We start from the raw sequence: 50913 nt of genomic DNA on the forward strand, positions 1-50913 counted from the left end.
TCGCATACCTCTGCGACAAGGGGCCGCCCGGCCTCGGCAAGCTGGTCGGAGACGCGCCCTACACCTTTCCACGGGAGCCACCCGGCAGGGCGGTTCCCGCCGGGATCCATGCCGCACGGCGTACGACGTGCCGACGGGCCGTTGTCCGGCCCTGGCGACCGACACCGTCGACCGCCTGAACGTCGGGCACAACCCGACCGGCGCACAGCTGACCTTCTCCTCACGCGGGTCCGACCGTCGTATCTGTCGGCCCCGCTGCGCGAGAAGTGATCACCGGCTGCTGCCGGGCGGGCTTGGTGCCCTACGTGCTACTGCGCTCCCGGCAGCAGCGTTCCTGGTTCGGCCGGACCCGGCCGTCTGCGGACGGTCGATTACGCAAACTATCCACCCCGCCAAGGGACTTCACACCCGACACGCGCTAAGTAGCCATAAACCGTATTTGTATTGAAAAGCGGTGAAGTGCACTAAAGCGCTGCAATTCGGGCACTCAGGCCTCTGCGGCTTCCGAGTAGACCTGCGAGAGTTCAGGTGCGCCCGCGACCGCCCAGTCGAGTCCGGCCTCGACCACATTGACCTCGCGCCCCGATGCGAGCCGGACCACCGGTGTGCCGCCCGGCAGGACGTCCCAGACCGCGCCCTCGACGGTCCTGACGATGAGGGTCCCGAGGTAGAGACCCGCGTCGTTGCCCAGCCAGGGCAGCTCTTCGGGATCGTCGCGCCAGTTCGGCGGAAGCTGGTCGAGCGCGGCCAACGAAGCCGGTGAGTCATCGAGTTGCAACCCCTCCTGGCCGGCTCTGGCGCGCAGCAGCTCACACTCGGAGAGCAGCTCGCCCACCCCCTGCGGGTCGTTGCGCACCGCCGTCGCGAGTGTCTCCGCGTACTCCGTGCCGTGCCGCCTGCGCCAGTTGTCAAGGAAAGGGATATTCACGCCGCTCAGCCTCGCATTCCGCCGGACAGTCGTACCAACAGGCGCGCGGACCCCCGGGGCCCTCAGACGTCGAGATCGACGACGACCGGGGCGTGGTCCGACGCGCCCTTCCCCTTACGCGCCTCACGGTCCACATAACTGTCCTTGACGGCGGCGGCGAAGGGTTCGTTGCCGTACACCAGGTCGATGCGCATGCCCCTGTTCTTCGGGAACGCGAGCTGGCGGTAGTCCCAGAAAGTGTACGCACGGTCATACTTGAGCGGGCGGGGCACCACATCGCTCAGCCCCTCCTCGCGGAGCGCGGCGAGCGCGGCGCGCTCGGCCGGGGTGACATGGGTGGCCCCCTCGAACAGCGACGGGTCCCAGACGTCCTCGTCCACCGGGGCGACATTGAAGTCCCCCAGGACGGCGAAGGGCCGCGCGCCCGCTGCGTCCGTGGCGACCGCCGCCTTCAGCGCGGCCAGCCACTGGAGCTTGTAGCCGTAGTGCGCGTGGTCGACCTCGCGGCCGTTCGGCACGTACACCGACCAGACGCGGGCCGGGCCGCAGGTCGCGGAGATGGCTCTCGGCTCCTGCGTGCCCTCGTACTCCGGGCCGCCGGGCAGGCCCATGACCACGTCCTCCAGGCCCAGCCGGGAGATCAGCGCCACGCCGTTCCACCGGCCGGTGGCGTGGACCGCCGACTCGTACCCCAGCTCACGCAGCTCGTCCGTGGGGAACTGCTCGGCGGTGCACTTGGTCTCCTGGACGCACAGCACATCCGTGCCGCTGCTCTCCAGCCAGTCCAGCACCCTCGGAAGACGGGCGGTGATCGAATTGACGTTCCAGGTGGCGATGCGCATGGGACCCAACCTAACCGGTGGCACCGACAGTCAGAGCTCCGTGGCGTCGCCCGGCATCAGCCGGGTGTGCTCGGCGCCCCCGAGGTTGCCGACATGTGTGTCGTACACACCGCGCGCCAGATCCTTGAGCAGCGCGTCGTGGACGTCGATGGCCTGCCGGGGCCGCACCTCGCGGACGTAGTCGATCACCTCGGAGATCTTGTTCCACGGCGCGTGCACCGGAAGCATCAGGGTCTCGACCGGCTGGTCGGGCACGGTGAAGGCGTCGCCCGGGTGGAAGACCGAACCGTCGACCAGGAAGCCGATGTTGGTGATCCGGGGCAGATCCGGGTGGATCACCGCGTGCAGCTCGCCGTGCACCTGGACGCCGAAGCCCGCGGCCTCGAAGGTGTCCCCGTGGCCGACGGTGTGCACCCGGCCGGGGAATCCGGCGGAGAGCTGCTCGGCGACGCTGCGCAGGGTCCAGATCTGGGCGGTCGGATTCGCCTCCATCCCGGCACGCAGCCGGTTCTCGTCGAAGTGGTCCGGGTGCTCGTGCGTCACGAGAATGGCGTCGGCGCCGAGCGCCGCGTCCTCCTCGCTGAACCCTCCCGGGTCGATGACGAGCGTCTGTCCGTCCTTCTCCAGCCGGATGCAGGCGTGGGTCTTCTTCGTCAGTTTGATCGTCATACCCACCATCCTGCTACGCCTCGGGAGTGGTCTCCTGCTGAATGACGGTGCGGGCCACTTCGAAGGCCGAGTTCGCGGCGGGAACACCGCAGTAGACGGCGGTCTGGAGCAGTACTTCCTTGATCTCCGCCGGGGTGAGCCCGTTGCGCAGGGCCGCGCGGACATGCGAGGCGAGCTCCTGCGGATGCCCGCCCGCGACCAGCGCCGTCAGGGTCACCACACTGCGGGTGCGGCGGTCGAGCCCGTCCCGGGTCCAGACCTCGCCCCAGGCGTAGCGGGTGATCAGCTCCTGGAAGTCCCCGGTGAACGCGTCGGCCGCGGCCTCCACCCGGTCCACATGGGCGTCGCCCAGCACCTCACGGCGTACCTTCATGCCCGCGTCGTACGGATCGGGGCGCCCGGCGGGCACGGCGTCCGGCTGCAACGCCGCGGGGGCGATCTCGGCGATCGGGGCCACCGGGACGGACAGGCCCGCCGTGTGCGGCGGCACCGGGATCGACGTCGAGGTGGTCGACGTGGTCGAGGTGGCGTTCTCCTGCCACGCGGTGGAGAAGTGCCGTACCAGCAGGTCGGTGACGGCCGCCGGCTGCTCGACCGGTGCCAGATGGGAGGCGGCCGGGACCATCGCGAGCCGGGCGTCCGGTATCCCCGCCACCAGGGTGCGGGCGTCCGCGGGTCCGGTCACCCGGTCCTCGGCGCCGACGACGACCAGCGTGGGCACACCGATCCGGCCGAGTTCGGCGCGGATGTCGAAGGCGGCGAGGGCCTCGCAGGCCGCGATGTAGCAGCCCGGGTCCGTGGTGCGGACCATCTGGACGGCCCACTCCACGATGGCCGGCTGCGCGGTGGCGAAGCCGTGCGTGAACCAGCGCTCGGGCGCGCTGCGCGCCATCGGGTCCAGCCCGTTGGTACGGACGATCACTCCCCGCTGACGGAACTCGTCGGCCGTGCCGAACCGGGGCGATGCCGCGACCAGCGCGAGCGAGGCGACCCGCTCCGGGTGGCGCAGCGCCAGCTCCATACCGATCGCGCCGCCGATGGAGCACCCCGCGTACCCGAACCGCTGCACACCGAGTTCGTCGAGCGTCGCGAGCAGCCGCTCGGCGATCCCGGCGACCGAGGGCACGGGGTGGGCGGGCGCGCCACCGTGTCCGGGCAGGTCGAAGCGGAGGACGCGCCAGGTCCTGGCCAGGTCCGGCGTCTGCCGGTCCCACATGTGCCACGTCGTCCCCAGTGAGGGGCCCAGGATCAGCACAGGGGCGTCCTGGGGGCCGTCAAAGCGGTACTGGAGGGTCTTCGGCGTCGTCTCACTCACCGTCTCACGCTCTCATACCCCACCGCCGCCTTCGTGCCTGCGTCCCCACCGGCGCCGGGGAGTGCCGCACAGACCGAGGGGGCAGGCCACCGGCGCGCGGTCGCGGTGCGCACCTGTCACGGGAATCCTCATTCGCCTCGGGCGTCGTATTCCGGACGTCTTCCCGCCCGGAGCCGGGACGGCGCCGGTCCGTCAACTCGCTTAATATTTCGAACCTTCGGCGATATCCTTTCGCTGATCGAATATCTGAACGCCCAGGACCAGCAATTGAGTGTGGCTGGACCCACTGCATACGGGGCGTAGCGGGATGGCAGACGCGAGCGGACAGACCGTAGGTTTCCCGTGTCGGCCGACGCTGCCCTACCTCAGGCCGACGATATGGACGAGCCGCACGAGCGCCGCCGATGCGGCATTCAATGAGGGCCGCGAAGGGGAAACTTCATGTCCGCAGTGATTGAGGTGCAGCATCTACGCAAGTCCTACGGCGACCTCGTAGCAGTCGATGACGTGTCCTTCACCGTCGAGGAAGGCGAGGTCTTCGGGATTCTCGGCCCGAGCGGCTCGGGGAAGAGCACGATCGTGGAATGCATCAAGGGGCTGCGGAACCGGGACGGCGGCGAGATCAACGTACTCGGACTCGACCCCCGCCGGGACCGGGCCGGGGTGACCCAGGAGCTGGATGCCCAGCTGAGGGCGGGGTGCGCGCCCGAGAGGATGCACCTCGCCGAGGCGCTGTCCCTTTACAGCTCCTTCTACCGTGACCCGGCGGACTGGCGGCGTCTCATGGCCTCGCTGGGCCTGGCCCCCGATGCCGAGCCGAACGACGCGTCCGGCGGGGAGATGGAGCTCTCCGCCGCGCTGTCCGCGATCGGCAATCCGCAGGTGGCCATCTTCGACGAGCTGACCACCGAGCTGGACCCGCAGTCCCGGCAGGACACCTGGGAGCTGATCGAGAGCGTCCGGGCCACCGGGCTCACCATCCTCCTGGTCACCCGGTTCCCCGAGGAGGCCGTGCGGCTGTGCGACCGGATCGCGCTGATAGAACGGGGCCGCATCAAGGTGGACGGCACTCCGGCGGGGCTTGCCGAGCGCATGAGGGCCGAGCAGCGCATCCGGTTCCGCCCGTCGGCTCCGTTCGACGAGACCCGGCTCGGGTACCTCGCCGAGGTCAGCGGGGTGGTGCGGAGGGGTGAGGAGATCGTGGTCACCGGCACCAGCGAGGCGCTCGGCCGGATCGTCTCGCTGCTGGCGGACGAGGGGATCGTGGCCGAGCAGCTGCGGGTGACACAGGCCACGCTGGAGGACGCGTTCGCCGCGCCGGACAACGGGCGGCCGGTCAGCCCGTAGCGTCGGAGTGCTCCCCGCGAAGGGCGGGGTGCTCCGTGCCGGTGGCGGGGTGCTCCCCGGGGAGGCGGGCGTCCGAGTGTGGCGTCTGTGTCGCCGACGTCAGTGCGACAGGCACCGCGCCCGTGCGGAACGCGGAGGGACGGGGCCGCCCGAGCCGTGACGGCGCGGCCGGTCCCGCCCTTTCGTCTTCGTCCGCGTGCTGATGACGGTCAAACCACAGCGATATCAGCCTGGTTAGGCGACTTCAGTCCGAACTCCCGGTTCTGGCACGTCTGTTCAGCTCCTGGGCGAATCCGGCCCAGATCTGCGAGTTGCGCCGGGACAGCTCTATGATCAGCTCGATGCAGTGCGAAGGCACCGAGGCGCAGATGTCGTTCATCTCGTTGGCTCCCAGTACGTTCTCCCGGAACATCCGCAGCAGCCGTCGGCCCAGCTCACTCTGGCGCAACGACGGGTCCCGCATGAGTTTTTCGAGTGTGGCCGCGGTCGGCGGACCAGCTGTCACCGGATCCGGTTCCGCCAGCACGGCCTTGACGGTTCCCGGCTCGGCTCTGCCCCGGCTCCGCTGGCTGGGGACGGGCTGGTCACCGCGCTCCAGGCGTCTGCGCACGTCCAGGGCCGTGGCCGGCGACACCCCTGCCGAACGGGCCACCTGGCGCAGCGAGGCGTCGGGGTTGTCCTTGATCAGCTCCGCCACCCGCAGCCGGCCCTGTGCCCCGTCCAGCGGCCTGACCTTGCCGTCCCGTCCGATGCGGAAGTCCGACTGCGGCACGGAGTCGGATGAACGCCGCAGCTCCGCAACTGTCCTGGCACCCAGCCCGGTCGACTTGGCGATGGCCCGATCGGCCATGTTGGGATGCGACTTGAGGATGCGCAGCGCCGCTGCCATGCGGTCGGCCTGCGACAGGGGAAGACCATGTTCGACGTTTGCCTCGACCCCTTTGAGGAAAGCCTCTTCCGGGCTCCCGTCGAAGAACCTGACATCGATGTCTTTCTGGCCCTTGAGGGAGGCGGCCATCAGACGGTGGATGCCGTCGATGACGCACATGGTCCTTCGGTCGAGCAGTATGGGAGGCAACGGGCCGTCTATCGAGGCCAGTTGGAGAACATGCCCCTTGTCCTCGCCCTGTAAGCGTGGCGAGTCACCGAGCAGGATCTGCATGATCGGAACCGAAACGACTTCCGGCTCGCCATCTCCCCGGTCGGCAACTCTGGCCGCTGTTCCGTCTGTCACTGCGAGACTCACCACTGCTCCCCTGACAACTCCAGCTCGGCATATGCCAGCACAAGCCAACAGACGCCGGTGCACGACTCCTGAGACACACCAAGGTCAGCGGTATGTCTGAAACGTCATCCCAGCCCTCCCCCGATTCCACGGTCACTCACGCCGCGTTCGCCAGGTACATCTGGCACGGGGATGCGTACCCCGGACGCCAATGAGGATGCAGAACCGTCAACTCGACAAACTCTTCGACATTTGCAATCAGGTGCTCGGCGTCAAACGCTCGGTAGGCGCGGATGACGCCGCCAGAAAAGGTCGTGACACTACGATGAACACCGCATGACGGTTTTCGCCGCGGTGCGGCAATAACGTCTGCACGCCCAACCGGACGCCGCGACTCTATCCCGTTCAACCCGCGTAGTGCAGACCTTGAACAAGCACCGGCAGAACCCGAAGCGATTCGGAGCATCCTCCATCCGCCTCACCCCGGCACGCGTCATCGGCCGTCCGCCCGGCTCCCTCTGCGTAACGGGAATCCCTCGCGCACCCACCACCGCCCCGACATGCGCAAACCCCGCCGGCGACCGACGCCGGGCCGTGGGCGCTGGGGCGTTTGCGTATGACTGGATCCAATCGTTCAACTGATTCCGGTGTTCAACCGGGCCCTTACCCGCCCGGGCTCCGCGCAAGTGCGCTCAACCGCGCGTCGCGCATCAGCTGAACAGACGGCCGGGGCGCCGAAGCGGAAGCACACGGCCGGGGCCGACGATCTCCGGGACACAAAAACGCAGCGAAGCCCGGATCGGGCCGATTTAGGAACTTCGACCTGAAAACCAGAGCTTCGCTGCATTCGGGGCTGTTGCTTCAGTGGCTGGTCTGCGCCCCACGGCCTGGACGGCAACTCGATGCCCACAGCCGCCTCTTGAGTCCGCGGCTTTTGCGATTCCGTTACTTGCCGACAGCCTCCTTGACCACCTCGCCGACCACCACGTCCCCGCCGTCGCCGGTGGGGGTCTGCGGAACGGCCGGCACGGTGAGTCCGGGCACGGTGAGGTCCGGGACCTTTTTCACCGTCTCCAGGGCGGATTCGATCGCCTCGGTCAGCGAGGGCGAAACCGTGTCGTCGAAGTCCACCTTTGTCACGGCGACATCGGCGTCAGTAGGAAGCGCGTCGGTCGCGAAAGTCGCGCCGGAGAAACCCGACTCCTTCAGGAATACCCCCTCCTCGTCCGTGATCTCACGACTCAGGACCAGGGAGAATTTGTGCCCCATATGGATAACCTTTCAATGAAGCCACGTAATTCGGAACGGTAACCGGGGTCATCGGGACGACACAACGGACGGCCACGTTCCCTCCTTTATACAAATACCATCAGGGAACGTTCGACCTCACCGTTCAACCATGCGGCCCGCCTCTTGTTCGGGTAACTTCGGCGACGGATGCATGAACGTGAGCGGATACCTTGCAGGGTTTCCGGCAACTGGATACGTTCTGCTCCTGCTTGACGATTCAGTGTGACTACCTTCAGGAGCGGCATGTCCCACCCTTCGCCCGGAGACGAACTGTGGTGCAGGCGTTTTCACCCTGCCCAGAAGCCGGCCGCCCGGCTGGTGTGCCTTCCGCACGCGGGTGGGTCGGCGCCTTTCTTTCTGCCGGTGGCGGCAGCGCTGAGTCCGGACGTCGATGTCGTCGCGATCCAGTACCCCGGTCGGCAGGACCGCCGGGCGGAGGCGCCCATCGACGACCTGCCGGTGCTCGTCGACCGCATCTACGAGGTGCTGCGACGCCAGCCCGAACTCCCGCTGACTCTCTTCGGCCACAGCATGGGCGCCGTCATCGGCTTCGAACTCGCCCGCCGCTTCGAGGCCGACGGACAGCGTCCGGTGCGGCTGCTGGCCTCCGGCAGGCGCGCGCCCGGCACGCACCGGGAGGAGACCACCTTCGACAGCGATGAAGCGATCATGGCGGAGGTCCGCAAGCTGAGCGGCACCGCTGCCTCCCTGCTGGACGACGAGGAGATGATGCGGGCCGCGCTGCCCGCGCTCCGCGCCGACTACCGGGCGATCGAGGCGTACCGGTGCGGGCCCGACGTCGCCGTGGACACGCCGATCACCGTGCTGACCGGGGACAGCGACCCCAAGACCACGCTGGACGAGGCGAAGGCCTGGGACCGGCACACCGGGGGCGGCTGCGATCTGCGGGTGTTCACCGGCGGGCACTTCTTCATCAGCGACCGCAGTGCAGAGGTCATGCGGGTCATCGAGGACCACTTCCGGCAGGAAGGCATACGCAGCGCCGGCTGACCGGCTACCCGCAGCGCGGCGCCGGCCGCCCGGTGACGCACTCCGCCGCACCGAAGGCCCCTCAACAACCGTCGCTCAGCGGGTTGTCGAGGGGCCTTCGTGGTGCGCGGTCCGTCGCCGCGACTACGGGCAAGGCCGGGTGCTACGGGGGATGCACCCGGCCTTGGTCTGGGTGCGGACGTACTGCCGTCCGCGTGCCCGTTCGGGCCTCGGCCTGTCCTCGGCCGGCCGCCCCGGCAGTACCACCGCCGGATCCTCGGCGGACGGCCCGTCAGGCGGTCTTCTGCTGCTTCTTCTTCTTGGCGGGCTTCGGGAAGAGGACGCTCACCGTGGACGCGCGGATGATGACCGCCGCCCCGACCAGCGCCAGGGCCGACAGGCCCTGGATCACGGCGTACCAGACCGGGCAGAGGCCGGGGATCAGGTCGACGACGACGATCGCGATCGGCAGGATCACGGTCACCGTGGCCAGGCGGTCGTAGTTCCGCGCGTCTCCCTGAGCGGAGCGGGTGGCCAGCCGGTAGAGCAGCGGGGCGACGATAAGCAGGATGGCGGCCCGGACCCACATGAACGAGCTGGTGTCGTGGCCGGTGATCGCCAGCCCGGCGACCGTCCCCAGGCAGACGAGGCTGATCACGCCGTAGAGGGCGATGTACTTCTTCGCGTTGTTGAAGGCTTCCTGGACCCGGGGGTCTTCGACGTTCGCCGGGGCTGCCGTGGTACCGCTGATGTCCGCCATGTCTTCTCCTCCGTCTGAGCGTGGCACCGACGTTACGGAGCGGACGACGGGAGCGGTATGGGTCTGGACATACGTGTGGGTGGGGCCAGACCCACGCCCGGGCCGGTGCCAGGCGACCGTCCGAGTTGTTCAACTGCCCTTGTCCGCGTGCGCCCGCATGTGCTCTGGTTGTCCTCTACCGGACGAGGAGTGGCGAGACGTGACATCGGCGACCGGCGGTGGCGGACAACTGCTGGCCATCAGCGACCTTCACATCGGCTACCAGGAGAACCGCGCTCTCCTGGAGAGTATGCAGCCCGGATCCGAGAACGACTGGCTGCTGGTCGCCGGGGACGTGGCCGAGCTCGTGGACGACATCCGCTGGGCCCTCAAGACGCTCGCGAGCCGGTTCCGCAAGGTCGTCTGGGCGCCGGGCAACCACGAGCTGTGGACCCATCCACAGGACACCCTCGACCTGCGCGGCACCGCGCGCTACGCGCATCTGGTCGAGATGTGCCGGGAGTTGGGCGTGGTCACCCCCGAGGACCCCTACCCCGTCTGGGAGGGCCCGGGCGGTCCGGTGGCGGTGGCTCCGCTGTTCCTGCTCTACGACTACAGCTTCCTGCCGCCGGGCCACACCACCAAGGAGCAGGGGCTGGCCTACGCGCACAGCACCGGCGTGGTGTGCACGGACGAGTACCTGCTGCACCCCGACCCCTATCCGAGCCGTGAGGCGTGGTGCCGGGCCAGGGTCGCCGAGACCGAGCGCCGGCTCGCCACGGAGATACCCGACGATCTGCCCACCGTCCTTCTCAACCACTACCCGCTCGACCGGCACCCGATGAACGTGCTGTGGTATCCGGAGCTGGCCATGTGGTGCGGGACCGGGCTGACCGCCGACTGGCACCGCCGGTTCCGGGTGGCCGCCATGGTCTACGGACACCTGCACATCCCGCGGACCACCCACCACGAGGGCGTCCGCTTCGAGGAGGTCTCGGTGGGCTACCCCCGCGAATGGCGCAAGCGTTCCGGCGGCCCCCGGGGACCGCACCGCATCCTGCCGGTGGAGGAGGGTTCCGGTGCTTGAGGAGGTGCTCCCCGATTCGGTGGTGGTCGTGGAAGCCCTCAGCGACGACGAGGCCGGCCAGTTCCCGCTCTACCCGGAGGAAGCGGCGCTCGTCGCGAAGGCGGTGGACAAGCGCCGCCACGAGTTCACCACCGTACGCACCTGCGCCCGACGCGCCATGGAGAAGCTGGGCGTGCCACCGCAGCCGGTGCTGACCGGCGAGCGGGGTGCCCCGCGCTGGCCGGAGGGCCTGCGGGGCAGCATGACGCACTGCGACGGCTACCGGGCCGCCGCCCTGGTCCGCTCCGCCGACCTGGCCTCCCTGGGGATCGACGCGGAACCGCACGCCCCGCTCCCCCACGGAGTGCTGGACACCGTCTCCCTGCCCGCCGAGCGGGAGCGACTGGCCGGGCTGGCGGCCCGGCGCCCCGGCGTCCACTGGGACCGGCTGCTGTTCAGCGCGAAGGAGTCGGTCTACAAGGCGTGGTTCCCGCTGACCGGCAAGTGGCTGGGCTTCGAGGAGGCGGACATCCACGTGTGGGACGCCACGGGCGGAGCGACGCAGGGCCGTTTCCGCGCCGATCTGCTCGTTCAGGGGCCGCTGGTGGGCAGCGGGCGGCCGCAGCACTTCGAGGGACGGTGGCTCGTGGGCCAGGGCCTGGTCGCCACCGCGGTGACGGTCCCGCATCCCTGATTCCCGCGCGCCCGGTCGTCCGCGCGCCCGGTCCCCGTACCCGGGCCGGTGCCTTGCGGCGGCGCGCCCGGAGTGGGGTTAGGCCCACGGGCGACGGGGGCGTAGCAGGATACCGGGCGCGGTCCGGTCTCTGTACCTTCGGCGGTATCGGTCAGGAGCTGGCTCCCGGCTGACACAATGATCGCCGTGGGGAAAGGAACGAGCGGATGAGGATACCTCCGGGAGGCGGTCCGCTGCGCTGGTGCGCCGAGTCCGGGCTCGGGCTGTACCGGTCCGCGGTGCTGGTGGTACTCACCTGTGTGATGCCGGTGATCGCCGTGCCCGTCGGGCTCGGCGGCTCCGAGCTGGCCTACTCCTGGACCGCCGGGCTGGAGAAACCCCTGGCCGTCAGCGTGCTGGCGACGTTCGGGGAGACCCTGGTGGTGATCCTCTGGGTTGTCGTCGCACTGTGGATCGTGCACCCGCTGACCAGCCGGGTGCTCGCCAGGGCCGCGCGCCGGTGCGCGGCGGACTGGCTGGAGCTGCGCCCCGAGGTGACCTACCGCACCGTGCCGCCGGTGACGCGCATGGCCACCGGGTTCTGGTGGGACGGCCACGAGTACCACAAGACCGAGCGGGAGGCCCGCCGCCGTGCCAAGGTGCACGCCCGGTTCCACGACCCTCAGCTGCACTGGGACGGCCTGTGGGCGGTGGTCGCGTCGGTCACCGTGCTGCCTGTCTCGGCGCTGCCACTGGTCGCCCTCGCCTTCGGCATCTCCATGGTGCTGACCCCGGCCCTCGTCGGGTACGGCATCGCCGTGATCGCGGCGAGTCTGATCGGCGCTCCCTTCGCATGGCGGATCCTCCGCCCGGTCGGGGCCCGGTTCCTCGGCCCGGTTCCCAGTACCCGTCAGGGCCGCCGTGTGGAGGAGCTGGAGGCCATCCGCGCAGACCTGACACAGACTCAGGCCGCGGAGCTGGAACGTATCGAGCGCGGTCTGCACGACGGGGCGCAGGCGCGGCTGGTCGCGATGGGCATGTCGATGGGCGCCGCCGAGCAGCTCGTCGACACCAAGCCCGAGACCGCGAAGGCGATCCTCGCCGAGGCCCGCGCGACCTCCGCCACCGCACTCGACGAACTGCGCACCCTGGTACGGGGGATCAACCCCCCGGTGCTCGCCGAACGCGGACTGGTCGACGCCGTCCAGGCCCTCGCACTCGACTCGTCGGTGGCCGTCGACGTGCGCGCCCAGGTGCCCTGCCGGCCGGAGCGGCCCCTGGAGTCGGCCGTCTACTTCGCCGTCGCCGAGCTGCTGGCGAACGTGGCCAAGCACGCAGGGGCGGAGCGTGTGACGGTGGAACTCAGCTATGCCACACGGACGCTCACCGCGACCGTGAAGGACGACGGGGTCGGCGGGGCCGATGCCTCGTGCGGCTCCGGACTCAGCGGCATCCAGCGCCGCATGAACTCGTTCGGCGGGCGTCTGGAGATCGACAGCCCGGCCGGAGGCCCTACTCGTATCACTGTGGCGGTGCCGTGCGAATTGTCGTAGCCGAAGACCTCTTCCTGCTCCGGAACGGGATGGTGCATCTCGTCGAGGCGTACGGGCACACCGTGGTCGCCGCCGTCGACTCCGGGCCCGCCACGCTGGAGGCGCTGCTCGAACACCGGCCGGATGTGGCGATCGTGGACGTCCGGCTGCCGCCCACCTTCTCCGACGAGGGGCTGCAGGCGGCGCTCGCCGCGCGCCGGGCCGTGCCAGGACTGCCGGTGCTGATCCTCTCGCAGCACGTCGAGCAGTTGTACGCACGGGAGCTGCTGGCCGACGGGCACGGCGGTATCGGCTACCAGCTCAAGGACCGGGTGCTGGACGCCGACCAGTTCCTGGACGCGCTCAGCCGGGTGGCGAGCGGCGGCACCGCCCTGGACCCCACGGTCGTCTCCAAGCTGCTGGCCCGGCCGACCCGGGCCGATCCGCTTGCGACGCTCACCGAGCGGGAGCGCTCGGCGCTGGCGCTGATGGCCGAGGGGCTGTCCAACGCGGCCATCGCGGGGCGGCTGTTCCTCAGCGAGGGCGCCATCAGCAAGTACACGACCACGATATTCGCCAAGCTCGGTCTCAGCACCGACGACGACACCAACCGCAGGGTTCGTGCCGTCCTCGCCTACCTCGACGCCGAGAACCGCAGCGAGCGGTGACCCCGGCGGTGCCGTCGCCCGCCGGGCGGAGGTGTGGGTGAACGGCCGGTGACCCGGCCGTTCGCACAGAGCGCGGGACCTCAGCCCGCAGCTGTTCCCGCTTCGGCTTCCTGTTCTGCTTCCCTGACCCGGGCGGACAGCTCCCGGGGGGTGGGCCGCTCGAAGACCTCGGAGAGGCTGAGCGAGTGGCCACTGATGTTCTGGAACTCCTGAAGTGCCACGGCGGCCAGCATGGAGTTCCCGCCGCCGGCGAAGAAGTCGGTGTCGGCGTCGGCGTCCTCGCGCCGCAGGATGTTCCGCCACACCGTCACCAGCTGGGCGGTCAGCGTGTCCGGTGGCCCGTCTCCCGGCAGGCCTGGTGCGTTCCGGCCGCCGGGACCTGACGGGTCCTCGGCCGCGCGGCTCGTGCGGCGGGCGGTGACGATCCGCTCCAGCTCCCGGTGGTCCACCTTGCCGCTGCCGTTGACCGGCAGGGAATCGACCGTGACGAGGTCACCGGGGAGCATCGACCGGGACAGCCGCGCGCGTGCGTACTCGCGGACGCTCGCGGTGTCGACCGTACCGTCGGCCGGCGCCAGACAGCCGATGAGCACACCGTCGCCGCTCGGGTCGCCGACCAGGATCACCGCGGCGGCGCCGACCTGGGGGTGCGTGAGGAGGGTCGCCTCGATCTCGCCCAACTCGATTCGGTTGCCGCGGAGTTTGACCTGCCGGTCGCTCCGGCCGAAGAGGTCGATCAGACCGTCCGTACGCCAGCAGGCGACATCGCCCGTGCGGTAGAAGCGGCCGTGCTCGGGGTGGATGCCGAAGCGCTCCGCGTCCAGCTCCGGCCGGCCGTGGTAGCCCAGCGCGACACCCGTACCGGAGATGCACAGCTCCCCGCGGACACCCACCGGCAGGTCACGGCCGTACGAATCGACCACGTGGGTACGGGTGTTGAGGATCGGCCGCCCCACGTCGAGCCGGGCGCCCGGGTCCTCCGCGATCACGCGGGAGGTGGACCAGATGGTCGTCTCGGTGGGGCCGTAGACGTGGTGCAGCTCGCAGCCGGCCGCCAGCAGCTGCCGGGCCAGCGCCAGCGGCACCGGCTCACCCCCGACCAGGACGCTGCGGCCGCGCAGACACTCCGCCGCCCGGTCGATGACCAGCCGCCAGGTCGTCGGCGTCGCCTGGACGAACCGCGCGTCGTACCGGTCCAGCAGCGCGCGCAGCACCCGGCCGTCGCTCCTGGCCGGGTCCGGGGCGGCCACCACCCGGCCGCCGGAGATCAGCGGCACGAACAGCTCAAGCCCGGAGATGTCGAAGGCGAACGTCGTCGTCCACAGCATGGTGTCGCCGGGTGACGCGGCCAGCTGCGCGACGAAGTGCACGGCCAGATTGACCAGGGCCGCGTGGCCGACCAGGGTTCCCTTCGGGCGCCCGGTCGATCCCGAGGTGTACATCAGGTAGGCGCAGGCGGCCGGGTCGACCGGTGCGGCGGGGGCGTCGGCGGCCGGTTGCGGCGGGGCCTCGCAGACCGGTGGCGCGAGCAGTACGGCGGGGCCGTCCTGGCCGCCGATGGCGGCCGTCTCCTCATTCGCCACCAGCACCTTCGCGCCCGAGTCGGAGAGCTGATAGCGGAGCCGGTCCTCGGGGTGGGCGGCGTCCAGCGGCATGTACGCCGCGCCCCCCAGCCAGGTCCCCAGCACCGCAGCCACCAGTTCGGCCCCGCGCGGCAGGGCGATCGCCACGACGTCCCCGGGCCCCAGGCCCGCCTCCCGGACGCAAGCGCCCATGGCGTGTGCGGCGTTCCACAACTGCCGGTAGCTGACGGCGTGTTCCCCGTCCACGACGGCGACCGCCGCGGGTGTCCGCCGCACCTGCTGCTCGACGGCCGCCAGGACCGTGGCGGGGTCGACGGGGCCGGCCGTGTCGTTGGCCGCGCCGATGATCTCGTGGTCCCGCCCGCTCCACCAGCGCACGTCCCCGACTGCCCGGTCCGGGTCTGCCAGGAACGAGGCCAGCACCGCTTCGTAGCGGGCCAGCAGCAGTTCGGCCTGGGCCGCGTCGAAGAGTTCGGTGCGGTAGCACAGGCGCAGCGCGACGGCGCCGTCCGTACCCCGGCCCTGAATGGCCGTCAGTTGGAGATCGAACCGTGCGGCGCCGCTCGTCGTGTCGAAGGGCGTGGCGTCGAGGCCGCCGAGGGAGAAGGTCGGCGGGCCGCCGGGTGTGCGGTACTCGAAGGCGTGCCGGAAGGGCAGCGAGCGACGCGCGGAGCCCCCTGCGGGCATCAGTGCGGGGTGCGCGTCCACGGCCACATCGGCGTGCGCCGTACCCGCGGTGAGCCGCTCGGCGCTGCGCAGCACCAGATCGCGAATGCTCTCCTTACGGTCCGTCCGCAGCCGCAGCGGCACATGGCTGGTGTGCCGGCCGATCGCCCCGGCGGCGTACTGCGGCCGGCGATCGACAGGGAAGCCGACCAGCAGGTCGGGACCGGCGCCGTGGGTCTCCAGCAGCACGTAGTAGGCGGCCAGCAGGACCGCGGACTCCGGTACGCCCATGTCCCGCGCGCACCGTTGGAGTGCCTCCGTGGTGCGCGGCGGAAGGGTGCGGTCGAGCCGGTCGGCGGCCAGGGTCGGCCGGTCGGGCTCGGGCGCGGTGCAGGACAGCTCCAGGTCACCGGTGCTCACGCCCGCCAGTTCCGCGCGCCAGAACGCGAGGCTCCCGGCGCTCGCCACCGGTCCGCTCCGGCCGGGCACCGGTTCGCGGTCCGCACCCGGTGCCGCAGCCGTCGCCCGCTCTCCCTCGTCCCGGCCCTCCTGCTCGTACGCGAGGGCCAGTTCGGCCAGGAGCAGCGGCCCCGAGACCTCGTCGAGTACGAGGTGATGCGCTGTCACGCAGACCAGGTCACTGCCCGCGGAACCGCCGGATGACCGGTCCGTAGTCGACGCGCCGCCGGACGACCGGTCCGTACCCGACGCGCCGACTGACGATCCGTGCGTATCAGAGGCAGCACCGGACGACCCGTGCGTACCCGAGGCTTCGCCCGATGATCCCTCCGTACCCGAGGCGCATTCCGTACCCGGGGAGCGGAACAGGCCCACCCGCACCATCGGGCCGCCGTCCAGGGCGAACGGGGCGGCGGCGACCGGTGCGAGGTCCGCCTGGGACGGCTCGCCGGACAGTTGCGCCTCCCTCACCGGGATCGTGAGATCACCGGCGTCGGCCACCCACTTGACCAGCCGGGCGCCCTCGCTGCGGTAGACGGTGCGCAGCGCCTCGTGCCGCCGCACCAGCACGGCCAGCGCCGCGCGGAGCCGCGTCGCGTCCACCCGGCCGTCGACGGCGAACGCCGCGGACAGGTTGTTCACCGGGGTGTCCGGCACCATCGACTCCAGCAGCCACAGCGCCTCTTCCCCGGGGGAGACGGCCGCCTCTCCCCGGGAGGTCCGGTCGCCGGCGGCTCCGGTCCGGCCGGCCCCCTCCGCAGGTATGTGCTCTTCCGCGGAGTTCCTCACGCCGCTCCTCCTCCGGTGCCCGGCTGGATCCCCAGCTCCTTGTCGATGAGGTCGAACATCTCGTCATCCGTGGCCTCGATGATGTCCTCGTCGGAGGACGCGCTGTCCGCCTCCGCTCCGCGGAACTCCTCCATGATGTTCTCGAAGCGGCTCATGATCTCCGCCTTCCTGCCGCCCCGCCGTGCGATCCCGGAGAGCAGCGACTTGAGGCGGTCGAGCTCGCCGAGCACCGGCGCGTAGTCGATCTCCTGCTCGGCGATCCGCACCAGGAGGTAGCCGGCCAGCTCCGCCGGGGTGGGGTAGTCGAACACCACCGCTGCGGGCAGCCGCAGCCCGAGCGCGCCGCTCATCCGGTTGCGGAACTCCACCGCGGTCAGTGAGTCGAAGCCGAGCTGGCGGAAGTAGCGGGCGGACTCGATGGATTCCGGGCCCGGCCGTCCGAGTACGAGGGCAGCCTGCGTCAGGACCAGATTCAGCACCGCGCCCCGGAGCTGCTCGGGCGGGAGCGCCGCCAGCTGGTTCAGCAGGTTCCGGCCGGCGCCCGGGCCGGGCCCGCCGGCGGTGCGCCGGCCGGGACGGACCAGGCCGGCCACCAGGGCCGGTACGGCACTGCCTGCGCTGCGCAGCGCGGGCAGGTCGAGGCGGGTGGTGACCAGCAGCGGCTCCGTCCTGCCGAGGGCGATGTCGAGCAGTGCGAGCCCGTCGGCATCGGACAGCGGACGCAGTCCCTGGCGCGTCATCCGCTGCCGGTCCGCTGCGGTGAGCTGGCCGGCCATGCCGGACTCCCAGGGCCCCCATGCCAGCGACACGGCGGGCAGACCGCGGTGGTGCCGGTGGGCGGCCAGCGCGTCCAGGAAGGTGTTGCCCGCCGCGTAGTTGGCCTGCCCCGGTGTGCCCAGAACACCGGCGACCGAGGAGAAGAGGACGAAGGTGTCCAGGTCGAGGTGGCGGGTCAGCTCGTGCAGATGCCAGGCGGCGTCCGCCTTCGGCCGCATGACCTGCTCGACGCGCTCCGGGGTGAGCGAACCGAGCACGCCGTCGTCCAGCACTCCCGCGGTGTGCACCACCCCGGTCAGCGGCGACGCCACCGGCACCCCGGCAATCACTGCGGCCAGCTGCTTCCGGTCGGCGGCGTCGCACGCCAGCACCTGGACGGAGCTTCCCGACCCGGCCAGTTCGGCGGCGAGTCGGGGCATCCCCGGGGCGTCCGGGCCCCGCCGCGAGGCGAGCAGCAGCCGCCCGGCCCGGCCGGTCCGCGCCAGGTGCCGTGCGACCAGGCCGCCGAGCGCACCCGAGGCACCTGTCACCAGCACCGTGCTGGTGCCGTGGGCGGCGGGCGGGCGGGCGGCGGACAGCGGCGTGGACACGGCCCGCCCGGCCGTTCCGGCCCGCCCGTGCGCCGACTTTTCCCGTACCGGGGTGTCGGGGGCGCCCGGTTCGGCGACCGCCGGTCGCCCGTCCTGGCCGTCCTGCGCCGCCTTCGTATCCCCGGCTGCCCGTGCCAGCCTCGGCACCCGCACCTCGCCGTCCCGCACCGCGAACTGCGGCTCGCCCAGCGCCGTTCCGGCCACCACCAGGGGCCCGGAGCCCGCGAGGTGCTCCACGTCCGCCAGTACGATCCGTTCCGGGTGCTCGGCAGCCGCCGTACGCACCAGACCGGTGACGCCCGCGTACTCCATCCGTACATCCGCGCCGGAGCCGACGTCCACGCTGCGCTCCGTCACCACCACCAGCTGCGCACCGTCCAGCTCATCCACGGACAGCCACTCGTGGACGGCCTCCAGTACCCGCACCGCGGCCTCGCGTGCCGCCTCGGGAACGGAACCGGCTGCGGAATCCGCGGCCGGACCGGTGCCGGGGACGCAGCAGAGCACCACCGCGCCGGGCACCGGTGCGCCCGCCCGCACCGCGCCGCTCATCTCCGCGACATCCACGTATGCCTGTGCACCGGGCACGTCAAGCCCGCCGTCGTCACCGAGCACCGCCCAGCGGCGGTCCGGCTCTCCTGAGGCGGCCATCGCGTGCCCCGTGCCCCACTCGACCCGGAAGAGCCCGTCCCGGCCCGCTCCGGTGGCCTGTTCCAGGGCCCCGGGAGCGAGCGGTGCGAGAACCACCGAACTGGCGGAGGCGATCGGCAGGCCCGCAGGGTCGGCCAGCTCCACCGACGTGCCCTCGCCGGATGCCGACGGCGCCACTCGCACCCGCGCCACCGTCGCGCCGGACGCGTACAGCCGCACACGGCTCCAGGCACAGGGCAACCACGGTCCCTCGGCGTCCGTCCGTCGCTGCTGCCCGGCCTGGTCCAGTCCGGCCAGGTGGAGCGCGGCGTCCAGCAGTGCGGGATGCACACCGAATCCGGACACCTCGGTGTCCTCGGCCAGCGCGGCCTCCGCAAACACCTCGTCACCGCGCCGCCAGGCAGCGCGCACGCTCTGGAACACGGGCCCGTACGTGAGTCCGGCAGCCGCCAACTCCTCGTACAGTCCGTCCACATCGACCGGGACGGCGCCCGCCGGTGGCCAGTGCGTACTCCAGGCCGCTGTGTCCGCAGCGGCGTCGTCGGTGCCGGCCGGGGCCACGGTGCCCGAGGCGTGCCGCACCCACTCCCCTTCCGGCAGCCGTGCGAACACCGCGATCTCCCGGTGCCCGGCGGCATCGGCCCTGCCGACGGTCACCTGTACCCGTACGGCGCCGCGCCCGGGGAGCACCAGCGGTGAATCGACGAGCAGTTCTTCGACGCGTTCGCAGCCGACCTCGTCGGCCGCCCGTACGGCCATGTCGACCAGCGCCGAGGCGGGAACCACTGCCCGCTCGGCCACCAGCGACTGGCCCAGCCAGGGCTGCGCGGACAGGGACAGCTGCCCGGTCAGCACCACCTCGCCGGATGCCGGCAGCTCGACGGTCGCGCCCAGCAGCGTATGCCCGGGGGGCTCAAGGCCAAGGTCCTCAGCACGGCTCGCGGACGTCATGTTCAGCCAGTAGCGCTGCCGTTGGAAGGCGTAGGTGGGTAGGCCGATACGGTGTGCACCCGTGCCCGTATAGAGCTTCTCCCAGTCCACTGGTACTCCGCGTACGAACGCCTTCGCCAGCGCGGTCAGCAGCGCCCTGGGCTCATCACGGCCCCGGCGCAACACCGGCAACCACACCTCGGCCGAGGTCTCGCCCTCGGTGCGGGTCTGCGGTCCCATGCCGGAGAGGACACCATCCGGCCCGATTTCAACGAAGGTGCGCACCCCGGTCTCACGCATCGCGTCGACGGCGTCGGCGAACCGGACCGCTTCACGCACATGCCGTACCCAGTAGGAGGGGTCAGTGACCTCGTCCGACACAGAACGACCCGTCAACGCCGACACCATCGCCAACCGCGGCTTCTGATAGGCGACTTCAGCGACCGTCTCGGCGAACTCCTCCAGCATCGGCTCCATCAACGGCGAATGGAACGCATGCGACACCCGCAGACGACGCGTCCGCGCACCAGCCAGCGCCAACACCTCCGCAGCCGCCAACACCTCACCCTCGACACCGGAAAGCACCACCGCACGCGGCCCGTTGACCGCAGCCACATCCACACCCGGACGGGCCACAATCACCTCACGGACCCGCTCCTCGGAAGCCTCCACCGCCACCATCGCCCCGCCAGTGGGCAGGCCCTGCATCAAACGACCACGAGCAGCGACTACTGCGCAGGCATCCTCCAACGACCACACCCCGGCTACGTGAGCAGCGGCCAGCTCACCAATGGAATGCCCCGCCACCACCTGCGGGGCAATACCCCACGACTCCAGCAACCGGAAAAGCGCCACCTCGATCGCGAACAGAGCAGGCTGCGCCCACACCGTCGCATCAACACTCCCCCCACCAGGCCAGGACACCTCACCCTCACCGCGCACCACCGCAGCGAGCGAACCCTCAACATGCCCCGACAGACCCGCACACACCTCATCAAACGCCGCCGCAAACACCGGGAAGGCTTCATACAGCTGCCGGCCCATACCGACACGCTGAGCGCCCTGCCCCGTAAAGACAAAGCCGAGCTTGCCCGCAGCCCCCGCGACTCCGCTCACCAGGCCGGGAAGTTCCCGGCCCTCCGCCAACCCATTCAGCCCGGCCATCAGTTCATCCCGATCCGAGCCGAGGACCACCGCCCGGTGCTCCAGCACCGCACGCGAAGACGCCAACGACCAGCCCACATCCACCGGCCGCACACCCGCATCCCGCTCCACAAACTCCGCGAGCCGGCCGGCCTGCCCCGCCAGACCCGCCACCGAACGACCCGAAACCACCCACGGCACCACCGGCAACACCACACCACCGGCCTCGCTCAGAGGAGCGTCCCAGGAAGCAGCAGACTGCTCAACGGCCGGAGCCTCTTCGATGATCACGTGCGCGTTGGTGCCGGAGAACCCGAAGGACGACACCCCGGCACGACGCGGACGCCCACCCGTCTCGGGCCACGGCACCGGCTCAGTAACCAGCCGCACCGCCCCCGCATCCCAGTCCACATGCGAGGACGGCTCATCGGCGTGCAGGGTCTTCGGTACCTGCCCGTGCTGGAGGGCCAGCACCATCTTGATCATTCCGGCCACGCCCGCAGCGGCCTGCGCGTGGCCGATGTTCGACTTCACCGAACCCAGCCAGAGCGGCCGGTCCTCCGGACGGCCCCGTCCGTAGGTCGCCAGCAGGGCCTGCGCCTCGATCGGGTCGCCCAGCCGTGTTCCCGTGCCGTGGCCCTCCACCACGTCCACACCGTCCGTGCTGACACCTGCACTGGCCAGTGCCGCCCGGATGACGCGCTGCTGAGAGGGGCCGTTGGGTGCGGTGAGGCCGTTGGACGCACCGTCCTGATTGACGGCCGAACCACGCACCACCGCGAGCACCTTGTGACCGTTCCGCCGGGCATCCGAGAGCCGCTCCACGACCAGGACACCGACACCCTCACCCCAGCCGGTACCGTCCGCGCCCTCCGCATACGCCTTGCAGCGACCGTCCGACGCGAGCCCACGCTGCCGCGAGAAGTCGATGAACGTGACCGGGGTGGACATCACGTTGACGCCGCTGACCAGTGCCAGCGTGCTCTCACCTGAACGCAGCGACTGGCTTGCCAGGTGGAGTGCCACCAGCGAGGAGGAGCACGCCGTGTCCACCGTCACCGCCGGGCCCTCAAGACCCAGCGCATAGGCCACCCGGCCCGATGCGACCGACCCGGTGGCGCCGAGGCCGACGTACCCCTCGGCCTCCTCCGGCAGTCCGGTGGCCGAGAGGTAGTCATGGTGGAACATGCCCGTGAACACACCCGTCGCGGTGGCGTGCAGGTCGGTCGGGGCGATCCCGGCGTCCTCCAGCGCCTCCCAGGAGGTCTCAAGCAGCAGCCGCTGCTGCGGGTCCATCACCAGAGCCTCACGCGGGCTGACCCCGAAGAACTCCGCGTCGAACGTAGCCGCGTCGTAGAGGAATCCGCCCTCCCCCACCAGGCTCTTGCCCGCCGCGTCCGGGTCGGGGTCGACCACGTCGGCCGGCCAGCCGCGGTCCAGGGGGAAGGGGCCCACGCCGTCCTCTCCGGCGGCCAGCATCCTCCAGAACTCGGCGGGGGACGAGGCGCCGCCCGGAAAGCGGCACGCCATCCCGACGATCGCCACCGGGTCGTCGTCCCCCGGACGGCCTTCCGCAGCCACACCGGCCGCTCCCGGGCGCGTGGCGTCCGCGGACAGCGCGTTCCCCTCACCGACCAGTTCGGTCAGGGCGAATCCCGCCAGCGCGGCGGGGGTCGGGTAGTCGAACACCGCGGTGGCCGGCAGCCGCAGCCCGGTCGCCTTGCTGAGCCGGTTGCGCAGCTCCACGGCGGTCAGGGAGTCGAAGCCGATGTCGCGGAACGGACGGTCCGCGTCGAGACTGCCGGGCCCGGCCATGCCCAGCACCAGGGCGGCCTGGGTGATGACGAGGTCCTGGAGCAGCGCCTGCCCTTCGGCCCTGCCCAGGCCTGCCAGGCGTGCGGCCAGGACGTTCCGGTCCTCGGCGGCCGGCTGTCCGGCCGTACGGCGGGCGGGCTGCGAACCCGCGCGGCTCCCCCGTACGAGCCCGGAGAGCAGCGGCGGGACTTCGCCGGTACGGTGCAGCGCGGCCGGGTCCAGCTCGGCAGCCACCAGCAGCGACTCGGACCGGCCAACGGCCGCGTCCAGCACCGCGAGCCCGCGCGTGTCGGACAGCGGCCTGAGTCCCTGGCGGGCCATCCGCTGCAGGTCGGCCTCGGCCAGTTCGCCGACCATGCCCTGGTCCCAGGGCCCCCAGGCCAGCGAAACGGCGGGCAGACCCTGCTGGTGGCGGTGCGCGGCCAGGGCGTCGAGGAAGGTGTTGCCCGCCGCGTAGTTGGCCTGTCCGGCGTTACCGACCACGCCCGCGATGGACGAGAACAGTACGAAGGTGTCCAGGCTCAGGCCCAGGTCCCGGGTCAGCTCGTGCAGGTTCCAGGCCGCGTCCACCTTGGGCCGCATGACCCGCTCGACCCGCTCCGGCGTCAGCGATGCGAACAGCCCGTCGTCCAGCACCCCGGCCGCATGCACGACGCCTGTCAGCGGCACATCCCTGAGCACGTCCGCGAGCTGCGCCCGATCGGACACATCACATGCCACGGCGGTGACCTGAACACCCAGCTCCGCGATCCCGGCGCTGAGGGTCTGCATTCCGGGGGCTTCGCCACCGCGGCGTGAGACTAGCAGTAGCCGCTCGGCCTGTCCGCTCCGCGCCAGATGCCGGGCCACCAGACCGCCCAGCACACCGGTGGCACCGGTGATCAGGACCGTACGCGGATGACGCTCCTGGTCGGTGGACGGGGGTGTGGAGGGGGCCGTGGAGCGTACCCGGGCCAGCCTCGGCACGCGCAGCTGTCCGTCCCGGAAGGCGATCTGCGGCTCGCCCAGGCCCAGTCCGGCTCGCAGCCGGTCCGCAACGTCCGCCGTGGACGCGTCGTCCACATCGACGAGCAGGATCCGGCCGGGGTTTTCCGTCTGCGCCACCCGTATCAGGCCCCAGACCGGGGCAGCAGCCAGCTCTATCGGTGTCTCGGGTCCGGCGTCCACCGCACGCTCGGTCACCACCAGCAGCCGCGCACCGGACAGCACATCCGCCGCCAGCCACTGCTGCACCAGCTCCAGTACATCCACCGCGGTCCGATGCGCCGCAGCCGCGAGGGCTCCGGTGCTCACCTCGGGTACGACCCGCACCACGACGGCTTCCGGGACCTCAGCCCCGGCCCCGACCGCCGCCGCCAGCCCGGCCACATCCGGGTAGGCGACCGCACCCGGCAGCTCCGCGCCGACGCCTTCCGCCGTTCCTCTGAGCACGGCCCACCGGCCGGACGGCTCCCGTTGCCCGTCCGGCGCCGAACTCGCGGCCGGGGCAGGCACCCACTCGACCCGGAATAGGGCGTCTTCGGCGGCATGCGCACCAGCTCCGAGTTCCTGAGCCGACACGGTCCGCAGCGCCAGCCTGCCTACCGAGGCGACTATTTCGCAGGTCGCGTCGGCCAGCGTCACCGTCAGCCCATCGCCCGAGGCGGCCGGCGTCACCCGTACCCGCGCCGCCGCCGCGTCCGAGGCGTGCACCATCACGTCGCTCCACGCGAACGGCAACGCCAGACGGTCATCCCCGGTGTGCGCGGCGGCCACGTGCAGGGCGGCATCGAGCAGCGCGGGGTGCAGACCGAACCCGGCCACACTCACGTCTCCCGGCAGGGCGACCTCGGCGAAGAGTTCCGTACCGCGTCGCCAGGCCGCCCGTACGCCCTGGAACACCGGGCCGTAGCCAAGACCACGCTCCGCCAATCCCGGGTAGAAGCTCTCCAGGTCAAGGGCCTCCGCGTCGGCCGGAGGCCACTGCTTGAAGCCGTCGCCACTTCCTTCAGCCGCTGCCCCGGCCGCCGAGAGCACACCCGCCGCATGCCGGGTCCACTCCCCTTCCGGCGAAACATCCTCGTCCTGGGCATGAATGCTGACCGCACGGTGACCGGACTCATCCGGTACCTCCACCGTCACCTGCACCCGCACGCCACCAACCGAGGGCAGTACGAGGGGCGCTTCACTCAGCAGCTCATCAACGCGCGAGCAGCCCACCTCGTCCCCGGCCCGCACCGCCAACTCCACCAACGCAGCACCCGGCACCACCACCCGACCCGCCACCACATGATCCGCAAGCCACGACTGCGAGGACAAGGACAACCGCCCCGTCAACACCACACCACCACCCGCAGACAGCACTACTACAGCGCCCAACAGCGGATGCCCCGGAGATGCCAGACCAAGATCCTCAGCACGGCTGTCACTGGCCGCCTCCAACCAGAAACGCTGCCGCTGGAAGGCATAGGTCGGCAGGTCAACGCGGCGCGCACCGGTACCGGCATAGACGTTCTGCCAGCCCACCGGCACCCCGCGTACGAACGCCTTCGCCAGCGCGGTCAGCAGCGCCCTCGGCTCATCACGGCCCCGGCGCAGCACCGGCAACCACACCTCGGCCGAGGTCTCGCCCTCGGCACGGGACTGCGCCCCCATCCCGGACAGCACACCGTCCGGGCCAAGCTCCAGGAAGGTGCCCACCCCGAGCCCACGCATACTCTGCGCGGCATCGGCGAACCGGACGGCCTCACGCACATGCCGCACCCAATACGACGGATCCATCACCTCATCCGCCACGGGACGACCCGTCAGCGCCGACACCATCGCCAACCGCGGCCGGTGACACTGGACTCCAGCGACCGTCGCGGCGAACTCCTCAAGCATCGGCTCCATCAACGGCGAATGGAACGCATGCGACACCCGCAGACGACGCGTCCGCGCACCAGCCTGTGCCAGCTCCTCCGCCGCCGCCAACACCTCACCCTCGACACCGGAGAGCACCACCGCACGCGGCCCGTTGACCGCAGCCACATCCACACCCGGACGGGCCACAATCACCTCACGCACCCGCTCCTCGGAAGCCTCCACCGCCACCATCGCCCCGCCAGTGGGCAGGCCCTGCATCAAACGACCACGAGCAGCCACCACCGCACAGGCATCCCCCAACGACCACACCCCGGCTACGTGAGCAGCGGCCAGCTCACCAATGGAATGCCCCGCCACCACCTGCGGGGCAATACCCCACGACTCCAGCAACCGGAAAAGCGCCACCTCGATCGCGAACAGAGCAGGCTGCGCCCACACCGTCGCATCAACACTCCCCCCACCAGGCCAGGACACCTCACCCTCACCGCGCACCACCGCAGCGAGCGAACCCTCAACATGCCCCGACAGACCCGCACACACCTCATCAAACGCCCCCGCAAACACCGGGAAGGCTTCATACAGCTGCCGGCCCATACCGACACGCTGAGCGCCCTGCCCCGTAAAGACAAAGCCGAGCTTGCCCGCGCTACCGTCCGCAGCACCGCTCACCACGCCCGGCACCTCACGGCCCTCAGCCAACCCACCCAACCCGGCAGCCAGTTCATCGCGATCCGAGCCGAGGACCACCGCCCGGTGCTCCAGCACCGCACGCGAAGACGCCAACGACCAGCCCACATCCACCGGCCGCACACCCGCATCCCGCTCCACAAACTCCGCGAGCCGGCCGGCCTGCCCCGCCAGACCCGCCACCGAACGACCCGACACCACCCACGGCACCACCGGAAGCACCACACCACCCACACCAGCAGCGGTACCGGCCGCATCAGCGGACTCGTCCTCAAGCTGGGGCGCTTCCTGGGGCTGTTCGATGATGACGTGGGCGTTGGTGCCGGAGAACCCGAAGGACGACACCCCGGCACGACGCGGACGCTCGCCCGTCTCCGGCCACGGCATCGCCTCGGTGACCAGCTGTACCGCGCCCGCGTCCCAGTCCACGTGTGAGGACGGGTTCTCGGCGTGCAGCGTCGCGGGCACCACACCGTGCTGCATCGCGGCGACGACCTTGATGATGCCTGCCACACCCGCGGCGGCCTGCGCATGGCCGATGTTCGACTTCACCGAACCCAGCAGCAGCGGACGGCCATCGGGCCGCTCCTGCCCGTAGGTCGCCAACAGCGCCTGCGCCTCGATCGGGTCGCCCAGCGCCGTCCCGGTGCCGTGCCCCTCGACCACGTCCACATCGGCCGACGCAAGTCCCGCGTCGGCCAACGCCGCCCGGATCACCCGTCGCTGCGACGGACCGTTCGGGGCCGTCAGACCGTTGGACGCACCATCCTGATTGACGGCGCTGCCGCGCACCACCGCCAGCACCTTGTGACCGTTCCGCCGGGCATCCGAGAGCCGCTCCACGACCAGGACGCCGACCCCCTCACCCCACGCGGTGCCGTCCGCGCCCTCGGCGTAGGACTTGCAGCGTCCGTTCAGAGCCACGGCTCGCTGCCGCGAGAAGTCGATGAACGTGTTGGGGGTGGACATCACCTTCACCCCGCCGGCCAGCGCCAGGGTGCTCTCCCCCGACCGCAGCGACTGAGCAGCCAGATGGAGCGCCACCAGCGACGACGAGCACGCCGTATCGATCGTCACCGCCGGGCCCTCAAGCCCCAGTACGTACGCCACGCGCCCGGAGGCGACCGACGCCGTGGCGCCGACGCCGACGTACCCCTCGACCTCCTCCGGCATCGAGTGCGACGGCAGATAGTCGTGGTAGAAGAGCCCGGTGAACACGCCGGTCGAACTGCCCCGCAGATCGGTCGGGTCGATGGCGGCGTTCTCCAGCGCCTCCCAGGAGGTCTCCAGGAGCAGCCGCTGCTGCGGGTCCATCGCAAGGGCCTCACGCGGGCTGATCCCGAAGAACCCGGCGTCGAACTCGGCCGCGTCGTAGAGGAATCCGCCCTCGCCGGAGAGGGTTTTGCCTGCGGCATCCGGGTCGGGGTCCACCAGGTCCTGGGGCCAGCCGCGGTTGTCCGGGAAGGGGCCGATCCCGTCGCCACGCGACTCCACCAGCTGCCACAGCTCGTCCGGCGAGGAAACCCCGCCCGGGAACCGGCAGGCCATCCCGACGATGGCCACGGGTTCCGGCCGGTGTTCCTCCATCTCCCGCAGGCGCTCCCGGGCCTGGGCGAGGTCGGTGGTGACCCGCTTGAGATAGTCGCGAAGCTTCTCTTCGTTCGCCATCCGATTGACGCCTTCCTCACTACGCACGGTGGTACGGCGACGTACTCAGAGCCCGAGCTGGTTGTCGATGAAGTCGAACATGTCGTCGTCGCTGGCCGACTGGATACGGTCGGCGACCGAGGTGCCGTCGTCGTCACCGTCGTCGGTTCCGGCGGTCCCGTTCAGCGTGCCCAGAATGTCTTTGAGCCGGGCAGTGACCCGTAGCCGCGCGGCCTCGTCGGCCATCAGCCCGGCGATCGCAGCCTCGATCCGGTCGAGTCCGGAGTGGGCCGCGAGCGCGTCCGATTCCTCGGACGCGGAGCCGAGCATCTCCTCGGCGAGGTAGCCGCCCAGCGCAGCCGGGCTCGGGTGGTCGAAGACCACGGTGGGCGGCAGCCGCAGCCCGGTGGCGCTGTTCAGACGGTTGCGCAGTTCGACGGCGGTGAGCGAGTCGAAGCCGACGTCGCGGAAGGAGCGGGCCGCGTCCAGGCGGCCGGGCCCGGACATGCCCAGCACCTGGGCGGACTGCGCCAGGACCAGGTCCCGCAGGGTCTCAAGGGCCTCGCTCCGGTCCAGCAGGCCCAGCTGCTCGGCGAGCCGCTGCTGTGCTTCGGCCTGCCCCGGGACGCTGCGCCGCCCGTCGACTGCCGGACGGGCGGGCCCGCCTGCGTGCGGACCGCGTACCAGCCCGGAGAACAGGGGCGGGACTTCGCCGGTACGGTGCAGCGCGGCCGGGTCCAACTCGGCGGCCACCAGCAGTGGTTCCACTCGGCCCCTTGCGGAGTCCAGCACGGCGAGTCCGCGCGCGTCGGTGAGTGGCAGCAGCCCCTGCCGGGCCAGTCGCTGACGTTCGGCGTCGGTGAGCTGCCCGGCCATGCCGGACTCCCAGGGTCCCCAGGCCAGCGAAACAGCGGGCAGTCCCTGCTGGTGGCGGTGCGCGGCCAGGGCGTCGAGGAAGGTGTTGCCCGCCGCGTAATTGGCCTGCCCGGCGTTACCCACCACGCCAGCGACGGACGAGAACAGCACAAAGGTGTCCAGCTCCATGCCCAGATCCCGGGTCACCTCATGCAGATTCCAGGCAGCATCCACCTTCGGCCTCAGCACCGCCCCCAACCGCTCCAGGGAGAGCAAACCGACGATCCCGTCATCCAGCACCCCAGCCGCATGCACCACACCCGTCAGCGACACACCCTTGAGAACATCCACAAGCTGCTCCCGGTCACCCACATCACAAGCAGCGACAGTGACCCGAACACCCAACCCATCCAGATCACCGACAAGATCCGGCATCCCCGGGGCCTCCCCACCACGCCGGGAAACCAGCACCAGGTGATCCGCCTGCCCACTCTCCGCCAGATGCCGCGCCACCAGACCACCCAGCACCCCGGAGGCACCGGTCACCAGCACGGTGCCCGGCCGGGTCGTACGGGTCGCGACTTCGTCGGACGGTGTTGCACCGGACCCAAGGTCTCTATGAACGGCTGTTGTTGTCGCTGGTGTTGTCGCTGGTGTTGTCGTACTGATCGATGCCGTACGGGTCAGTCTGGGCACCCGGATCTGTCCGTCCCGGAGCACCCACTGCGGCTCGCCCAGCTCCACGCCGGCGCTCAGCCAGCCGGCCAGCTCGGCATCGGGGACGGACGTGTCGTCCACGTCGGCCAGCAGGATCCGGCCGGGGTTCTCCGTCTGCGCCACCCGTATCAGGCCCCAGACCGGGGCAGCAGTCAGCTCCACCGCGGCCTCAGGTCCAGCATCCACCGCACACTCGGTCACCACCAGCAGCCGCGCACCGGACAGCACATCCGCCGCCAGCCACTGCTGCACCAGCTCCAGTACATCCGCTGCGGTCCGATGCGCCGCAGCCACAACACCCTTTACCTCCGGTGGAGTTGCGGCCCGTACTACGACAGTACGGGGGACCTCGGCACCGGCCTCGACCGCCTCAACCAACGTCGGAAGGTCCGGGTACGCCGTGGCGCCCGGGACGTTCTCGCCGAGCACGGCCCACGGGACCGCCGCCTCGCCGGAACCACTCGCCGCCACCGCAGCGGGCACCCACTCCACCGTGAACAGGCCATCAGAGGGACCGGCAGTGGCAGCAAGGTCGAACAGCTTCAGGGTCAGGCCGCCGACGGCGGCGATCGGTGCGCCGTCGGTGTCCGCGAGGGTCAGGGAGAGAGCGTCGCCCTGTGTGTCGACCCGGACACGGGCCACCCGCGCATTGGTCGCATACAACTCAACATCCCGCCACGCAAACGGCACCTCCAGCCCGCCCGCACGCTCCCCAACACCCACACTCACATGCAACGCCGCATCCAACAGGGCCGGATGCAACCCGAACCCCTCCACCGCCACATCCTCCGACAGCGCAACCTCAGCGAACAGCTCCGCACCACGACGCCAAGCCGCCCGCACACCCTGGAACACCGGGCCATAGCCAAGACCACGCTCCGCCAAACCCGGGTAGAAGCTCTCCAGATCAACGACCTCCGCACCGGACGGCGGCCACTGAGCCAACCCGTCTGGCACTTCGGCAGCCACCCCGGCCGGAGCAAGCACACCTACCGCATGACGCGTCCACTCCCCCTCCGGCGAAACATCCTCGTCCTGGGCATGAATGCTGACCGCACGGTGACCGGACTCATCCGGTACCTCCACCGTCACCTGCACCCGCACCCCACCAACCGAGGGCAGCACAAGCGGCACCTCGCTCAGCAGCTCATCGACGCGCGAGCAGCCCACCTCGTCCCCGGCCCGCACCGCCAACTCCACCAACGCAGCACCCGGCACCACCACCCGACCCGCCACCACATGATCCGCAAGCCACGACTGCGAGGACAAGGACAGACGTCCCGTCAACACCACACCACCAGCAGACAGCGCTACCGCAGCACCCAACAGTGGGTGGCCAACGGCCGATTGGCCCAACTCCGCCGCGTCCGAACGGGCGGAGGGGGTCGGTAGCCAGTAGCGCTGCCGTTGGAAGGCGTAGGTGGGCAGGCCGATACGGTGTGCACCCGTGCCCGTATAGAGCTTCTCCCAGTCCACTGGTACTCCGCGTACGAACGCCTTCGCCAGCGCGGTCAGCAGCGCCCTCGCCTCATCACGGCCCCGGCGCAACACCGGCAACCACACCTCATCGGGAGCCTCGCCCTCGGTGCGGGTCTGCGGTCCCATGCCGGAGAGGACACCATCCGGGCCGATTTCAACGAAGGTGCGCACCCCGGTCTCACGCATCGCGTCGACGGCATCGGCGAACCGGACCGCTTCACGCACATGCCGCACCCAGTACGACGGATCCATCACCTCATCCGCCACGGGACGACCCGTCAACGCCGACACCATCGCCAACCGCGGCTTCTGATAGGCGACTTCAGCGACCGTCGCGGCGAACTCCTCAAGCATCGGCTCCATCAACGGCGAATGGAACGCATGCGACACCCGCAGACGACGCGTCCGCGCACCAGCCTCTGCCAACACCTCCGCAGCCGCCAACACCTCACCCTCGACACCGGAAAGCACCACCGCACGCGGCCCGTTGACCGCAGCCACACCCACACCCGGACAGGCCACAATCACCTCACGCACCCGCTCCTCGGAAGCCTCCACCGCCACCATCGCCCCACCCACAGGCAGGCCCTGCATCAAACGACCACGAGCAGCCACCACCGCACAGGCATCCCCCAACGACCACACACCCGCCACATGAGCAGCGGCCAGCTCACCAATGGAATGCCCCGCCACCACCTGCGGAACAACACCCCACGACTCCAGCAACCGGAAAAGTGCCACCTCGATCGCGAACAGCGCGGGCTGCGCCCACACCGTCGCATCAACACTTCCGCCACCCGGCCAGGACACCTCACCCTCACCGCGCACCACCGCAGCGAGCGAACCCTCAACATGCCCCGACAGACCCGCACACACCTCATCAAACGCCCCCGCAAACACCGGGAAGGCTTCATACAACTGCTGGCCCATACCGACACGCTGAGCGCCCTGACCGGTAAAGACAAAGCCGAGCTTGCCCGCACTACCGTCCGCAGCACCGCTCACCACGCCCGGCAGCTCACGGCCATCCGCCAACCCACCCAACCCGGCGGCCAGTTCATCGCGATCCGAGCCAAGGACCACGGCCCGGTGCTCCAACACCGCACGCGAAGAAGCCAACGACCAGCCCACATCCACCGGCCGCACACCCGCATCCCGCCCCACGAACTCCGCCAACCGGCCGGCCTGCCCCGCCAGACCCGCCACCGAACGACCCGAAACCACCCACGGCACCACCGGCAACACCACACCACCGGCCTCGCTCAGAGGAGCGTCCCAGGAAGCAGAAGCCCGCTCGTCAACCGGAGCCTCTTCGATGATCACGTGCGCGTTGGTGCCGGAGAACCCGAAGGACGACACCCCGGCACGACGCGGACGCCCACCCGTCTCAGGCCACGGCACCGGCTCAGTAACCAGCCGCACCGCCCCCGCATCCCAGTCCACATGCGAGGACGGGCTCTCCGCATGGAGCGTGGCAGGAACCAAGCCGTGCTCCATCGCGGCCACCATCTTCACGATGCCCGCCACACCCGCAGCGGCCTGGGCGTGACCGATGTTCGACTTCACCGAACCCAGCAGCAGCGGCCGGCCATCGGGCCGCTCCCGTCCGTAGGTCTCCAACAGTGCTTGTGTTTCGATCGGATCACCCAGGCGTGTTCCCGTGCCGTGGCCCTCCACCACGTCCACATCGGCGGGTGCCAGATCCGCATCGGCCAATGCCGCCCGGATCACCCGCTGTTGGGAGGGGCCGTTGGGTGCGGTGAGGCCGTTGGACGCACCGTCCTGATTGACGGCCGACCCACGTACCACCGCAAGCACCTTGTGACCGTTCCGCCGGGCATCCGAGAGCCGCTCCAGCACCAGGACACCGACACCCTCACCCCAGCCGGTACCGTCCGCGCCCTCTGCATACGCCTTGCAGCGACCGTCCGACGCGAGCCCACGCTGGCGCGAGAAGTCGATGAACGTGCCGGGGGTGGACATCACCGTCACCCCGCCGGCCAGCGCCAGCGTGCTCTCCCCCGACCGCAGCGACCGGGCAGCCAGATGGAGCGCCACCAGTGAGGAGGAACACGCCGTGTCCACCGTCACCGCCGGGCCCTCAAGGCCCAGCGCATAGGCCACCCGGCCGGAGGCCACCGAACCCATACCGCCGGTGCCGAGGTACCCCTCGGCCTCCTCCGGCACGGCATGCCAGGGCAGGTAGTCGTGGTAAAAGAGCCCCGCGAACACGCCGGTTCCGCTGCCCCGCAGCCCGGTGGGGTCGATGCCGGCGTTCTCCAGCGCCTCCCAGGAGGTCTCAAGCAGCAGCCGCTGCTGCGGGTCCATCACCAGAGCCTCACGCGGGCTGACCCCGAAGAACTCCGCGTCGAACGTAGCCGCGTCGTAGAGGAATCCGCCCTCCCCCGAGACGCTTTTGCCCATGGCGTCCGGGTCCGGGTCCACCAAGTCCTCGGCCCATCCACGGTCCGACGGGAAGGGGCCGATCGCGTCGCCGCGCGACTCCACCAGCTGCCACAGCCCCTCGGGGGATGACACCCCACCAGGGAACCGGCACCCCATGCCGACGATGACGACCGGATCGTCGTCCACACGTGCGCCGCCGGCCACCGGGGCGGTGCCGGGGGCCGGTACGCCGACGTCCTCGCCGAGCAGTTCGGCTCGTACGTATTCCGCCAGCGCGGCGGGGGTGGGGTGGTCGAATACGGCGGTGGCCGGAAGTCGTAGACCCGTCGTCCTGTTCAGCCGGTTGCGCAGCTCGACCGAGGTCAACGAGTCGAAGCCGGTGTCCCGGAAGGAGCGTCCGGACTCGACGGACTCCGGCCCTGCCATCCCCAGGACCAGCGCGGCCTCCGTCGCCACCAGGTGGAGGACGGTCTCGGACCGCTCGTCGGGGCCGAGCCCGGCGAGCCGTCCAGCCAGCGTGTTCCGGCCATCGGCGGCCGGCTCGGCGGCCGTGCGGCGGACGGGCTGTCGGCCGCTGCGCGTTCCCGGCAGCAGTCCGGAGAGCAACGGGGGCACCTCTCCGGCGCTGCGCAGCGCGGCCGGGTCGAATCCAGCGGTGACCAGCAGGGCGCTGTCGGTACGGACGGCGGCGTCCAGCAGGGCCAGCCCGGCCGGTGCGGACAGCGGCCGCAGCCCCTGTCGGGACATCCGGTGCCGGTCCACATCGTTCAGAGCGCGGACCATGCCGGACTCCCAGGGTCCCCAGGCCAGCGAAACAGCGGGCAGACCCTGCTGATGGCGGTACGCGGCCAGGGCGTCGAGGAAGGTGTTGCCCGCCGCGTAATTGGCCTGCCCGGCGTTACCCACCACGCCCGCGACGGACGAGAACAGCACAAAGGTGTCCAGCGCCATGCCCAGATCCCGGGTCACCTCATGCAAATTCCAGGCCGCATCCACCTTCGGCCTCAGTACCGCCCCCAACCGCTCCAGGGAGAGCAAACCGACGATCCCGTCATCCAGCACCCCAGCCGCATGTACGACGCCTGTCAGCGGCACATCCCTGAGCACTTCCGCGAGCTGCTCCCGGTCGCCCACATCACAAGCAGCGACAGTGACCCGAACACCCAACCCATCCAGATCACCGACAAGATCCGGCATCCCCGGGGCCTCCCCACCACGCCGGGAGACCAGCACCAGGTGATCCGCCTGCCCACTCTCCGCCAGATGCCGCGCCACCAGACCACCCAGCACCCCGGAGGCACCGGTCACCAGCACGGCGCCCGGCCGGTGCTCCCCTTCCGGGGACGGAGGCGAGGACGGCAGACGTACCAGCCGTGGCACTCGAATTCTGCCGCCCCGCACCACGAACTGCGGCTCGTCCAGGGCCACTCCGGCCAGCAGCCGGTCGGCTGTCTCGTCGGTGGAGACCTCGTCCACGTCGGCCAGCAGGATCCGGCCGGGGTTCTCCGTCTGCGCCACCCGTATCAGGCCCCAGACCGGGGCGGCAGCCAGCTCCACCGGTGCCTCGGGGCCGGCGTCCACCGCACGCTCGGTCACCACCAGCAGCCGCGCACCGGACAGCACATCCGCCGCCAGCCACTGCTGCACCAGCTCCAGTACATCCGCTGCGGTCCGATGCACCGCAGCCACAACACCCTCGGGGCCGGCTGCCGACAGGGCCGGGGCCACCACGGTCCGAGGGACCTTTGCCCCCGCTTCGACCGCCTTCACCAGTGCCGCCACATCCTGGTACGCCACCGCTCCCGGGATCCCGGACCCGGCGCCGGCCGTTCCGCCGAGCACCACCCACCGGTCGCCGGCCGGCTCCGACTCCCTCTCCTCTGCGGGCTGGGTCTCTGGGGCGGGAACCCACTGGATCCCGTACAGGCCATCATCTGCTTCGGCAGTGGGAGCCGTGAACGACCGCAGGGTCAGGCCGCCGACGGCGGCGATCGGTGCGCCGTCGGTGTCCGCGAGGGTCAGGGAGAGAGCCTCGCCCTGCGTGTCGACCCGGACACGGGCCACCCGCGCATTGGTCGCGTACAACTCAACATCCCGCCACGCAAACGGCACCTCCAGCCCGCCCGCACGCTCCCCAACACCCACACTCACATGCAACGCCGCATCCAACAGGGCCGGATGCAACCCGAACCCCTCCACCGCCACATCCTCCGACAGCGCAACCTCAGCGAACAGCTCCGCACCACGACGCCAAGCCGCCCGCACACCCTGGAACACCGGGCCATAGCCAAGACCACGCTCCGCCAAACCCGGGTAGAAGCCAGCCAGATCGAGGGCCTCCGCATCAGCCGGAGGCCACTGAGCCAACCTGTCTGGCACTTCGGCAGCCACCCCGGCCGGAGCAAGCACACCCGCCGCATGACGCGTCCACTGCCCTACCCGCGAAACGTCCTCGTCCTGGGCATGAATGCTGACCGCACGGTGACCGGACTCATCCGGTACCTCCACCGTCACCTGCACCCGCACCCCACCAACCGAGGGCAGCACGAGGGGCGCTTCACTCAGCAGCTCATCGACCCGCGAACAACCCACCTCGTCCCCGGCCCGCACCGCCAACTCCACCAACGCAGCACCTGGCACCACCACCCGACCCGCCACCACATGATCCGCAAGCCACGACTGCGAGGACAAGGACAACCGCCCCGTCAACACCACACCACCACCCGCAGACAGCACTACTACAGCGCCCAACAGCGGATGCCCCGGAGATGCCAGACCAAGATCCTCAGCACGACTGTCACTGGCCGCGTCCAACCAGAAACGCTGCCGCTGGAAGGCATAGGTCGGCAGGTCAACACGGCGTGCACCGGTACCGGCATAGACGTTCTGCCAGCCCACCGGCACTCCGTGTACGAACGCCTTCGCCAGGGCGGTCAGCAGCGCCCTCGGCTCATCACGGCCCCGGCGCAGCACCGGCAACCACACCTCATCGGATGTGTCACCCTCGGCACGCGTTTGCGGCCCCATCCCACACAGCACACCGTCCGGGCCAAGCTCCAGGAAGGTGCCCACCCCGGTTTCGCGCATCGCCTCGACAGCATCCGCGAACCGGACGGCCTCACGCACATGCCGCACCCAATACGACGGATCGGCCACCTCGTCCGCGACAGGGCGACCGGTCAACGCCGACACCATCGCCAGCCTCGGCCGGTGGAAGGTGACCTGACCAACCACCTCGGCGAACTCTTCCAGCATCGGCTCCATCAACGGCGAATGGAACGCATGCGACACCCGCAGACGACGCGTCCGCGCACCAGCCAGCGCCAACACCTCCGCAGCCGCCAACACCTCACCCTCGACACCGGACAGCACCACCGCACGCGGACCGTTGACCGCAGCCACATCCACACCCGGACAGGCCACAATCACCTCACGCACCCGCTCCTCGGAAGCCTCCACCGCCACCATCGCCCCACCCACAGGCAGGCCCTGCATCAAACGACCACGAGCAGCCACCACCGCACAGGCATCCCCCAACGACCACACACCCGCCACATGAGCAGCGGCCAGCTCACCAATGGAATGCCCCGCCACCACCTGCGGAACAACACCCCACGACTCCAGAAGCCGAAACAACGCCACCTCTACGGCAAACAACGCAGGCTGCGCCCACACCGTCGCATCAACACTTCCGCCACCAGGCCAGGACACCTCACCCTCACCCCGAACCACCGCGGCAAGGGAACCCTCCACATGCCCGGACAGCCCCGCACACACCTCATCGAAGGCCGACGCGAACACCGGAAACGCCTTATACAACTGGCCGCCCATACCCAGACGCTGAGCACCCTGACCGGTAAAGACAAAGCCGAGCCTGCCCGCAGCCCCCGCAACCCCGCTCACCAGGCCGGGAAGTTCCCGGCCCTCCGCCAACCCGTTTACCCCGGCCATCAGTTCATCGCGGTCCGCACCCAACACCACCGCCCGGTGCTCCAGCACCGCACGCGAAGACGCCAACGACCAGCCCACATCCACCGGCCGCACACCCGCATCCCGCTCCACGAACTCCGCGAGCCGGCCGGCCTGCCCCGCCAGACCCGCCACCGAACGACCCGAAACCACCCACGGCACCACCGGCAACACCACACCACCCACACCAGAGGCATCCCCCGGGGCAGAAGCCCGCTCGTCAACCGGAGCCTCTTCGATGATCACGTGCGCGTTGGTGCCGCTGATACCGAACGAGGAGACGCCCGCACGCCGCGCACGGTCCTCCCTCATCAGCCACGGGACCGACTCGGTCGCGAGGCGCACCGCGCCCGCGTCCCAGTCCACGTGCGAGGACGGCTCATCGGCGTGCAGGGTCTTCGGCAACTCCCCGTGTTGCAGGGCCAGTACGAGCTTCATGACGCCCGCCACGCCTGCGGCCGACTGGGCGTGGCCGATGTTGGACTTCACCGACCCCAGCCAGAGCGGCCGGTCTTCCGGACGGTCCTGGCCGTAGGTCGCCAGCAGGGCCTGCGCCTCGATCGGGTCGCCCAGCGGGGTTCCCGTGCCGTGCCCCTCGACCACGTCCACATCGGCGGACGCAAGCCCCGCATCGGCCAACGCCGCCCGGATCACCCGCTGCTGCGACGGACCGTTCGGGGCCGTGAGGCCGTTGGACGCACCGTCCTGGTTGACGGCGCTGCCGCGCACCACCGCCAACACCTTGTGACCGTTCCGCCGGGCATCCGAGAGCCGCTCCAGCACCAGGACACCGGCGCCTTCCGCCATTCCCATGCCGTCCGCCCGGTCCGAGTACGCCTTGCAGCGCCCGTCGGCGGACAGCCCCTGTTGGCGGCTGAACCAGTTCAGCCACGACATGGTGGCGTGCACGGTGATGCCGCCCGCGAGGGCCAGCGAGCACTCGCCGGAACGCAGCGACCGGGCGGCCAGGTGGAGCGCCACAAGCGAGGAGGAGCACGCCGTGTCCACGGTCAGCGCGGGACCTTCTAGTCCGAGCGTGTAGGCGATACGGCCGGAGATCACGCTGGGCGTGATACCCGTCTGCAGATGGCCTTCGAGTTCTGCGGGCGCGTGGGTTCCGTACCCGGACGGGGAGGCGCCCGCGAATACGCCGGTCGCCGAGCCTCGCAGGCGCCCCGGGTCGATGCCCGCCCGCTCGATGGCTTCCCAGGAAAGTTCGAGCAACAGGCGTTGCTGCGGATCCATCGCCAGCGCCTCACGCGGGCTGATCCCGAAGAACTGGGCGTCGAACTCACCTGCTCCGGTGATGAAACCGCCTGCGCGGGTGGTGAGTGTGCCGGGCAGCTCCCCGGCCGGATCAGGCAGCGGGGCGAGATCCCAGCCGCGGTCGCCGGGAAGTTCCCCGACTGCGTCACCGCCGTCGGCCAGCAGGTCCCACAGCTGCTCCGGGCTGCTGACGCCGCCGGAGAGACGGCAGCTCATCGCCACGATCGCGATGGGCTCGTCCGGGTCCACGGGCGTCCGGACAGGGACGGCGGTCTCGCCCGGACGGTCGTGGCCCAGCGCTTCCCCGCGCAGGAACGCGGAGAGCAGCAGCGGCGTCGGGTGATCGAAGATCAGTGTGGTGGGCAGCCGCGTGGAGACCGCTGCGCCCAGCCGGTTGCGCAGGTCGACACCGGTCACGGAATCGAAGCCCAGCTCCTTGAAGGTGCGCGCGGGGTCGAGGGCCTGCGACGATGTGTGTCCGAGTACGGCTGCGGCGTGCGTCCTGATCAGGTCCAGGACCAGCTGCTCCCGCTCGGATTCCGGCTGCCCGGCGAGCTGCCCCAGAAGTTCTGCGGCGGCGGGGCGGGAGTCGGTCGCCGCAGCCGTGTCGTCTGTGGTCTCCGGTACCTTGCTCGCTTGCGAGGACCATCCGGCGTCGAGCCAGTAGCGCTTGTGCTGGAAGGCGTACGTCGGCAACTCGACCCGCTCACCGGCGGACAGTACCGCGCGCCAGTCGACCGGCGCCCCACCCACGAACGCCTCGGCCTGCGAGGTCAGCAGACGTGCCTCGCCGCCCTCGTCGCGGCGCAGCGTCCCGCAGACGACGCCCGGTACGACACCGGGGCCGGCCTCCTGCGCGACCTCTTCCAGGGTGTCGTTCATCGCGCCCAGCAGCACCGGGTGCGGGGTCACCTCGATGAAGAGCTGGTGTCCGCGGCCCGCCAGGGCCCGTACCGTGCGGTCGAAGTGGACCGTGGCACGGAGGCTGCGGAACCAGTAGCCCGCGTCCAGCTCCTCACCGGTCAGGGTCTCGCCGGTCATCGCGGAGACCATCGGGACACGACCCCGACGCGGAGTGATCGCGGCCAGGGCCGTGGTGATCTCCTTCTCCAGGCGGTCCACCTGAGCGGAGTGCGAGGCGTAGTCCACCGCCACCATCCGCGCCCTGGCACCCTCGGCCTCGAACTCCGCCTTCAGCTCCTCAAGCGCGTCCGGCTCACCCGAAACCACCGTCGCCGAAGGCCCGTTGACCGCCGCCAGCGACGCACGCTCACCGAAGCGGACAAGACGCTCCTCGACCTCGGAGGCCGGGCGGCTGATCGAGAGCATCCCGCCCGCACCAGCAAGCACCTTCAGGGACTTCGAACGCAGCGCCACCACCCGGGCGCCATCCTCAAGGGACAACATCCCCGCAACCGTCGCCGCCGCGATCTCCCCCTGCGAATGCCCGACCACAGCCTCCGGGGCGACACCGGCCGCCTCCCACACCGCAGCCAACGACACCATCACCGCCCACAGAGCAGGCTGAACCACATCAGCCGCCTCCAACGCGGGCGCACCCTCCGCCCCCGCCAGTACGTCGTCCAACGACCAGTCCACGTACGGCGAGAGCGCCTCGGCACACTCACCCAGCCGCGCCGCGAACACCGGCGAAACCCCCGCCAGCTCACACCCCATCCCCACCCACTGCGAACCCTGACCCGCGAACGCGAACACCGAGCGGGAGCCCGAGCGGGCCACCCCGGAGACCACCGAACCCGAAGGCACACCGGCCGCCAGACTCTCCAGCCCGGCCACCAGCTCCGTACCGTCACCGCCCACCACCACAGCCCGGTGCTCGAACACCGAGCGCGTCGTCGCCAACGACCACGCCACATCAGCCGATTCCAGCTCCGGGCGGGCAGCCACCCACGCCCCCAGCCGCTCCCCCTGCCCCGCGAGCCCCGCAGCAGAACGCCCCGACACCACCCACGGCACCACCGCACCGGCACCCGATACCAGTGGCGTCGGAGGCTGCCCGGCACCGTCCTCCACCGGGGCCATGACCGCCGGGGGCTCCTCCAGGAGCAGGTGGACGTTGGTGCCGCCGAGGCCGAAGCCGGAGACGCCGGCTCGGCGGGTGCGCGCACCGGCCGGCCACGGGGCCGGAGCGGTCAGCAGCCGCACCCCGCCGGATGCCCAGTCCACCCAGGGGGTCGGCTCGTCCGAATGCAGTGTCGCGGGGAGTTCGCCGTGCCGCAGGGCGAGCACCATCTTGATCACGCCTGCCACGCCCGCGGCGGCCTGGGGGTGGCCGATGTTGGACTTCACCGAGCCCAGCCACAGCGAGCCGCGCTCGCCGCGCTCCTGGCCGTAGGTGGCCAGCAGCGCCTGCGCCTCGATCGGATCACCCAGCCTCGTACCGGTCCCGTGCGCCTCCACCACGTCCACATCGGCGGGCGTGAGGCCTGCGTCGGCCAGGGCGCGGCGGATGACGGCCTCCTGGGCCGTGCCGTTCGGTACGGTCAGCCCCTCGCCGGCGCCGTCCGAGTTGATGGCCGAACCGCGCAGCACGGCCAGTACGGAGTGGCCGTTGCGTACGGCGTCGGACAGCCGCTCCAGGACGAGCAGGCCGACACCTTCCGACCACACCGTGCCATCGGCGGCGGCCGAGAAGGGCCGGCACACCCCGTCCGCCGACAGCGCCCGGAGCCCGCTGAACGCGACGAAGTTCCTCGGAGTGGCCATCACGGACACCCCGCCGGCCAGGGCCAGCGAACAGTCGCCGGACCGCAGCGCCTGCACCGCGAGGTGGACGGCGACCAGGGAGCTGGAGGCTGAGGTGTCCACGGTGAGCGAGGGGCCGTGCAGCCCCAGCAGGTAGGAGAGCCGGCCGGACATCACCCCGGGTGAAGTGCCGGTGAACAGATGGCCCTTGACGCTCCCCGGTGCGCTCTGCAGCCTGGGACCGTACTCCCGAGGCTCGGCGCCGACGAACACGCCGGTGCGGGAGCCGCGGATGTCCGACGGGACGATGGCGGCGCTCTCCAGTGCCTCCCAGGACGCCTCAAGGAGCACCCGCTGCTGGGGGTCCATGGACAGCGCCTCGCGCGGCGGGATGCCGAAGAACGCGGCGTCGAAACCGGTGGCGTCGTCGAGGAACCCGCCGCGAGTGAGGTACGTCGTCCCGGCGCCGTCCGGGTCCTCGCCGTACAGGGAGTCCAGGTTCCAGTCCCGGTCCTCCGGGAAGCCGGAGAGCCCGTTGCGGCCTTCGGCCAGCAGCCCCCACAGGTCCTCGGGCGAACGGACCCCGCCGGGGTAGCGGCAGCTCATACCGACGATCGCCAAAGGCTCCGCGCCGGATGCGGCGGTGTCTCTCAGGGCCGGCCCATCGGTCTCGTTCACAAGTCCCTCGGTATTCCGGAAGTTGACTGCGGTACCCCGCCGCCGGTCCTCCGGCCGGAAAGGGGGCCGGACGACCGGATGGCTGCGGCGGAGAGGCTCGACGGAAGGGGCAGAAAGTGGAGCGGGAGGGTCCGTCGGATCGGCCGCGACCCCGGTCGGTGGGCCCGTGCGCGGGCCCGGTGGCCCCGGTCGGTGGGCCCGGTCAGCGGCCCTGGTACGCGGGCCGCCGCGACCTTCGCACCGTCAGCCGACGGGATCCTTCTCCCCGGTGTGTGCGCCGGTGTGTGCGGCCAGGTCCGGGGCGGTCAGGTCCGGGGCGGTCAGCTTCATCGTGGACGGTGCCTCGCGGCGGTCGGCGTGCAGGTGCAGCTGCTGGACGCCCTCCCCGGCGGGCTCGCCGAGCACGGCGAGGCAGGCACAGGAGTCGTCGGCGAAGCCGGCGAACCGGTAGGCGATGTCCATCATGCGGTTGCGTTCGGTGCGCCGGAAGTCGGCGGCGAGGTGCGCACCGGCCCGTGCCGCCTGATCGATGAGCCAGTTGAGCAGCACCGAGCCTGCGCCGAAGCTGACCACCCTGCAGGATGTGGCCAGCAGCTTGAGGTGCCACAGCTCCGGGTGGCGGTCCAGGAGGAGCACGCCGACCGCGCCGTGCGGGCCGAAGCGGTCGGTCAGGGTGACGGTCAGCACCTCGTGGTCCGCGTCGGACAGCAGAGCCCGCAGCGTGGCGTCCGAGTAGTGCACACCGGTCGCGTTCATCTGGCTGGTGCGCAGGGTGAGTTCCTCGACCCGGGAGAGGTCCTCCTCGTCGGCCCGCTTGATCGTCATGACCAGGTCGAGGCTGCGCAGGAAGTCCTCGTCGGGGCCGTTGAACGTCTCCTTCTCGGCCTCCCGGCGGGCGCCCGCCTGGTACATCTCGCGGCGGCGGCGGGCGTCGACGGTGACGGTCTCCGGGGTGAACTCGGGCAGCCCGGAGAGTGCGGTGGCCTGCTCGGCCGGATAGCACCGGACGTCGGGGGCGCCGTAGTTGACCTCGGCGCGCTCGGTCGGCTGGTCGTCGATGAACGCGATGGTCCGCTCGGCGAAGTTCAGCCGCTCGGCTATCTCCCGGACCGCGTCGGACTTGCGGCCCCAGCCGATCCGGGGCTGTACGAAGTACTCGGCGAGGCCCAGCTCCTCCAGGCGCTTCCAGGCCAGGTCGTAGTCGTTCTTGCTGGACACCGAGTGCAGGATGCCCCGGGAGTCCAGCTCCACCAGGGTGTCCAGGATCCCGGGGAACGGTTCGACTTCCGGGTCCTCCAGCAGGGTGCCGTCCCAGACGGTGTTGTCCAGGTCCCAGACCAGGCACTTCACGAGAGTTGGCTTGTCGGCCACGGGGTCTCCTACGGGCTTCGCTCGCGTCAGGGTCTTGCGGGCCGGCGGACGCGAGCCGAGGGGTGGAATCGGACGGACGGGGATGGTGGGACGGGCGGGAACGGTGGGACGGACAGGGGCGGTGGGACGGGCGCCGGAGCCGGCACCGGTGTGCGCGGCCCGGCGGTGTCAGCCGGCCTTGGTGCCGGACAGCACGTGGTCGGCGAGGATCAGCCGGCAGATCTCGTTGCTGCCCTCGATCAGCTCCATGAGCTTGGCGTCCCGGAAAGCGCGGGCCACCACGTGCCCGTCAGCGGCGCCGGTCGAGCCGAGCAGCTGGACGGCGGTTGCGGCGCTCCGGGCGGCCTGCTGGGCGCCGACGTGCTTGGCGAGGACCGCCATGGCGCCCATGTCCGGGGCCGCCGCGTCCCACTGCCGGCTGGCGTGCTCGCAGGCGCGGAGCGCGACCTGTTCGGCGACCAGCAGGTCGGAGAGGTGCCCGCGTACCAGCTGGTGCTCGGCGAGCGCCACATCTCCCTGGTGCCGTTGCCTCACGTGCCGGGCCGCGGCCTCCAGGCAGGCCCGCAGGATGCCGACGCAGCCCCAGCCGATGGACATCCGCCCGTAGGAGAGCGCCGTCGTGAACAGCATGGACAGCGGCTGTCCGCCGCCTCCGAGCACGTGCGTGGCGGGCAGCCGGACGTTGTCGAGGCGGATGTCGGCGTGCCCGGCGGCCCGGCAGCCCATGGGGTGCGGCACCGGTTCGATGTGCACGCCGGGCGCGTCGACGGGGACGACCGCGGCGGCGGCGCCGTCACCGTCCCCGTACCGGCCGACGATCAGCACGAAGTCGGCGTACCGGGTGCCGGTGACCCACTTCTTCGCGCCGTCCACGACGAACCCGTCGCCTTCTGCCTTGATCCTCGTGCGCATGGCCGCCAGGTCGCTGCCCGCGCCGGGCTCGCTGAAGCCGACCGCGGTGAGCTTCCCGCCGGTCAGCTCGGCGAGCAGGGCACGTCGCTGGGAGCGGTCGCCGAAACGCTGGACGGTCCAGGCCACGATGCCCTGCGAGGTCATCACCGACCGCAGCGAACTGCACAGGCTGCCCACGTGGGCGGTGAGTTCCCCGTTGGCGGAGCTGCTCAGGCCGAGGCCGCCGAAGCTCGCCGGGACCTGCGCGCAGAGCAGGCCGCGGGCGCCCAGCGTGCGCAGTACATCGACGGGCAGCTCACCCTCGACGTCCCAGCCGGCTGCCCGGTCGCCGACGAGCTCGCTGACCAGCGCGCGCTCGTCGTACAGGAGTTCCGGCATCTCAGTCCGCCTCCGCCGTGCCCTGCAGGCGCAGCACGAGGTCGGTCATGGTCTGCACGGTGCGGAAGTTGTCCAGCTTGAGGTCGCCGCCGACGATGGCGATGTCGTACGCCTCCTCAAGGTGGACGACGAGCTGCATGGCGAACATGGAGGAGACCATGCCGGAGGAGAACAGGTCCTGATCCGGCTCGACGGTGGTCTGGATCCGCTCGGAGAGGAAGCCGAGCAGCTCCTTGTGCAGGGTCTCCGCGGTGAGCGTGCTGGTTTCGCCTTCGACGGTCATGAGGCGACCTTTCCGTAGTCGTAGAAGCCCCGGCCGGTCTTCCGGCCGAGGTCGCCGTCCCGCACTTTGGCGAGCAGCAGGTCACAGGGGCGGCAACTCTCGTCCCCACGGCGCTCGTAGAGCACGTTGAGGGAGTCGACCAGGTTCTCCAGGCCGATGAGGTCGCCGGTGCGCAGGGGTCCTGTCGAGTGGCCCAGACAGCCCTGCAGCAGGTTGTCCACCGTCTCGACGGACGCCACGCCCTCCTGGACGAGCATGGCCGCGGTGTTGATCAGCGGGTGCAGCAGCCGGTTGATCACGAATCCCGCGGAGTCCTCGATGACGAGGGACTCCCGGCCGAGGAGGGTGAGCAGCGCGGTGGCGCGTTCCAGGACGTCGGGGGAGGTACGCGGGCCGCGGATGACCTCGACCATCTTGATCATGTACGCGGGGTTCATGAAGTGCACGCCCAGGAGGTCCTCGGGGCGTGCCGTCCATGCGGCCATCTCGTCGATCGGGATGCAGGAGGTGTTGGAGATCAGGGTGGTGCCGGGCGTGACGAGCTTGGAGGCCGCGCTGAGCACCTCCTTCTTGACCTCGGCGACCTCGGTGACGGCTTCGACGACGGTGTCGGCGTCCGCGATGTCGTCCAGCGACGCGGTGAGCGTCAGCGTGCCCTGCGGGCGGCCTTCCGGCAGCACACCCATCAGCTGGGCGTGCCGCAGCTTCTGCCGCACGGTGCCGCGCGCCTGGTCGAGTGCGGTCTCGTCCACCTCGACCAGGACGACGTCGACGCCATGGCCGAGTGCCAGTGCCGAGATGTTCGTGCCCATCACGCCGGCGCCGATGACGGCGAGCCGGTGCTCATCGAAAGCAGTGCTCATGGTCTCTTTCCTGGGTTCGGTGGGCCCGGTCGCGTCGGTGGGCCCGGTTACGGGCGGCCGGTTCTCTCCTGGCGGTGCTGCCGGGGCCCTGCTTGTTCCGGTTCACCCGCGCACCCTCGCGGCGAGGGCAGCGGGGGTCGGGTGCTTGAAGACGTCGCGCAGCCGGAGGGCGGTACCGGTGAGGTCCTCGACCTTCTGCGTCAGCACGGCGGCGAGCAGCGAGTGGCCGCCCGAGTCGAAGAAGTTGGTCTGCGCGGTGGCCTCGGTGTCCAGGAGCTGCTGCCAGATCCCGACGAGGTCACGGACGAGCGGGTCGTCCGCGGCGGTGTCATCCGCGGTGTCATCGGCGGCGGTGCCCGCGGTGGCTTCCGTGCGGGCCTGCCAGCTGAGGGTGCCGTCCGGGTGCCACTGGGCGAGCCGGCCGGTGCGGTGGTGGCGTCCGTACCCGGGGTGGTCCGGGAAGGCAAGGCCGCCGGCGTCGTCCAGGGCCAGGCCGGTTCCGGCGACGCACAGTTCGCCGCGTACGCCGACGGGCAGCTCCCGTCCGTCGCGGGCGGCGACGAACGCCCGGGTGTTGCCGATCGGCCGGCCCCTGCGGGTGTCCTCGGGGGTGGTGACCCGGCCCGAGAGGGCCCAGCCGGTGGTCTCCTGGGCGCCGTAGCCGCAGTACAGCCGGCAGTCGGCGGCGAGCAGTTCCTTCGCGGCCCGCGCGGACAGCTCGTCGCCGGGGGCGAAGACCGTCAGTCCGGACAGCCGGCCACCGAGTTCCTCCAGCAGCCCGGGCGGGGTACCGGGCGGGACCGCGAGGACGCTCGCCCCGTGCCGCTCGGCGACCGCATGCCGCTCGGCGACCACGTGCAGCGCGGTGGCGTCGGTGCGGGCCTCATCGGGTGCGATGACGAGCCGGGCTCCGGCGCTCAGCGCCAGGGCGGTGTCGAAGAGCGCGTCGAAGGTGCCGGGCCGGGCGATGCTCAGCACGCAGGTGCCGGGCCCGACGCCGAGTTCCCGGGCGAAGTGGCCTGCGGTGTCCGCGATTCCGGCGTGGCTCAGTACGGTTCCTGCCGGTTGCCCCGCGTCCGCCGGGGCGGTCAGCCGGCAGGCGGGTGCGTCCGGTTCGGCCCCGGCGCCGTGCCGCGCGACGGTCGCTCCGGGCTGCTCCGGGCCGCTCTCCGGGAAGGCGGGCTCCGCGCCGCTCTCCGGGAACGCGGGCAGTGGCAGGACCGGGGGCAGCTCGGCCTCTGCGGGCAGCTGTACCGCGGCCCCGGCCAGTACAGCTTTCACCCCGGGCCGTGTCATCTGCTCCGTCAGCAGGGCCGGTTCTGCTCCGGGGTGGAGCGGGAGGCAGACCGCGCCGGCCCGCCAGCAGCCGAGGAGCGCGGCGGCCGTCCCGTCCGGCGGCCCCGCGACCGCCACCACGTCCGCGGCCTGTACCCCGGCGTCCGTCAGCAGCTGGTGTACGGCGTCGGCCGCGGTGTCCAACTGGCCGTAGGTGACCGTGCGTTCGCCGTCGAGTACGGCCGGGCTCGCCGGTCGGCTGCGTGCGTGGTGGAGGAAAGCCCCGTCCACGGTGGCGTGTTGGCCGACAGTCGCGGTGTCGTTGGCCCGGTCGACCGTGGCGCGGTCGGCCTCGCTCCAGCCCGCCTTGCCGCCGAGTGGCAGGTCCGGGTCCTCGGCGGCCGTGACGAGCAGCGCCTCGAACCGGGCCAGCAGGGCCTCCGCGTCGGCGCGGGTCAGCGTCTCGGAGTAGCGCAGCATCAGCTCGGCGCCGGCCGGGGAGCCGACGAGTTCCAGGTCGAACTTGCTGTGCGGGTTCTCCACCGTCAGCAGCCGGGCCGGCATCCCGTCCACCCTCAGCTCGCCGACCGGGGCGCCCGGGAGGAAGTTGAACAGGTGCCGGAAGAGCTGGGTCTCCCAGGACGTACCGATCCCCGGCAGTTCACCGGCGAGTTCGTCCACGGGGGTGCGGGCGTGGGCCATCGAGCCGAGGAAGGCGTCCCTGGCCTGGCGGGCGAGGTCCCGGAAGCTCGCGGCGAGGTTCACCCGGATCCGGATCGGGACGACGTTGACGTGGTATCCGATGGCGCCGGTGCTCGCCCCGCGGACGTCCACCGGGGAGCCGATGACCAGGTCGGGGCCTGCGCCGTGGGAGGCGAGCAGGGCGGCGTAGGCGGCGAGCATCACGGCGCCCACCGGCGCCCGTACGGCACGCTGCAACCGGACCGCTGCCTGCTGTGCTTCGGTGCCGAGCGCCCGGGTGACGCTCTCCCCGGTGAGCATCGGCTGCCGGCCGCGCGGAGTGCCGCACCACAGGCCCAGGCTTGCGGGGTCGAAGCCGTCCAGGGTGCGGCGCCAGTGGTCGAGGTCGGCGGGGCGCGGCTCGGACTCGGCCAGGGCCGGGATCGGTGCCATGGCCTCATCCGGCACCGGCCGGCCGGCCGCGACGGCTTCGTAGACCGGGAGCAGCGCCTCCAGCAGGACGCCGGCCGAGACCATGTCGAACACCAAGTGGTGCACGGCCACACAGAGCACATCGCCGTCGGCGACGGTGGCGGTGCCGACCCGGATCAGGGGGCGGCCGTCGAGCCGGAAGGGGTGGTCGACGAAGGCGGTCAGGTCATCCGCCAGCGGCCCGCCGGTCAGCTCCAGCGGCTCCATGGGGACGGCGAACTCCCCGGCCGGTACGACCTCCCTGACCAGATCGGCGCCGCTCGCCCGGAACACGGTGCGCAGCACCTCGAACCGGCCGGCCACCACGGCCAGGGCCGCGCTCAGCACGTCCGGCCGGAGCCGGCCGCTCACCAGGAGCGCCAGCCCCAGATTGTTCACCCCGGTGTCGGGGACCAGTTGCTCCAGCAGCCAGAGGGCCTTCTCCTTGTTGGTGGTGGCCCTGGTGTGCGCGCCCGCGTTCGTGGCGGCCCTGGTGTGTGCACCCGCCGGTTCCGGAGCGTATTCCGGGACGGGTAGTGACGGGTCCGGCAGAGAGTTCATGTCGGTCAGAATTCAGCGTTGGCGAGAAGGGCGCGCACGGTCGATTCGTCCCGCAGAAGTTCGGCGTGGCCGATGTCGACGGGTATGCGCCGGCCGATTGTCTCGACGGCGTTCACGACGGTGGTGGCTCCGGTCTTCTCCAATTCGGCGTAGTCGGCCGATGTGAAGCCGAGCGCACCGTTCCAGGCCCGTGCCGGGTCGACCTGGGACGAGGCGGAGAGCCAGGTCATGTACGACTCGAAAAGCAGCACCATCTCTTCGCAGCGGGATTCGGAGAGTCCGATCCGCCGGAATGCCGAACCGGCCATGCCCCGGTACAGCTCGACCATCTGCCCGGCAGCATCCGCCATACCGATCGACGGGGCGGCGACGATCTCGGCTGCCTGCTTCCGTCCCTGCTCCGCCTCTTCCGTGCTGAGCACCGGGCCCGCCTGGCCGATCATCTTGTGCATCTCGGACTCCAGCAGCTGCAGATCGGCGAGTTGAGCGTCGAACAGCACCACCTGGGGCATCCTGCCCTGCGCTTCGGCCAGCCGCTCGGCGACCCGGCCCGCGTAGACGGCGCCGACACAGTATCCGAGCACCGCCACGACCTCGTGCTTCTCCCAGTCGCCCGACCGCATCCAGTGGTCGGTGTAGAAGTCGCCCGACGGCCTGTCGGACAGCCGCACCGGCGGCGGCGAGGTCTGCAGGAACCCGTGGCCGGACCAGGCGGAGCCCATCCCCTCCACGAGGTCCTCGAAGCCCGCCTCGTGACGTCCGGCCGCGGGGAAGTCGACGCCGAGTATCAGGGAATTCGAGACGGGCTCGGTTATGACACTCCAGGCGTTCTCGTTCGGCACTTTCTCATCCCATCATCGGAGTTGGCTGACTGATTTCCCCGCACTGCAGCCTGCGGAACTGAGTAACGAAATCCGGTCGGGCGCCGGCATTTCCCGTATTTCAGGAAACCTCTCACCGGTCTTCGGGAGTGCCTTCCCGGAGTGCCGCCGTCAGTTCGCCGAGCAGGAACTCCGCGATGGCTTCCGGCATATAGAGGTCATAGACGAAGCCCTCCGGCAGTGTAAGACCAGTCAGCTCGTTCATTCTTTCCCGCAGTTGAACGGCCGACATCGAGGTCATGCCGAGTTCGAAGACGTCGCCGTACTGCGGGACGGAGTCGGAAGACCCGTATCCGAGCATCGCCGCGATCTCCTCCCGTACCAGTCCGCTCAGCAGCTTCTGCTGCTCGGCCGGGGAGACTTCGGCGAGCCGCTGCCGCCAGTCCGCAGTGGCGGCGTCCGGGCTGTCCGCCCCGGCGCCTTCGTCCCCTCCCGCGGCGCCGGGTGGGCCGTCGGGCTGGGGCTCCCCGTCCGGTGCGACGCTGTCCCGGCGCCAGGCGGAGAACCGCGCCAGCACCGCGCTCAGCGGCATGTCCTCCCGCAAGGGCTCGCCCGCGCCCAGCACCTCGGTCAGTGCGGCCATGTCCTGTTCCGCCAGCGCGGACCAGAATCGCTGCTCGTCAGGGGAGCCCGGGTCGGCCGCCCGCGCTTCGGGAGCGGCCTGGCGGGCCGACGGCTGAGGCCAGTACCGCTGCCGCTGGAAGGCGTAGGTGGGCAGGTCCACCCGGTGTCCGGCGCCCAGGACGGCGGCCCAGTCCACAGCCACACCCCGGACGTGCAGAGCCGCCAGTGCGGAGGTGAACGCCCGGATGCCTGTCTCCCGCTCGCGCAGGGTCGCGGTGACGACGGGCGCACCGTCGCGGCCCGCGCCGCTTTCCCCGGCCTCCAGGGCCTGCGCGAGGGCGGTGGCCAGCACCGGCCCCGGACCGACCTCGACGTAGGCACCGAACCCGGATCCGGCCAGGGCCTCGGCCAACTCCCCTACAGGTACGGCCGGTTCCTGCGAAGCGTCGGGCAGCCAGTGCCCGGCGTCCAGGTCCGGCCCGTCCACCCAGGCCATGGACCGGGTGGAGAAGAGCGGTACGGAACCCGGCCGCGGGTGGACCGCGAGCGGCCTGCGGTCGGCCGTCGGCCGGCCGGAGAGCACGGCGAGCGCGGCCGCGTCGGCGGGCGGCAGCCCCCCCGCCCCCGGGGGGGGGGCGCTCTCGCCCCCCCCCCGCCCCGCCCCCCCCGCGGGGGGGGCGCCCGCCGCGCGCCCCCGCGCCCCGCGGCACACCCCCCCCCCCCCCCCCCCCC

General features: G+C 70.9%; 22 protein-coding genes and 2 pseudogenes. 7 read left to right on the forward strand and 17 right to left on the reverse strand.

Features of this window, described 5'->3' with window-relative positions; all coding sequences use genetic code 11:
* Positions 1–270: pseudogene (locus tag ACFXBC_RS20405) on the forward strand (acyl esterase); the annotation flags it as partial.
* Positions 271–487: 217 nt separating this feature from the next.
* On the opposite strand, the gene ACFXBC_RS20410 reads toward ACFXBC_RS20405, so the two are convergent.
* The 4 genes from ACFXBC_RS20410 to pcaC form a co-directional block, all read right to left on the reverse strand.
* Positions 488–928: a DUF6278 family protein gene (locus ACFXBC_RS20410; protein WP_385025980.1), complete on the reverse strand. Its 441-nt coding sequence runs from the start codon at positions 926–928 to the stop codon at positions 488–490.
* 62 nt (positions 929–990) lie between these two features.
* Positions 991–1770, reverse strand: coding sequence for an exodeoxyribonuclease III (locus tag ACFXBC_RS20415; protein WP_385025983.1), 780 nt, complete (start codon positions 1768–1770; stop codon positions 991–993).
* A gap of 30 nt (positions 1771–1800) precedes the next feature.
* A complete protein-coding gene (locus ACFXBC_RS20420) occupies positions 1801–2448 on the reverse strand; it encodes an MBL fold metallo-hydrolase (RefSeq protein WP_385025986.1) in 648 nt (215 codons plus the stop codon).
* A 4-nt stretch (positions 2449–2452) separates the two neighbouring features.
* Positions 2453–3754, reverse strand: coding sequence for a 4-carboxymuconolactone decarboxylase (gene pcaC, locus ACFXBC_RS20425; protein WP_385025989.1), 1302 nt, complete (start codon positions 3752–3754; stop codon positions 2453–2455).
* Between the two features lie 441 nt (positions 3755–4195).
* Here pcaC and ACFXBC_RS20430 point away from each other — a divergent pair, with 441 nt between their 5' ends.
* The gene (locus tag ACFXBC_RS20430; RefSeq protein ID WP_385025992.1) at positions 4196–5101 is read left to right on the forward strand and encodes an ABC transporter ATP-binding protein; all 906 of its coding nucleotides are present in this window, start codon (positions 4196–4198) and stop codon (positions 5099–5101) included.
* Between the two features lie 244 nt (positions 5102–5345).
* Here the strand turns inward: ACFXBC_RS20430 and ACFXBC_RS20435 are convergent, their stop codons facing one another.
* Together ACFXBC_RS20435 and ACFXBC_RS20440 are read right to left on the reverse strand one after the other, a co-directional pair.
* Positions 5346–6263, reverse strand: a complete 918-nt coding sequence (locus tag ACFXBC_RS20435) for a transcriptional regulator (protein ID WP_385025995.1) — start codon at positions 6261–6263, stop codon at positions 5346–5348.
* A 1008-nt stretch (positions 6264–7271) separates the two neighbouring features.
* The gene (locus ACFXBC_RS20440) at positions 7272–7595 is read right to left on the reverse strand and encodes a hypothetical protein (RefSeq protein WP_385026002.1); all 324 of its coding nucleotides are present in this window, start codon (positions 7593–7595) and stop codon (positions 7272–7274) included.
* 264 nt (positions 7596–7859) lie between these two features.
* On the opposite strand from ACFXBC_RS20440, the gene ACFXBC_RS20445 reads away from it, so the two are divergent.
* Positions 7860–8627: a thioesterase II family protein gene (locus ACFXBC_RS20445; protein WP_385026005.1), complete on the forward strand. Its 768-nt coding sequence runs from the start codon at positions 7860–7862 to the stop codon at positions 8625–8627.
* 271 nt (positions 8628–8898) lie between these two features.
* Here ACFXBC_RS20445 and ACFXBC_RS20450 read toward each other — a convergent pair whose 3' ends face one another.
* Positions 8899–9366 carry a hypothetical protein gene (locus ACFXBC_RS20450; RefSeq protein ID WP_385026008.1) on the reverse strand — a complete coding sequence of 156 codons (468 nt, stop codon included), beginning with the start codon at positions 9364–9366 and terminating at the stop codon, positions 8899–8901.
* Positions 9367–9565: 199 nt separating this feature from the next.
* Here ACFXBC_RS20450 and ACFXBC_RS20455 point away from each other — a divergent pair, with 199 nt between their 5' ends.
* From ACFXBC_RS20455 to ACFXBC_RS20470, 4 genes are all read left to right on the forward strand, one after another.
* Positions 9566–10432 carry a metallophosphoesterase family protein gene (locus ACFXBC_RS20455; RefSeq protein ID WP_385026011.1) on the forward strand — a complete coding sequence of 289 codons (867 nt, stop codon included), beginning with the start codon at positions 9566–9568 and terminating at the stop codon, positions 10430–10432.
* On the forward strand, positions 10425–11105 hold the full coding sequence (locus ACFXBC_RS20460) for a 4'-phosphopantetheinyl transferase (RefSeq protein WP_385026014.1): 681 nt from the start codon (positions 10425–10427) through the stop codon (positions 11103–11105). The genes ACFXBC_RS20455 and ACFXBC_RS20460 overlap by 8 nt, the downstream gene beginning before the upstream one ends.
* 206 nt (positions 11106–11311) lie before the next feature.
* Complete coding sequence (locus ACFXBC_RS20465) at positions 11312–12637, forward strand: sensor histidine kinase (RefSeq protein ID WP_385026017.1); 1326 nt, start codon at positions 11312–11314, stop codon at positions 12635–12637.
* On the forward strand, positions 12622–13284 hold the full coding sequence (locus ACFXBC_RS20470; protein ID WP_385026020.1) for a LuxR C-terminal-related transcriptional regulator: 663 nt from the start codon (positions 12622–12624) through the stop codon (positions 13282–13284). Before ACFXBC_RS20465 ends, ACFXBC_RS20470 begins: the two co-directional genes overlap by 16 nt.
* Positions 13285–13364: 80 nt before the next feature.
* Here the strand turns inward: ACFXBC_RS20470 and ACFXBC_RS20475 are convergent, their stop codons facing one another.
* The 10 genes and pseudogenes from ACFXBC_RS20475 to ACFXBC_RS20520 all read right to left on the reverse strand — a co-directional run.
* A complete protein-coding gene (locus tag ACFXBC_RS20475) occupies positions 13365–16781 on the reverse strand; it encodes an amino acid adenylation domain-containing protein (protein WP_385026022.1) in 3417 nt (1138 codons plus the stop codon).
* Positions 16778–27865, reverse strand: a pseudogene (locus ACFXBC_RS20480) (type I polyketide synthase); the annotation flags it as partial. The pseudogene ACFXBC_RS20480 and the gene ACFXBC_RS20475, both read right to left, overlap by 4 nt.
* A 66-nt stretch (positions 27866–27931) precedes the next feature.
* Complete coding sequence (locus ACFXBC_RS20485; protein ID WP_385026025.1) at positions 27932–41941, reverse strand: SDR family NAD(P)-dependent oxidoreductase; 14010 nt, start codon at positions 41939–41941, stop codon at positions 27932–27934.
* Between the two features lie 243 nt (positions 41942–42184).
* Positions 42185–43312: an HAD-IIIC family phosphatase gene (locus tag ACFXBC_RS20490; protein WP_385026028.1), complete on the reverse strand. Its 1128-nt coding sequence runs from the start codon at positions 43310–43312 to the stop codon at positions 42185–42187.
* A gap of 168 nt (positions 43313–43480) precedes the next feature.
* Complete coding sequence (locus ACFXBC_RS20495) at positions 43481–44602, reverse strand: acyl-CoA dehydrogenase family protein (protein WP_385026031.1); 1122 nt, start codon at positions 44600–44602, stop codon at positions 43481–43483.
* A 1-nt stretch (position 44603) separates the two neighbouring features.
* Positions 44604–44885: an acyl carrier protein gene (locus ACFXBC_RS20500; protein ID WP_385026034.1), complete on the reverse strand. Its 282-nt coding sequence runs from the start codon at positions 44883–44885 to the stop codon at positions 44604–44606.
* Entirely contained in the window at positions 44882–45748 is an 867-nt protein-coding gene (locus tag ACFXBC_RS20505) for a 3-hydroxyacyl-CoA dehydrogenase family protein (protein ID WP_385026037.1), read from the reverse strand. The genes ACFXBC_RS20500 and ACFXBC_RS20505 overlap by 4 nt, the downstream gene beginning before the upstream one ends.
* A 102-nt stretch (positions 45749–45850) precedes the next feature.
* Positions 45851–48736 carry a condensation domain-containing protein gene (locus tag ACFXBC_RS20510; protein ID WP_385026040.1) on the reverse strand — a complete coding sequence of 962 codons (2886 nt, stop codon included), beginning with the start codon at positions 48734–48736 and terminating at the stop codon, positions 45851–45853.
* A 5-nt stretch (positions 48737–48741) separates the two neighbouring features.
* Positions 48742–49578, reverse strand: coding sequence for a hypothetical protein (locus ACFXBC_RS20515; protein ID WP_385026043.1), 837 nt, complete (start codon positions 49576–49578; stop codon positions 48742–48744).
* Between the two features lie 112 nt (positions 49579–49690).
* Positions 49691–50913 (reverse strand): phosphopantetheine-binding protein (locus ACFXBC_RS20520; protein ID WP_385026046.1); only part of this gene is annotated, 1223 nt, incomplete at its 5' end.

Source organism: Streptomyces sp. NPDC059398, from assembly GCF_042751845.1.
GTDB lineage: Bacteria > Actinomycetota > Actinomycetes > Streptomycetales > Streptomycetaceae > Streptomyces.

Coding starts and splice junctions, on each gene's coding strand:
- ACFXBC_RS20415 (WP_385025983.1), bottom strand. CDS start 1,770: ATGCGCATCGCCACCTGGAACGTCAATTCGATCACCGCCCGTCTTCCG.
- ACFXBC_RS20420 (WP_385025986.1), bottom strand. CDS start 2,448: ATGGTGGGTATGACGATCAAACTGACGAAGAAGACCCACGCCTGCATC.
- ACFXBC_RS20430 (WP_385025992.1), top strand. CDS start 4,196: ATGTCCGCAGTGATTGAGGTGCAGCATCTACGCAAGTCCTACGGCGAC.
- ACFXBC_RS20435 (WP_385025995.1), bottom strand. CDS start 6,263: ATGCAGATCCTGCTCGGTGACTCGCCACGCTTACAGGGCGAGGACAAG.
- ACFXBC_RS20440 (WP_385026002.1), bottom strand. CDS start 7,595: ATGGGGCACAAATTCTCCCTGGTCCTGAGTCGTGAGATCACGGACGAG.
- ACFXBC_RS20445 (WP_385026005.1), top strand. CDS start 7,860: ATGTCCCACCCTTCGCCCGGAGACGAACTGTGGTGCAGGCGTTTTCAC.
- ACFXBC_RS20450 (WP_385026008.1), bottom strand. CDS start 9,366: ATGGCGGACATCAGCGGTACCACGGCAGCCCCGGCGAACGTCGAAGAC.
- ACFXBC_RS20465 (WP_385026017.1), top strand. CDS start 11,312: ATGAGGATACCTCCGGGAGGCGGTCCGCTGCGCTGGTGCGCCGAGTCC.
- ACFXBC_RS20495 (WP_385026031.1), bottom strand. CDS start 44,602: ATGCCGGAACTCCTGTACGACGAGCGCGCGCTGGTCAGCGAGCTCGTC.
- ACFXBC_RS20500 (WP_385026034.1), bottom strand. CDS start 44,885: ATGACCGTCGAAGGCGAAACCAGCACGCTCACCGCGGAGACCCTGCAC.
- ACFXBC_RS20505 (WP_385026037.1), bottom strand. CDS start 45,748: ATGAGCACTGCTTTCGATGAGCACCGGCTCGCCGTCATCGGCGCCGGC.
- ACFXBC_RS20510 (WP_385026040.1), bottom strand. CDS start 48,736: ATGAACTCTCTGCCGGACCCGTCACTACCCGTCCCGGAATACGCTCCG.